General features: G+C 67.4%; 54 protein-coding genes and 1 tRNA gene (1 of these 55 cut by a window edge). 29 read left to right on the forward strand and 26 right to left on the reverse strand.

Translation table 11 applies throughout. From position 1 onward, the window contains the following. The first annotated feature begins 824 nt into the window (after positions 1 to 824). Positions 825 to 1934 carry a hypothetical protein gene (locus tag CA234_RS09865; protein ID WP_126001587.1) on the forward strand — a complete coding sequence of 370 codons (1110 nt, stop codon included), beginning with the start codon at positions 825 to 827 and terminating at the stop codon, positions 1932 to 1934. Here CA234_RS09865 and CA234_RS09870 read toward each other — a convergent pair. Next, positions 1902 to 2900 carry a hypothetical protein gene (locus CA234_RS09870; RefSeq protein WP_126001588.1) on the reverse strand — a complete coding sequence of 333 codons (999 nt, stop codon included), beginning with the start codon at positions 2898 to 2900 and terminating at the stop codon, positions 1902 to 1904. The genes CA234_RS09865 and CA234_RS09870 overlap by 33 nt on opposite strands. Positions 2901 to 3082: 182 nt before the next feature. Then, entirely contained in the window at positions 3083 to 3373 is a 291-nt protein-coding gene (locus tag CA234_RS09875) for a metalloregulator ArsR/SmtB family transcription factor (RefSeq protein WP_126001589.1), read from the reverse strand. A gap of 313 nt (positions 3374 to 3686) precedes the next feature. Here CA234_RS09875 and CA234_RS09880 point away from each other — a divergent pair, with 313 nt between their 5' ends. The 6 genes from CA234_RS09880 to CA234_RS09905 all read left to right on the forward strand — a co-directional run bounded on the left by CA234_RS09880 (position 3687) and on the right by CA234_RS09905 (position 8329). After that, positions 3687 to 3971 carry a hypothetical protein gene (locus tag CA234_RS09880; RefSeq protein ID WP_126001590.1) on the forward strand — a complete coding sequence of 95 codons (285 nt, stop codon included), beginning with the start codon at positions 3687 to 3689 and terminating at the stop codon, positions 3969 to 3971. After that, positions 3971 to 4825, forward strand: a complete 855-nt coding sequence (locus CA234_RS09885; protein WP_241213439.1) for a 3'-5' exonuclease — start codon at positions 3971 to 3973, stop codon at positions 4823 to 4825. The genes CA234_RS09880 and CA234_RS09885 overlap by 1 nt, the downstream gene beginning before the upstream one ends. A gap of 100 nt (positions 4826 to 4925) precedes the next feature. Continuing rightward, positions 4926 to 5561, forward strand: a complete 636-nt coding sequence (locus CA234_RS09890; protein WP_126001592.1) for a hypothetical protein — start codon at positions 4926 to 4928, stop codon at positions 5559 to 5561. Between the two features lie 158 nt (positions 5562 to 5719). Beyond that, positions 5720 to 6508: a hypothetical protein gene (locus CA234_RS09895; RefSeq protein WP_126001593.1), complete on the forward strand. Its 789-nt coding sequence runs from the start codon at positions 5720 to 5722 to the stop codon at positions 6506 to 6508. Further along, a complete protein-coding gene (locus CA234_RS09900; protein ID WP_126001594.1) occupies positions 6484 to 7155 on the forward strand; it encodes a multiubiquitin domain-containing protein in 672 nt (223 codons plus the stop codon). The genes CA234_RS09895 and CA234_RS09900 overlap by 25 nt, the downstream gene beginning before the upstream one ends. Next, on the forward strand, positions 7130 to 8329 hold the full coding sequence (locus tag CA234_RS09905; RefSeq protein ID WP_126001595.1) for a ThiF family adenylyltransferase: 1200 nt from the start codon (positions 7130 to 7132) through the stop codon (positions 8327 to 8329). Before CA234_RS09900 ends, CA234_RS09905 begins: the two co-directional genes overlap by 26 nt. Before the next feature lie 799 nt (positions 8330 to 9128). On the opposite strand, the gene CA234_RS09910 is transcribed toward CA234_RS09905, so the two are convergent. From CA234_RS09910 to CA234_RS09965, 12 genes are all read right to left on the reverse strand, one after another. Beyond that, a tRNA-Phe gene (locus tag CA234_RS09910) sits at positions 9129 to 9204 on the reverse strand. Between the two features lie 31 nt (positions 9205 to 9235). After that, a complete protein-coding gene (yacG, locus tag CA234_RS09915; protein ID WP_126001596.1) occupies positions 9236 to 9418 on the reverse strand; it encodes a DNA gyrase inhibitor YacG in 183 nt (60 codons plus the stop codon). 5 nt (positions 9419 to 9423) lie between these two features. Continuing rightward, a complete protein-coding gene (locus tag CA234_RS09920; protein ID WP_126001597.1) occupies positions 9424 to 10374 on the reverse strand; it encodes a ribonuclease in 951 nt (316 codons plus the stop codon). Next, entirely contained in the window at positions 10367 to 10936 is a 570-nt protein-coding gene (locus tag CA234_RS09925; RefSeq protein WP_125977341.1) for a nucleoside triphosphate pyrophosphatase, read from the reverse strand. Before CA234_RS09925 ends, CA234_RS09920 begins: the two co-directional genes overlap by 8 nt. Positions 10937 to 10949: 13 nt before the next feature. Further along, on the reverse strand, positions 10950 to 11168 hold the full coding sequence (gene infA / locus CA234_RS09930) for a translation initiation factor IF-1 (RefSeq protein ID WP_003049127.1): 219 nt from the start codon (positions 11166 to 11168) through the stop codon (positions 10950 to 10952). A 319-nt stretch (positions 11169 to 11487) separates the two neighbouring features. After that, on the reverse strand, positions 11488 to 13677 hold the full coding sequence (locus CA234_RS09935) for a sodium-translocating pyrophosphatase (RefSeq protein ID WP_126001598.1): 2190 nt from the start codon (positions 13675 to 13677) through the stop codon (positions 11488 to 11490). Between the two features lie 261 nt (positions 13678 to 13938). Beyond that, positions 13939 to 14424 (reverse strand): DUF1440 domain-containing protein, encoded by a 486-nt coding sequence (locus CA234_RS09940; protein WP_125977338.1) that lies wholly within the window; start codon positions 14422 to 14424, stop codon positions 13939 to 13941. Positions 14425 to 14492: 68 nt separating this feature from the next. Next, positions 14493 to 15413: a TraB/GumN family protein gene (locus CA234_RS09945; RefSeq protein WP_125977337.1), complete on the reverse strand. Its 921-nt coding sequence runs from the start codon at positions 15411 to 15413 to the stop codon at positions 14493 to 14495. Positions 15414 to 15476: 63 nt separating this feature from the next. Then, positions 15477 to 16319: an S-formylglutathione hydrolase gene (fghA, locus tag CA234_RS09950; protein ID WP_125977336.1), complete on the reverse strand. Its 843-nt coding sequence runs from the start codon at positions 16317 to 16319 to the stop codon at positions 15477 to 15479. Beyond that, entirely contained in the window at positions 16316 to 17170 is an 855-nt protein-coding gene (gene purU, locus CA234_RS09955; RefSeq protein ID WP_125977335.1) for a formyltetrahydrofolate deformylase, read from the reverse strand. The genes fghA and purU overlap by 4 nt, the downstream gene beginning before the upstream one ends. A 10-nt stretch (positions 17171 to 17180) precedes the next feature. Next, a complete protein-coding gene (locus CA234_RS09960) occupies positions 17181 to 17564 on the reverse strand; it encodes a VOC family protein (protein ID WP_125977334.1) in 384 nt (127 codons plus the stop codon). Between the two features lie 17 nt (positions 17565 to 17581). Next, on the reverse strand, positions 17582 to 18694 hold the full coding sequence (locus tag CA234_RS09965; RefSeq protein WP_125977333.1) for an S-(hydroxymethyl)glutathione dehydrogenase/class III alcohol dehydrogenase: 1113 nt from the start codon (positions 18692 to 18694) through the stop codon (positions 17582 to 17584). Between the two features lie 164 nt (positions 18695 to 18858). Between CA234_RS09965 and CA234_RS09970 the strand changes: the two genes are divergently transcribed. The 7 genes from CA234_RS09970 (at position 18859) to CA234_RS10000 (ending at position 24561) form a co-directional block, all read left to right on the forward strand. After that, positions 18859 to 19320 carry a DUF4126 domain-containing protein gene (locus CA234_RS09970; protein WP_126001599.1) on the forward strand — a complete coding sequence of 154 codons (462 nt, stop codon included), beginning with the start codon at positions 18859 to 18861 and terminating at the stop codon, positions 19318 to 19320. Then, the gene (locus CA234_RS09975; RefSeq protein ID WP_126001600.1) at positions 19317 to 20693 is read left to right on the forward strand and encodes an FAD-containing oxidoreductase; all 1377 of its coding nucleotides are present in this window, start codon (positions 19317 to 19319) and stop codon (positions 20691 to 20693) included. The genes CA234_RS09970 and CA234_RS09975 overlap by 4 nt, the downstream gene beginning before the upstream one ends. 13 nt (positions 20694 to 20706) lie before the next feature. Then, on the forward strand, positions 20707 to 21447 hold the full coding sequence (locus CA234_RS09980; RefSeq protein ID WP_241213430.1) for a sulfite oxidase-like oxidoreductase: 741 nt from the start codon (positions 20707 to 20709) through the stop codon (positions 21445 to 21447). A 60-nt stretch (positions 21448 to 21507) separates the two neighbouring features. Then, positions 21508 to 21870 carry a response regulator gene (locus CA234_RS09985; RefSeq protein WP_126001601.1) on the forward strand — a complete coding sequence of 121 codons (363 nt, stop codon included), beginning with the start codon at positions 21508 to 21510 and terminating at the stop codon, positions 21868 to 21870. After that, entirely contained in the window at positions 21867 to 23636 is a 1770-nt protein-coding gene (locus CA234_RS09990; RefSeq protein ID WP_126001602.1) for a PAS domain S-box protein, read from the forward strand. Before CA234_RS09985 ends, CA234_RS09990 begins: the two co-directional genes overlap by 4 nt. Continuing rightward, the gene (locus tag CA234_RS09995; RefSeq protein ID WP_125977329.1) at positions 23633 to 24250 is read left to right on the forward strand and encodes a response regulator transcription factor; all 618 of its coding nucleotides are present in this window, start codon (positions 23633 to 23635) and stop codon (positions 24248 to 24250) included. Before CA234_RS09990 ends, CA234_RS09995 begins: the two co-directional genes overlap by 4 nt. Positions 24251 to 24339: 89 nt before the next feature. Beyond that, positions 24340 to 24561: a hypothetical protein gene (locus CA234_RS10000; RefSeq protein WP_164521765.1), complete on the forward strand. Its 222-nt coding sequence runs from the start codon at positions 24340 to 24342 to the stop codon at positions 24559 to 24561. A gap of 37 nt (positions 24562 to 24598) precedes the next feature. Here the strand turns inward: CA234_RS10000 and CA234_RS10005 are convergent, their stop codons facing one another. From CA234_RS10005 to CA234_RS10020, 4 genes are all read right to left on the reverse strand, one after another. Next, positions 24599 to 25126, reverse strand: a complete 528-nt coding sequence (locus CA234_RS10005; protein WP_125977327.1) for an AAA family ATPase — start codon at positions 25124 to 25126, stop codon at positions 24599 to 24601. 192 nt (positions 25127 to 25318) lie between these two features. Next, the gene (rlmJ, locus tag CA234_RS10010) at positions 25319 to 26155 is read right to left on the reverse strand and encodes a 23S rRNA (adenine(2030)-N(6))-methyltransferase RlmJ (RefSeq protein WP_125977326.1); all 837 of its coding nucleotides are present in this window, start codon (positions 26153 to 26155) and stop codon (positions 25319 to 25321) included. A gap of 226 nt (positions 26156 to 26381) precedes the next feature. Beyond that, positions 26382 to 26969, reverse strand: coding sequence for a pseudouridine synthase (locus CA234_RS10015; protein ID WP_125977325.1), 588 nt, complete (start codon positions 26967 to 26969; stop codon positions 26382 to 26384). 203 nt (positions 26970 to 27172) lie between these two features. Then, positions 27173 to 29443 (reverse strand): S9 family peptidase, encoded by a 2271-nt coding sequence (locus CA234_RS10020; protein ID WP_126001603.1) that lies wholly within the window; start codon positions 29441 to 29443, stop codon positions 27173 to 27175. Between the two features lie 138 nt (positions 29444 to 29581). Between CA234_RS10020 and asd the strand changes: the two genes are divergently transcribed. After that, positions 29582 to 30433, forward strand: a complete 852-nt coding sequence (asd, locus tag CA234_RS10025; protein ID WP_126001604.1) for an archaetidylserine decarboxylase — start codon at positions 29582 to 29584, stop codon at positions 30431 to 30433. A gap of 6 nt (positions 30434 to 30439) precedes the next feature. Here the strand turns inward: asd and CA234_RS10030 are convergent, their stop codons facing one another. Continuing rightward, positions 30440 to 31000, reverse strand: coding sequence for a TetR family transcriptional regulator (locus tag CA234_RS10030; protein ID WP_126001605.1), 561 nt, complete (start codon positions 30998 to 31000; stop codon positions 30440 to 30442). Between the two features lie 99 nt (positions 31001 to 31099). Here CA234_RS10030 and CA234_RS10035 point away from each other — a divergent pair, with 99 nt between their 5' ends. The 6 genes from CA234_RS10035 (at position 31100) to treF (ending at position 38590) form a co-directional block, all read left to right on the forward strand. Beyond that, the gene (locus tag CA234_RS10035; RefSeq protein WP_126001606.1) at positions 31100 to 31780 is read left to right on the forward strand and encodes a DUF1349 domain-containing protein; all 681 of its coding nucleotides are present in this window, start codon (positions 31100 to 31102) and stop codon (positions 31778 to 31780) included. 2 nt (positions 31781 to 31782) lie between these two features. After that, positions 31783 to 32334, forward strand: a complete 552-nt coding sequence (locus CA234_RS10040; protein ID WP_125977320.1) for a sugar O-acetyltransferase — start codon at positions 31783 to 31785, stop codon at positions 32332 to 32334. 294 nt (positions 32335 to 32628) lie between these two features. Next, positions 32629 to 33171 (forward strand): RNA polymerase sigma factor, encoded by a 543-nt coding sequence (locus tag CA234_RS10045; RefSeq protein WP_164521766.1) that lies wholly within the window; start codon positions 32629 to 32631, stop codon positions 33169 to 33171. Beyond that, positions 33161 to 34150, forward strand: coding sequence for a FecR domain-containing protein (locus CA234_RS10050; RefSeq protein ID WP_125977319.1), 990 nt, complete (start codon positions 33161 to 33163; stop codon positions 34148 to 34150). The genes CA234_RS10045 and CA234_RS10050 overlap by 11 nt, the downstream gene beginning before the upstream one ends. A gap of 107 nt (positions 34151 to 34257) precedes the next feature. After that, positions 34258 to 36945 (forward strand): TonB-dependent receptor, encoded by a 2688-nt coding sequence (locus CA234_RS10055; protein WP_126001607.1) that lies wholly within the window; start codon positions 34258 to 34260, stop codon positions 36943 to 36945. Positions 36946 to 37018: 73 nt separating this feature from the next. Next, positions 37019 to 38590, forward strand: a complete 1572-nt coding sequence (gene treF, locus CA234_RS10060; protein WP_125977317.1) for an alpha,alpha-trehalase TreF — start codon at positions 37019 to 37021, stop codon at positions 38588 to 38590. Positions 38591 to 38603: 13 nt separating this feature from the next. Here the strand turns inward: treF and CA234_RS10065 are convergent, their stop codons facing one another. The 3 genes from CA234_RS10065 to CA234_RS24325 are packed head-to-tail and all read right to left on the reverse strand — an operon-like array spanning position 38604 to position 39500. Next, complete coding sequence (locus CA234_RS10065; protein WP_164521767.1) at positions 38604 to 38975, reverse strand: ATP-binding protein; 372 nt, start codon at positions 38973 to 38975, stop codon at positions 38604 to 38606. Positions 38976 to 38984: 9 nt separating this feature from the next. Then, a complete protein-coding gene (locus CA234_RS10070; protein ID WP_126001608.1) occupies positions 38985 to 39338 on the reverse strand; it encodes a histidine kinase dimerization/phospho-acceptor domain-containing protein in 354 nt (117 codons plus the stop codon). After that, entirely contained in the window at positions 39339 to 39500 is a 162-nt protein-coding gene (locus tag CA234_RS24325) for a hypothetical protein (RefSeq protein WP_164521768.1), read from the reverse strand. It lies immediately after the preceding gene. Positions 39501 to 39514: 14 nt separating this feature from the next. On the opposite strand from CA234_RS24325, the gene CA234_RS10075 reads away from it, so the two are divergent. Next, positions 39515 to 39703 (forward strand): hypothetical protein, encoded by a 189-nt coding sequence (locus CA234_RS10075; protein WP_125977314.1) that lies wholly within the window; start codon positions 39515 to 39517, stop codon positions 39701 to 39703. Here the strand turns inward: CA234_RS10075 and CA234_RS10080 are convergent. Then, positions 39693 to 40073: an alpha/beta hydrolase gene (locus CA234_RS10080; RefSeq protein ID WP_125977313.1), complete on the reverse strand. Its 381-nt coding sequence runs from the start codon at positions 40071 to 40073 to the stop codon at positions 39693 to 39695. The two genes, CA234_RS10075 and CA234_RS10080, sit on opposite strands and share 11 nt — an antisense overlap. A 566-nt stretch (positions 40074 to 40639) precedes the next feature. On the opposite strand from CA234_RS10080, the gene CA234_RS10085 reads away from it, so the two are divergent. Together CA234_RS10085 and CA234_RS10090 are read left to right on the forward strand one after the other, a co-directional pair. Continuing rightward, complete coding sequence (locus CA234_RS10085; protein WP_164521769.1) at positions 40640 to 46606, forward strand: MBG domain-containing protein; 5967 nt, start codon at positions 40640 to 40642, stop codon at positions 46604 to 46606. A gap of 3 nt (positions 46607 to 46609) precedes the next feature. Beyond that, positions 46610 to 48361, forward strand: coding sequence for a ShlB/FhaC/HecB family hemolysin secretion/activation protein (locus tag CA234_RS10090; RefSeq protein ID WP_125977311.1), 1752 nt, complete (start codon positions 46610 to 46612; stop codon positions 48359 to 48361). 16 nt (positions 48362 to 48377) lie between these two features. On the opposite strand, the gene CA234_RS10095 is transcribed toward CA234_RS10090, so the two are convergent. The 3 genes from CA234_RS10095 to CA234_RS10105 form a co-directional block, all read right to left on the reverse strand. Beyond that, complete coding sequence (locus CA234_RS10095; RefSeq protein WP_241213431.1) at positions 48378 to 49313, reverse strand: hypothetical protein; 936 nt, start codon at positions 49311 to 49313, stop codon at positions 48378 to 48380. Positions 49314 to 49385: 72 nt separating this feature from the next. Next, positions 49386 to 50021, reverse strand: a complete 636-nt coding sequence (locus tag CA234_RS10100) for a DUF3142 domain-containing protein (RefSeq protein WP_206431162.1) — start codon at positions 50019 to 50021, stop codon at positions 49386 to 49388. A gap of 73 nt (positions 50022 to 50094) precedes the next feature. Beyond that, positions 50095 to 52170: an outer membrane assembly lipoprotein YfiO gene (locus CA234_RS10105; RefSeq protein ID WP_126001611.1), complete on the reverse strand. Its 2076-nt coding sequence runs from the start codon at positions 52168 to 52170 to the stop codon at positions 50095 to 50097. A 250-nt stretch (positions 52171 to 52420) separates the two neighbouring features. Between CA234_RS10105 and CA234_RS10110 the strand changes: the two genes are divergently transcribed. The 5 genes from CA234_RS10110 to CA234_RS10130 form a co-directional block, all read left to right on the forward strand. Beyond that, on the forward strand, positions 52421 to 53683 hold the full coding sequence (locus tag CA234_RS10110; RefSeq protein WP_241213432.1) for a YceI family protein: 1263 nt from the start codon (positions 52421 to 52423) through the stop codon (positions 53681 to 53683). 77 nt (positions 53684 to 53760) lie between these two features. Next, positions 53761 to 55212, forward strand: coding sequence for an aldehyde dehydrogenase (locus tag CA234_RS10115; RefSeq protein WP_126001612.1), 1452 nt, complete (start codon positions 53761 to 53763; stop codon positions 55210 to 55212). Between the two features lie 9 nt (positions 55213 to 55221). Beyond that, the gene (locus CA234_RS10120) at positions 55222 to 55695 is read left to right on the forward strand and encodes a DUF3237 domain-containing protein (protein ID WP_126001613.1); all 474 of its coding nucleotides are present in this window, start codon (positions 55222 to 55224) and stop codon (positions 55693 to 55695) included. Positions 55696 to 55723: 28 nt separating this feature from the next. Continuing rightward, positions 55724 to 56560, forward strand: coding sequence for a p-hydroxycinnamoyl CoA hydratase/lyase (locus CA234_RS10125; protein WP_126001614.1), 837 nt, complete (start codon positions 55724 to 55726; stop codon positions 56558 to 56560). Between the two features lie 17 nt (positions 56561 to 56577). After that, positions 56578 to 57118, forward strand: the 5' end (the start) of a protein-coding gene (locus CA234_RS10130) for an acetate--CoA ligase family protein (RefSeq protein WP_125976499.1). Its footprint extends 1595 nt past the window's final position; only the first 541 of its 2136 coding nucleotides appear in the window; the start codon lies at positions 56578 to 56580; its stop codon lies beyond the right edge, outside the window.

Below are 57118 nucleotides of genomic sequence, written 5' to 3' on the forward strand. Positions count from 1 at the left end.
TGCTCGTGATCGAATACCATCCGCACCGCACGCTCGCGGACCTCAGGAGAAAACTTGTTCGTCGTCTTGCTCATACAGGCTCCACCTTCTCAGGAGTTGGAGCCTCCGGCAAACCCGGCGCGGTTCATTGTGAATGTCGGGCGTCTCTAAAAATCTGACATCGCGCCGAGATCTTCTCTGCCCGGCTGGTGACCTAAAATGATCTACGTGAATCTGCATGTCTGAACTCCACTAGGGAAGGTATTACAAGCTTGGTTGTCAGCAACCAGAAAGTGCGGTGCCGCTGACGTAAGGGTCTTGAAAGGAAAGGACACCTGCTTCGAATAAGGCGCTCAGGAGCGGCCACTTCAGAAGTCTGACCTTCTTTGTGGTCAGGTCGAGTGCGAACAGAGCGTCTTCTCTTATTTGGGCACGCGTCGCGCGAAGCTGATCATGTCCAATCAGGAAAGTGTCTCCGCTACAGATGCGGGCGAGAGCGTGTTTGACGTCATCATCACAAATCGTGGAGCCACTGAGCATTCTGATCTCGTTCGTAGGGCGCACATCGTCCTTCCCCGTTCGCAACGAAGCGAGCAGAGTGCAGAAGAACGGCGCGTATTGACGCTCGACTTGCCGCGAAGCCGCACGATCTCGCGGGCTGGACAATCTATCGCTTTAGCAGCTGTCTGGGGCTGCCATTACGGTCAACGCCTGTTTCAGGTGGGTTGAGGATGTATCTCTTGCATCGCCGCCTCCTTCTGGGGCATCTGGACTACTCTGCACTATAGGCCCAGAAGTCGCGCAATGCAAGACACCTCATCTACTCTGCACTCCGAGAAGGCTCAATGAACGCGCTGTCAGGTGATTTCGATGCGGTTTTAAGGCAGGTTTGGCCTGGCGGGGTTCCGAAGGAAGAGGAGGCGCTACTCGCGCTGCAGTCGCCTGAGCGAGCGCAGGACACAGTCAAGCGGCTTAAGGCGATCCTGCGCTTGCTGGCGCGGGATGGCACGGCTGCGTCTCTGGCCGCGGAGGCAGGTATCAGCAGAAGGAGTTTGTTCGATCTTCGGGATAAATGGCTAGCCAGTCGGAGCTTGAGCGTCCTTGTGCCTCACGCAAAGCCGAATGTTCGCAAGCCTGCCGAACGGAAGGACGTGCTCGAAAAAATTGGTTCAGACCTCAAGAAACTCCCCACCGCCCGAGAAATTGCAATGAAGATGCAGGGCGAGCACGAAGCTTCGATGGGCACGCTCCGCCGGCTTGTGCGTGATAGAGCGCGGGAACAGCGACTAACAAGCGACGCGCTTTTGAACAATTTCGGCTCAGAGTTTGCCATTGACGTAGTCGCTGTGGACATGCCGATTATCACCAGGATGAACGGCAGGGCATGGCCGTTGGCCGTTATATATCTCGAAAAATCAACTGGCCTCGTGCTCAGTGCAGCGCTTATTGAAGTAGGCGGGAGCGGAATCGAAGGGGTAATTCAGCAAGGTGCAGTGCAGGCTCACGAATGGCGATTAAGTATAGCTGAGAGTATAGGGCAGCCTGTCTTGGACGTGGTATTGCCAAAACTAAGCTATAATGCGATAGATGTTTTGCGCTTTCTAAGAGCGGTGGAAACATCTGCGTTTCCGGTGCGGGTAGATTTTGAAAAACCTTACCGTTTTGGGCGGAGTGTTATAAACGCTATTGGCGGGAAGCTTGGCAGGTTCCATTTTAGGCCTAGGGCAACCGACAAGTGGCCAACTAGCGCGCAAGTGGGAGATACCGAAACTGAGCAGGTGCTGACGCTTGAGCAGGCGTCAGCCCTGTTTGGGAGTGCTGTGACAAAGTGGAACGCCGGTGTCCTCTTGAGGCTGAAAGAGGTAGGACTCGTAGAGCGAGGAGATGGGGCGGGCCCTTGGGACGAATGGGCTGCCATGCTCTCAAAGCGCGAACCCCGCCAGCTTTCTGAGTAGCTCCATGCGCTGGAGCTCGGGCATGGAGGAGAAAGCGCTTTCATGTGGAGCGTCTGCATGGATCCGTGCCCGAAGCAGCTCTTCTGCTTCGGCTAGCGACATTTCGATTTTTGTTGGGAGGCGCAGGTTTTCCGTGAAGCGCGTCATTTTTGGTCGAAGATGGAAGTCAGCCAAACGTTGCCCGATGAGTTTGCTGGTCCAGTCTCCTCCAATGATCTGCTTTTTTATGCGCTTTTCTAGTGCTGTGCCAGAACTTACGCAGATTTCGCTGAGCTTGCGCCAAGCGATATTTGCGGTCACGTTGAGCTTAATAGTGGGCTCTTGACCGGCCGTATGCGGGCCGGTCTGCAATAGCGCGTCGACCAGGGCGCGCGCCACGTATTTCGGCGAAATGTTCAGTGATAACGCCAAGCCCAGCACGCGGTGAGCTACCGGATCTATGACCAGCGTTGCGATTGGCATCGTGCGCCCGCCATCTGTGGCTGGGGTCGAGATATCGATGGCGCATTGGTCGATGACGATGCTGGAACTGACTGGGTCGTTGGTATCAATCTGTCTGCGAAGCATGCGGACAAAACGCCGAGCGGTTGATTCCGTAACCATCTTCAGGCCCGCTTCTTTTGCGATCTCAGATGCCCTGAGCCAAACCTGCCGAGGAGAGGCCGTTGGCAATTCCGCGGCCGCTCGACGAATGATGTCTTGGATTTCGATAGGGGACTTCAAATAAGGGTCTTTGGCACGTCGGGCGGTAAAAATCTTCTCAGGTTTACGGCTTTCTCTCCAAACCTTCACGAGATAGTAGAATTGCCTACGATGCAGTCCAAGTTCCCTGGCACCTTCCAAAGCGACCTCGCCGCGCGGGTCGTTGATGTATCTCTCCAGTGCTCGAATACGCCTCAGAACTTCCTCCCGTCGCTGCGGTGCGACGAAGGTAAGGTCGTATTCAGGCGTGTTGTTCTTTGCCACCGGCTTTCCTCCTAAATGATCCGATTACCGGATCACCCAAAACTTCACTTCAGAGAGCCGGAGCGTCTGCACATATATGTTCTTGATATGTTCCTTTCAACTGGGCGGCGGTCCAATTGTCTCAGGCCTGATCTACGCGCTGGCACAAAGACTGTCCGCTGCGTCGCAGCCTCGCTGCGGCATCAGCTGCGCTTTCTTTCGCGGATAGCGTCTAGCACCTTCTCAACTGTTTTCTGTGCGCCCGCTGGTGTGACACGGTAGGTGATCTCGCGCCCGTGTTTCTCGGCGCTAACGAGCCCAGCTTCCTTCAGGACGCGCAGGTGCACCGAGAGCAGGTTTTTCTCCACCTCGAGTGCCTTCGCAATCTCGCCTTGTAACATGCCGCGGTCACCGTGCGCGAGCAGCAGCTCGAACGTCCGCCAGCGCGTTCTCTGTCCAAGTGCAGCGAGGATGGGCAGGTTTGGTAGATCCATGCTTCAAAGATAATTGATCTTTGATCTGTTCGCCAGAGCGTGAACGCGCTGCTTACCATTAAAAGTTCAAGGTTCGTTGAACATTGAACGGTTGGATCCTACGTAGATTCAAGCGCGGCTCTCCCGCCAGCCCGCGCGAAACCAAATCGATCGCGGGTAAGGAGTGCTTATGCGGATAAGCAGAACGGCTAGCGATGTGTCCCCCAACTGGGTGGTAGACGATCCGCTCGGCTTGGATCAGCCGGAGGATGTGGAGGTCCGAACATCCCGTCGGGGATTGTGTCGCGTAGCATTCGTAGCAGCGGAGACGGCTTTGCGTTTTGAGCGCGAGGACATCGATTTGGACCCGATGGAGTGGATGACGAAGCCGCTGGGCCTATTTGGCGGCAAGGCGCCTATTGAGGCCTGTTTGGAGAGAGACGCGTTCTTGCAGGCTCTAATGCTGCATGGTCTGTCGCTGGGTCTTGATGCTTGTCCTGAAGGTATGAGCGGTTTGCGGCTAAAGCGCGCCAGCGACCCGAACGCCTCGCCTGCTTCTAAAGCTGGTTCGCTGAGGAAGAGGTCTGCGGATCGGCCGAAGACGCAGGTTCCCGCATGATGGAGGCATGGAATGGGCCGGCACCGGAAGATTGTCGCATTCTTACGCGTCTCCGCCTTGAGGAGGGGCCGACTGGCAGGGGGTCACCGATCGCGCCAGGCGTGGGCGTGGTGGTGGACGTTGAGACCACCGGGCTGAACCTTGTGGAAGACGTCATCATCGAGCTTGCCATGCGCCGCTTTCGATATGACGAGAGGGGGCAGATCACAGCCATTGGTCGCCGATGGTGCTGGCTAGAGGATCCGGGACGGCCGATCTCACGGGAAATTGCCAAGCTGACGGGTCTCAATGACGCTATGTTGGCTGGCGAGCGGATCGACGAGAGGGCGGCCGTGGGCATTCTCGGCAGCGCCTCCTTGGTCGTTGCGCATAATGCCAGCTTCGACAGGCCGCGTGTCGAGGCACGCCTTCCTGCTGCGAGGGGCTTCGCCTGGGCCTGTAGCTGCAACGAGGTCGATTGGCGGGAGCTAGGCTTCGATGGTCGAAGCCTGGGCTACCTGCTCATGCAAATCGGCCACTTCAACGGAGCGCATCGGGCCTCAGACGATGTCGACAGCACGATTGCGCTGCTCGCGCATGAGCTTCCCTCGGGGGGCACCGTTCTTGAGCAACTGGTGAGCCGATCATTTGAGGAGAGCTGGATGGTCCGCGCGTTTGGGGCACCCTTCGACGCGAAGGATGTGCTTCGCGCGCGTGGCTACCGCTGGGATGCGGAGCGTAAGGTTTGGTGGCGTGAGGTCGCTGACCGAGACGCAGAGGAAGCATGGCTGACCGCGCACGTCTATGCAAACGCCTCGACGATAGCCTCTGATCCCCTTTTTGAACGCGTCACGAATCGCGAACGATGGGCGTAAGGCCTTAAAAAAGTGCAGAGTAGAAATGACCACTTGCAATGTGGTCACGTTACGCCGATAAAGTGCAGAGTGATACCGTCAACCTATAACGGAGCCTCAAATGATGTTAGATTTTGTGCTGCCCACTGGTGAGGTGGCCGGCTTCGCTGTGACGTGCGACCCGGACGCTCCGAGCATCTCAATCTGTCGGCGAAGGTCAGATGGCAGCGAAGAGGTGTGCTGGACCGACCGGTGCGGCTCGGGCGACGATGCGGAAGCGCTGTGCGCGTGGCTCCAAACCGATGAGGCGCAGTTGCGCTTGTTTGGCCGCATGGCGTTGCGGCTTGGAAAAGAAATTGCTGGACGAGTCATCAGGGCTGCTGCCGCGGACGCTGCGGCAGAGAGGCGGGAGATGGAGGAGGCGGAAGCTGACCTCGAACGGCGTGAGAGCGAGATCAAGCTGTGGAAGTCTGGTCCTCGTGCAACCCGACCGTCGCTTGGGCTTCAACGAGGATGCGACCAGACGCCCTTTTGGCAGATGCGCTTTGACGCCCGATGGGAGCGGGACCGGGTCGCAGACTGGCTGATGCACCAGGCCGACCGATACGCCGAGTTTGTCAGCCTCCAGATGACGAATGGCAGCCTGCAGCTCGAGCGGGAGATCCTGGCGGGTATGCGCAATGACGAGGCGGCAGCAAAGCGCCGCGGCATAGCGACAGGCGGTCGCCGACCTCTGCGTTTCTGGAGGGGCGAATGACCGGGACATCTTCCCTCATAGATTCGAGCACTTCGTCGCTTTGTTCCGCAATTGGGGAGAGCCTGAACGAAAGTCGCTATTCGCCCGCGAGGGGGCGCCTCACGACAATCGGGCAACCCTTATCCCTCAGGCCGGTTGGGCTCGGTCTTGACCAGCCTATGGAGCTTCGCGGCGGAAGCCGACTGAACGCCGGCTCGATCACGGATGATTTGGCTTGGGATTGGCAGCCCGGTCTAAATCGTCATGTCGAGCTTGGGTGTGCGGATCAGCGGCTGCGCGATCGTGATTGGTTTTGGTTGCCACCGGCACTGCTAACGGCAAGGCCAGGTGCCGGGCGAACGCATCTTGGACGACGCTTGGCTCTGGCGGCGGGTGTTCCGCACGTTGAGTTGGACGCGAGGGACTTGGTTCGGGCGCCTTCCGTCCGACCGGATGTTTTTCAGCCAATCTCACCCCTTCTAGCGATTGCGATCTCCCGATGCGCCAATCCTGTTGTCTCGGTTACGCACGTCGAAGAGGCGGGCCACGTGGCGCAGGAACGGCTCGCAAGCTTGCTCAGTGAGGGTGAGGACGGAAGCTGGGTTGAGCCAAGCTTGGGTGCGATCCTCCATCTCGACACCGTCACCTGGCTCGTCCAGGCCGACCAGCCGACTGCCTTAGCCCCGAGCCTTGCGAAGCGAATGACGGAGATCGTCATCGAGCGACCGACGGGGGCCGACGAGAGCCTCTTCCTAATCGATCTGCTTGCTGAAGTGGCGGTCGATCACGGCATCGAAGATTTGACCGCTGCCACGGCCACAGAGGCGCTTAGGCGGGCGAATATCATCTTTCCCATAACCACTGTCGCAGAGATTTATCGCGGGATGGCGCGCGTGCTCGGTGTCTCCCCCAGCTCATCTGAAAATTCCCGAGGAGAAAATGCATGCCTACTTTCGTCGTTGAAGTAGATACGCGCCGAGTCGACGTGTCGCAGGAACAGGTCACGGTTCGTGAAATTCTTGCGCTTTGCGGTGCTGAGCCGGAGCGCCGCGACGCGTTGTTTCGCACAGACAGCGGTGAAGCTCGTTTTGTAGCACCCACGGGAATTATTGTTTGCGGGCCCGCTGTTCCGACGTTTCGCCTACACCGAGCTAGCCAGATCCGGCGCCTCACCGTCGATCGACGCGCGTGGGAATGGGGTGCAGCGAGCATTAGTACTGCCGACATTTGCGAAATCGCCGGGCTCCCAGAAGGAACGGAATTGCTGCAGCGGATGTTCGACACATTCGTCATCATCGATTCCGACGAGATCGATCTGACCCAAGAGGAAACGCCGCAAATCTTCTCCAGGCGGCCGCAGCCTGGTGTTGAGACGCGAAGCAGCGTCCCGGCCGTGGTCAACGGGCGGCCGCGTAATCTGCCCAGCCGACATGTGTCGTTTGAGGATTTGGTCTCAGCGGCATTTCCGCGCGTGCCGCAGGCGCCGTCGCGATTGTTTACCGTGACCTATCGGCGGGGGCCTCCCGATCACCCTGAAGGCTCTCTTGTGCCCTCACAGCGCGTTGCAATCACTTCAGGGACCATATTCCATGTCACAGCAACTGATAAGTCGTAACCCCGATCTGAAGCGGCTCTCGGACGAGGGCTACGCGGTGGAGATCGTCGGTGGGCATCTGATCATTCGCGACGTGCCGTATGTCACTGAGACACGGCGCGTGCGGCGAGGCACGCTGATATCGCGCCTGGATCTGGCGGGGGACCGCACAATCGCGCCCACAGACCACTTCGTTTGGTTCAGCGGCGGCGCACCGTGCGACTCGGGAGGCCGCGAGCTGATCGCAATGAGTCATCCGCGCGACGAGGTCGATCTTGGTGCTGGCTTGCGGGCCGACCGCTACCTTTGCAGCCTTCCCGTGTCGGGAGAGTTCCGCGACTTCTATGAGAAGATGACGACCTTCATCGCGCAGCTTACGGCACACGCACAGGCTTTCGATCCGTCAATAACCGCTCGGGTGCATCACGTGGTTAGGGCTCCCCCGAAACATAGCTGTTTCGCTTACGTGGACACGGCCAGCGCCAGGAACAGCATCGGCGCGTTCAACGATCGGATCGCTGGCCTGAACGTGGGCATCATTGGGCTAGGAGGAACCGGGGCATACGTGCTCGATCAATTGGCAAAGACCCCGGTCGCCAGAATCCACCTGGTCGACGATGATCGATTCGAGCAGCACAACGCCTTCAGAGCACCCGGTGCGGCCTCCGTTGAGGAGCTGCAGGCGCGACCGACCAAGGTGGCGTATCTCAAGGCGGCGTATAGCCGGATGCACAACGGCATTATCGCGCATCCGCTGCGGCTAGGAGCTGGGAATGTCGACCTCCTCGATCATCTCGACTTTGCTTTCGTGTGCGTCGATTCGCCTGTGTCTCGTAAGTTGATCGTCGAAGAGCTCGAGCGACGCGACATGAGCTTCATCGATGTCGGCATGGGCCTTCATCTGACAGATCGGGGTCTTGTCGGCACGCTGCGTGTCACAACCAGCACGCCGGCGGTGCGCAGCAAGTTGCCGATGCGGTCTCGCATTCCGCTGGCGGGCATGGTTGAGGATGATCCATATTCTACGAGCACCCAAGTCGCCGATCTGAACATGCTCAATGCGGCGCTCGCCGTGATCCGGTGGAAGCGTCTCTACGGCTTCTACCTGGACCTAGAGCACGAGCACCACTCAGTCTTCAGCGTGGACGGGAATCACTTACTGAATGAAGATCTGCTTGGAGGCGTCGCCGCATGAGCGCTGAACATGCGCCCCGTCGCAAGCGTCGGCACAGTGTAGACGCTGAGCTGCGAGCAGACCTGCATCGTATCAAGCTCGATTTGGAAGATCGCCGAGCCCGCTTGTTTCGAGCACATATGGGCAGAAGCGTCTGCTTGGCATCGCCGCTCCTTTTAGAAGGGTGCACAGCCGACGAGATCGAGGAGGCTGCTTGGGCAATGAAGCCTCCAGCTGCTTGGCCGCGGGTTGCAGAAGTCGAGCAAGCGATCCGCCTTTCAAACGCGAGGCGGAGCAAGCGGGAGGCTGGTGGTTGGCGAACGCTGCGGCTAACGAAGCGATCGGCGCACTTGCGGTTTAAGATCGGGTCGCTGTTGATCGAAACGTCGGACGAGGGCGGCCAGCTGATTCACTCCAAGGCCTCGTCTCCTGACGCAGCGACCAACTGGTTGGGCAAGCCTCTCCACACAATTTTTGGGATCGGCTTATTCAAACGGGCGCGCTGCCGAGTTGAGGCCGTCAGTGTCGACACCTACGAAAATCGCACGACTGTCCAGTTTAGCGCCCCGCTGGAAGAATGGCGGCTGCCATGGGCGAGACCCTGGCGACTCTACGGCCGAGAAATGTAAGCCAATCTCAAGTGGCGAAAGACACTATGCACTAGGCTGAGCAGAAAGACAGAGCTATGCCCGAGGCGCGTCGAATGACGCGCCTTTTTTTGTGCCTGCGGGTCATGCCTTGAGAAAATGCCCGCCTTAATAGCGTCTGTGACCGCCTTAACGGGGAATCGGTGACCCTTAACGGGTGCGATCAAGGTGAATGGTGCCCGGGGACGGAGTCGAACCGCCGACACTGCGATTTTCAGTCGCATGCTCTACCAACTGAGCTACCCGGGCACACCGGCGGAACCGCCGGGGAGCGCGCCTGTTAGTCGGGGAATTCGTGGCTGTCCAGCCCCGATTGCACATTTGTTTGCGCCGGCTCGCCGGGCACGCGGTAGCCCTCGCCCAGCCATTGCAGCAGGTCGCGATCCTTGCAGCCACGGCTGCAGAAGGGCTTGAAGTCCTGGGCGGTGGGCTTGCCGCAGATCGGGCAGGCGTCGCGGGGCATGCGGGTCACTCCTTGGGGGTCACGAACTGGACCGTGCCGCCCATGCGGCGGGCCAGCGTCTCGGTCCAGTCGGGCTCGCGCGCCAGGCGGCGGGCGATTCGGGCATCCACCATATGGGTGGCCGGCACCGGCGGGGGAAGGCGTTCCAGCCGGCGCAGCTCGGCGCGGGTGGCGGCGCCGACCGGATCGGCGTGGAGCAGCTCGGGCAGCGACGGGCGGGTGCGGCGGCGGACGATCTGGAGGAAGCCGAAGCCGTTCACCGCTGTGCGCTCGAAGGGCTGGGGCAGGGCGGCGTCGATCGCCTCGGCAACGGCGTTGCGCGCGGCCTTGCTGCTCAGCGTGGGGAAGTCGATGCCGATCGAGCCGCCGATGCCGAACCGCTCGATCGCGCGGGCGACGGCGTGGGCAGCGGCGATCGACAGCGGCTCGAGCGGGCCCGCGCCGTCTATGTCGAACAAGGTCATGGCGGGGGTCGGGGACATGCGCAGCGCGCCGCCGGGAAAGGCGATCTCGCCACTATAGGCTTCGTCGAGCAGTTCCGACCAGCCAGCCTCTTCCAGCGCATCCGCCTCGTGGGGGCGGAGCATACGCACCGGATGGTCGCTGGCGGTGATGCGGGCGAGCAGATCCGGGCCGTAGCCCAAGGGAGCTTCAGGGGGGACGGGAACGGCCTTGGGGAGCTTGGCGCGGCCGGGTTCGGGGATCGCCTCGCGGACGATCTTCACCTTGAGCGGCGCGCCTTGCGTGATGCCCTTGGGGAGCGGATCGCACAGCGCCTCGCCGCCCTGGTCGAGCGTCACCTTGCCGGTGGACTTGTCGGCGAGCCTTGCCGCGCAGATCGCGCCGACCTGGGGGCGGGTGCCCGCCAGTTCGATCCTTGCCTTCCAGATCACCCCGCGCGAAACGAGGGCGGCGCGGTTCTCGCCGATCCCCGCCTCGTACAGCCACTCAGCCAAGGGGGTAGCCGGCGCCGGCCAGCAGCGCGCGGGCCTCGAACACCGGCAGGCCGACCACGCCCGAATGGCTGCCGGAGAGGAAGCGCACGAACGCCTCGGCCTTGCCCTGGATGGCATAGCCGCCCGCCTTGCCCATGCCTTCGCCGCTGGCGACGTACCAGTCGATATCGGCATCGCTCAGGCGCTTGAACGCGACCACGGTGTCGGCAACGCGCGTGCGGGCCTTGCCGTCCGGGCCGATCACGCAGATCGCAGAGAGGCAATGGTGGCGGCGGCCGGAGAGCAGCGCGAGCATGCGGCGCAGATCGGCCTCGTCTTCGGGTTTGCCGAGGATGCGGCGGCCGACGGCGATGCTGGTGTCGCCGGCGAGGACGATCTCGTCGTCGGCACGCGTCACCGCATGCGCCTTGGCGGTGGCGACGCGCAGCACATAGGGTCGCGGCAGCTCGCCGGGGCGGACATCCTCGTCCACGTCCGGGGCGGCAACGCGATCGGGCACGGCGCCGATCCGGGTGAGCAGATCGAGCCGTCGCGGCGAAGTGGAAGCGAGCACGAGCCGCATGGGCCGCGCCTGCTTACTTGAAGCGATAGGTGATGCGGCCCTTGGTCAGGTCGTAGGGCGTCAGCTCGACGAGCACCTCGTCGCCCACCAGCACGCGGATGCGGTTCTTGCGCATCTTGCCGGCGGTGTGGCCGAGAATCTCATGGTCGTTCTCGAGCCGGACGCGGAACATGGCGTTGGGGAGAAGCTCCACAACCTGTCCACGCATTTCAAGCAGTTCTTCTTTGGCCAAAAAATGCCTCTCAGGGATTAGCGCGCGTAAAAGTGCGTCGCCCTTACAGCGCTGGAAGGAAAAAGGGAAGGCGGCGCGGGATGGGCGCGCGTCTTTGTGTGGGATGTGGGGAGGTGGGGGCGGGAAGGCGAGATGCGGGAAGATCCTCCCCTGCCCAGCAGGGGAGGGGGACCGCCGCCGAAGGCGGGGGTGGAGGGGCCGCCGCGATAGCGGCGGGTGCCTCACCGCTCGGTACCCCGCGCCTGGCGGCGCGGCCCCTCCACCATTGGCTGCGCCAATGGTCCCCCTCCCCCAGCAAGCTGGGGGAGGATTTGTGCTCTTAGTGCGTGCCGCCGCCGGCCAGCGCCGCCAGCAGCAGCAGCGCGACGATGTTGGTGATCTTGATCATCGGGTTCACCGCGGGGCCTGCCGTATCCTTGTACGGATCGCCCACCGTGTCGCCGGTCACCGCGGCCTTGTGGGCATCGCTGCCCTTGCCGCCGTAATTGCCGTCCTCGATGTACTTTTTCGCATTGTCCCAGGCGCCGCCGCCGCTGGTCATCGAGATGGCGACGAAGAGCCCTGAGACGATCACGCCGAGCAGCATCGCGCCCACCGTGGCGAAGCCCTGTTCCTTGCCCGCCACCGCGGCGATCAGGAAATAGACGATGATCGGGCTGAGCACCGGCAGCAGCGAGGGGATGATCATCTCGCGGATCGCCGCCTTGGTGACGATGTCCACCGTGCGCGCATAATTGGGCCGGCTGGTGCCCGCCATGATGCCCGGATTGTCGCGGAACTGTGCGCGGACATCCTCCACCACCGATCCCGCCGCGCGGCCGACCGCGGTCATGCCGAACGCGCCGAACAGATAGGGGAGCAGCGCGCCGAGCAGCAGGCCGACGATGATATACGGGTTGGACAGCGAGAAGTTGACCGGCCCGGTCAGCCCCAGCGCGTCGCGATAATGGTCGAGATCCGTCGTGTAGGCGCCGAACAGCACCAGTGCCGCGAGCGCCGCCGAGCCGATCGCATAGCCCTTGGTCACCGCCTTGGTGGTGTTGCCCACCGCATCGAGCGCGTCGGTCTTGTGGCGAACCTCTTCGTCGAGGCCTGCCATCTCGGCGATGCCGCCGGCATTGTCGGTCACCGGACCATAGGCGTCGAGCGCGACCACCATGCCCGCCAGCGCCAGCAGCGACGTCGCTGCGAAGGCCACGCCGAGGATGCCCGCGATCTGATAGGTCGCGATCACCGCGACGACGATCACCAGCGTCGGCAGCGCGGTCGATTCGAGGCTGATCGCGAGGCCCTGGATGACGTTGGTGCCATGGCCGGTCACCGAGGCCTTGGCGATCGATCTCACCGGGCGGAAGTTGGTGCCGGTGTAATATTCGGTGATCCATACGAGCAGGCCGGTGACGGCCAGGCCGATCATCATGCACCAGAACAGCCCCATGCCGGTGACGGTCGGCATCGCCGCGGCGGCGGCCACGGAATCGGCGGAGAGCGTGCTGCCGTCGAGCAGCGCCGAGGGATCGCCGAGCGAGGCGATCGAGTCCTGCATCCGGCCGCCCAGGACATAGTGGGTGACGCCGTAGATCGCCGGCACCGCGAGGATAACGGTGGTCCAGAAGCCCTTGTAGAGCGCGCCCATGATCGACTGGTTGGCGCCCAGGCGAACCATATAGGTGCCGAGGATCGAGGTGAGGATGCAAACGCCGCCGACCAGCAGCGGCAGCGCCATCAGCCGGGTGAGCAGCGCCGCATCGATGCCGCGCATCAGCAGCGCGATCGTCACCATGGTGAGGCCGAGCGTGACGACATAGGTCTCGAACAGATCGGCGGCCATGCCGGCGCAGTCGCCGACATTGTCGCCGACGTTATCCGCAATCACGGCCGGGTTGCGGGGGTCATCCTCGGGGATGCCCGCTTCGACCTTGCCGACGAGATCGGCGCCGACGTCCGCGGCCTTGGTGAAGATACCGCCGCCCAGCCGCGCGAAGATCGAGATCAGCGAGGCGCCGAAGGCGAGCGTGGAAAGGGTGAGCACGACGATGCGATCGCCCGGTGCATGATGCGCCACCTCGACCAGATACCAGAACAGCACCGCGATCGAGAGCAGGCCGAGGCCCGCCACCAGCATGCCGGTGATCGCGCCCGAGCGGAAGGCGAGGGTGAGCCCGCCCTGCAGGCTGCCGCGTGCCGCCTCGGCGGTGCGGACGTTGGCGCGCACCGAGATGTTCATGCCGACGAAGCCGGCCACGCCGGACAGGATCGCGCCGATCAGGAAACCGACGGTGGGGATGATCCCCAGCGTGAGGAGCAGCACGACACCTACCACGACGCCGACCACGGCGATGGCGGTATATTGCCGCGTCAGATAGGCCTTGGCGCCTTCCTGGATCGCGGCGGCGATATCCTGCATCTTGGCGTTGCCGGCGGGTGCGCGCAGCACCTGCTGGCTGGTGATGAAGCCATAGGCCACGGCGATCAGGCCGCAAACGATGGCGAAATAGACGATCGTCATAGAGTGACATCCTCCCCTGCAATTGCGGGTCGCGGCGCACGCCGGGTGTGTCCGGTCTCGTCCGCGACCCGGGAGGGTATAGCAATAAGGGGTTCGCGCAAGGCGGTTGGGGGCGAAGGCCAGGACTGCGGCCACTTCCTACTCCCCGTCATCCCCGCGGAGGGGGGATCCATTCGCCTGTGCGCTCGCGGCAAGAGCCGATCGGGCGACCCCAATGGATCCCCGCCTGCGCGGGGATGAGGGCTCGTGGGGAAGAGGCGCTTACCGCGCGCCGGCGATGATCCGCCGCACGCCTTCCAGCACCACGCCGTAGACCAGGTGCGACGCCGCGCCGAACGCATGGATCGAGGCCGGCGTCTCGCTCGGCCCGCTGCCGAGACCCAGCGCCGGCACCGCGCCCTCGTCGAGCAGCGCCGAGGTGACCACCCCGTATGCGCCGCCGAAGCCCGAGGCGGCTTCCGGGCGATACTCGGTGATCAGCCCGTAGATGCCGCCCAGCACGCCGCCGACGATATAGTGCACCGCCTGGCCCGAGGCCTCGCGATACTTCTCGGGCACCTTGTCGCCGGTGGTCGCCTCGACCACCACGTCGGCGGCCTTCACCGTCGCCGGATCGCCGTCGCTCTGGTCCTCCTTGGGGATCAGCTTGCTCGCCTGGTTCTGGAACGCGGCCATGGCGGCCGAGGCGACCAAGCCGGCGGCGACGCCCGCGAGCAGGCCGATCAGGGGACGGGGATTCGATGCCATGCGAATTGCTCCGAAAGGGATGCGACACGCGGCCGCACCGGAAGGGGAAACGCACCCCGCCGGAATCGTCAGTAGCGGATGCGCTCCGCCGTCACCCGATCCCTGGCGAGGAACGCCTGGACACTGTCGTTGCCGGCGAGATGGCCGGCACCTACCGCCAAGAACACCGTTCCGGGCGTTTTGAGCCGTGTCTCGATCCATTTCGCCCAGCGCGCATTGCGCTCGGTCAGCAGGATCCGCGCGAGCTCGGGGGTGTCGCGCATGCCTTCGTTCATCGTCGCCCCCAGCGCCTCGGGATCGCCGGCGGCCCATTGATCGATCATCTTGCCCAGCTCGGTGCCGAGCCGGGGATAGTCGTCCACCGCAGAGGTGAGGAAGGCGAGCTGCAACGCAGCGGGCATCGTCGCGAAATAGCCGAGCTGCTGTTCGGCGGTCTCGAGCCCGATCACCGGCTTGCCGCTTTCCTTCGCCGCTGCGGTCAGCACCTTCTCCGCGCCGCTCGCCGGATCATAGCCGAGCTTGGGCAGCCCGGCGACGCTGAGCGTGATGCCCGCCACCCAGGGCTGGAGCATGTCGAACGCCGCCGGCGGCACGCCGATATCGCCCATCGCCTTCAGATAGGCGTCGCGCTTGTCGGGGGGGAGCTGGTCGGCGATCGGCTTCGAACCCGGCGGGGCCAGCGCCATTCCGGCGAGCAGCCCCTGCATCGTCGCGGGATCGGGCTCGACCAGCTCGAGCACCAGCGTGTCGCTCTTGTCGAACGCCGTCTTCACCGCCGAATCGAACCAGCTGAGCCCGGGCTTGAGCACATGAACGGTGCCGAACAGATAGATGGTGGTGTCGGCATCCTTGACTACCCAGAGCGCCGGATCGGCCGGGCGGGTCTGCGCGGCTGGGGCGGCGGCCGGCGCCGCCTGGCCGAAGGCCAGCGGGCTGAACAGCAGCGCGAGCGGCGCGGCGGCGACGGCGAACAGCGACTTCAACTTCACGCCGGAAAACTCCCCCGAATGAACCGGCGCAGCATCGTGCCGCGGCGGTGTGCTGGTCTTATATCACGCTTTCAGTCGCGCGGCATGCCAGGCGACATGCTCGGCGAGGAAGGTGGAGACGAAATAATAGCTGTGGTCATAGCCGGGCTGGAGCCGCAGCGTGAGCGGAATGCCGGCGGCGGCGCAGGCATCGGCCAAAAGCTGCGGGCGGAGCTGTTCGGCGAGGAAGTTGTCGGCATCGCCCTGGTCGACCAGCAGCTCGGGCAGGCGCGCGCCGTCCTCGATCAGCGCGACGGCGTCATGGGTGCGCCATGCCGCGGGATCGTCGCCAAGATAGCCGCCCAGCGCCTTTTGTCCCCACGGCACCTGCGCGGGTGCCACGATCGGCGCGAAGGCCGAGACGCTGCGGAAGCGCTCGGGATTGCGCAGTCCGATGGTGAGCGCGCCGTGCCCGCCCATCGAATGGCCGGTGATGCCCTGGCGGCCCATGTCGGCCATCGGGAACTCGGCCGCGAGCAGCGCGGGCAACTCGTCCTCGAGATAGCTACGCATGTGGAAATGTTCGGACCACGGCGCCTGGGTCGCATCGACATAGAAGCCGGCGCCCTGGCCGAAATCATAGTCGGGTACGTCGATCACGCCCTCGCCGCGCGGGCTTGTGTCGGGTGCCACGAAGATTACCCCAGCTTCGGCGCAGGCGCGGCGATACTCGCCCTTCTCCGTCACGTTGGCGTGGGTACAGGTAAGGCCCGAGAGATACCAGAGCACCGGCAGCTTCGCGCCGTCTTCATGCGGCGGCACATAGACCGAGAAGGTCATCGGCGTGCCCGTAGCGGACGAGGCATGGCGGTACACGCCCTGCACGCCGCCGAACGCCTTGTTCGTGGAAACCGTCTCGAAGCTCATTGAAACACCACCGTCTTGCCCTGGTTGAGGAATACCCGGTGCTCGCCCACCGCATGCACGGCGCGGGCGAGGACCTGGGCTTCGATGTCGCGGCCGATGCGGATCAGGTCGTCCACCGTCGCGCGGTGATCGACGCGCTCGACCGCCTGTTCGAGGATCGGTCCTTCGTCGAGGTCCGAGGTGACGAAATGCGCGGTGGCGCCGATCAGTTTCACGCCGCGCGCATGGGCGCGGTGATAGGGCTGGGCGCCCTTGAAGCCGGGCAGGAAGCTGTGATGGATGTTGATGCAGCGGCCGGCCAGCGCCGCGGTGAGCGCGGGCGACAGCACCTGCATGTAGCGGGCGAGCACCAGATAGTCGGCGCGCGCCTCGGCCATCAGCGCGAGGATGGCGGCTTCCTGCTCGGGCCGGTTGGCCTCGCTGACGGGAAGATGGTGGAACGGCACGCCGTGCCATTCGGCGAGCCCGCGCAACGCATCATGGTTGGAGACGACCGCGACGATCTCGGCAGCCAGCGCGTTGCTCGCGCGGCGGTGGAGCAGGTCGGCGAGGCAGTGCGAGCCCTTCGATACCGCCACCACCATGCGCGGCCGGGCGTCGCCGGGCGTCAGCGACCAGTCGAGCGCCAGCTGTGCGGCGATCGGCGCGAACGCGGTCCGCAGGGTCTCGCCGTCGGGGAAGCGCGGGCCGCCAGCCTGGAAGACGAGGCGCAGGAAGAAGCGCCCCGTCTCGAGATCGGCATATTGCTGGCTGTCGAGGATGAACCCGTCGCGCTCGGCCAGGAAGCCGGTCACGCCGGCGACGATGCCGACGCGATCGGTGCAAGTGAGCGTGAGGATCCAGGTCGACATGCCCGCCGCTTCAGGCTGCCGGGCGATGCAGGGCGCAGATCTTGTTGCCGGCGGGATCGCGCAGATAGGCGAGATAGATCTTGCCGAAGCTGCCTTCGCGCCAGCCCGGCGCGCTTTCGATCGGGGTGCCGCCATGCGCCGCGCCGGCGGCATGCCAGGCGTCGGCCGCTTCGGTGGTCGCGGCCCGGAATCCCAGCGTGCCGCCATTGGCATGGCAGGCCGGCTCGCCGTCGATCGGCTTGGTCAGCATGAACAGGCCGCCATCGTGCAGGTAGATGACGCGGCCCTTGGGATCCATGCGGCCGGGGCCGATCCCCAGCGCACCCAGCGCCGCGTCATAGAAGGCCTTGGACGCCTCGATATCATTGGCGCCGAGCATCACGTGACTGAACATCGTTTCCTCTCCTTTTCTCAGTAGACGACGACGCTGCGGATGCTCTCGCCCGCATGCATCAGGTCGAAGCCCTTGTTGATCTCTTCCAGCGTCAGGACATGGGTGATCATCGGGTCGATGGCGATCTTGCCGTTCATGTACCAGTCGACGATCTTCGGCACGTCGGTCCGGCCCTTGGCGCCGCCGAACGCGGTGCCCTTCCAGACGCGGCCGGTGACCAGCTGGAACGGGCGGGTGCTGATCTCCTTGCCCGCCTCGGCGACGCCGATGATGATAGATTCGCCCCAGCCGCGATGGCAGCATTCGAGCGCGGTGCGCATCACCTCGGTGTTGCCGGTCGCGTCGAAGCTATAGTCGGCGCCGCCGTCGGTCAGCTCGACCACCTTGGCGACGATCTGCTCGCGCGACATGCCACGCGTGTTGAGGAAATGGGTCATGCCGAACTTGCGGCCCCATGCCTCGCGGTCCGGGTTGACGTCGATGCCGATGATCTGGCCCGCACCCGCCAGCCGGGCACCCTGGATCACGTTGAGGCCGATCCCGCCCAGGCCGAACACTACGACCGTCTCGCCCACCTGCACCTTGGCGGTGTTGACCACCGCGCCGACGCCGGTGGTGACGCCGCAGCCGATATAGCAGCTGGTCTGGAAGGGCGCGTCCTCGCGGATCTTCGCCACGGCGATCTCGGGCAGCACGGTGAAGTTCGAGAAGGTCGAGCAGCCCATGTAATGGAAGATCGGCTGGCCCTTGTAGCTGAAGCGGGTGGTGCCGTCGGGCATCAGCCCCTTGCCCTGGGTGGCGCGGATCGCGGTGCACAGGTTGGTCTTGCCCGAGAGGCACGACTTACACTGGCGGCATTCGGGCGTGTAGAGCGGGATCACGTGATCGCCGGGCTTCACGCTGGCGACGCCGGCGCCCACCTCGCGGACGATGCCGGCGCCTTCATGGCCGAGCACCGAGGGGAACAGGCCTTCCGAATCGAGGCCGTCCAGCGTGTAGGCATCGGTGTGGCACAGGCCGGTGGCCATGATCTCGACCAGCACTTCGCCCGCCTTGGGGCCTTCCAGATCGAGTTCGACGATCTCCAGCGGCTTCTTCGCTTCGAAGGCGACGGCGGCGCGGGTCTTCATGGCCGGGTTCTCCTGTAGGGCTTGGTTGGGGCGCCTGATCGGTCAATCGGTGGCGGCTTGCAACCCGTGGCGGTGCGTTTCGTTGGCGGCGGGGGCATACGGAAGTGCAGTTGCGCGGATGCGCGGAAAGGCGTTCCATCCGCCTGCTAATGGGAGACCTGCCGATGCCGCCCCTCGTTCTTGCGCTGCTGATTGGAGTCACTTCCGGCATGCGGTCGATGACCGCGCCGATGGCGATATCCTGGGCTGCCTATGCCGGCTGGCTGCCGCTCGGCGGGACCTGGCTCGGCTGGCTGGGCTGGTGGGGTACCCCGTGGATCTTCACGCTGCTCGCAATCGGTGAATACATCGCGGACAAGCTGCCGACCACGCCGAGCCGAAAGGCGCCGCCTGGCTTCATCGGTCGGCTGCTGTCGGGCGCGCTGTGCGGTGCGGCGATCGGGCTGGCGGCGAGTTCGCTCCCCCTGTGCCTCGCCGCCGGCGTGGCGGGCGCGGTGATCGGCACCTTCGGCGGCCATGCGGCGCGGATGGCGCTATCCCGGGCGTTCGGTACCGATCTGCCGGCCGCGCTGATCGAAGATCTGACGGCGATCGGTATCGGCGCGTTCGCCGTGGCATCGCTGTGAGCCGCAGGTTCGACGCGATCGTCATCGGCGCGGGACAGGCGGGGACGCCGCTCGCCGGCCGGCTGAGCGATGCGGGCATGTCCGTGGCCCTGGTCGAGCGGCACCTGCTTGGCGGCACCTGCGTCAACACCGGCTGCAAGCCCACCAAGACGCTGGTGGCCAGCGCCTACGCCGCACACATGGCGCGGCGGGCCGCAGACTTCGGCGTGACGATCGGCGGAGAGGTGGGCGTCGACTTCGCGAAGGTCCGCGCTCGGTCCGACAAGATCTCCGCCGACTCGCGCGCGTCGCTCCGGAGCTGGATCGACGGGATGGCGCATTGCACCCTGTTCTTCGGCCATGCGACGTTCGAAGCGCCGCATCGGGTGCGGGTGGGCGAAGAGGTTCTGGAGGCAGACCGAATCTTCCTCAACGTCGGTGGCCGGGCGCTGGTGCCCGACATGCCGGGGGTGGAGGAGGTGCCGTTCCTCACCAACAGCACCATACTCAAGCTCGATGCGGTGCCGCGCCACCTGGTGGTGGTCGGCGGCAGCTATATCGGGCTGGAGTTCGGCCAGATGTTCCGCCGCTTCGGTGCCGAGGTCACCATCGTTGAGAAGGGCCCCAAGCTGATCGGCCGCGAGGATCCCGAAATCTCCGACGCGGTGCGCGACATCCTGGAAGCCGAAGGCATCGCGATCCGCACCGGGGCGGAGTGCATCCGCTTCGCGGCGCAGGGCCAGGACGTGCTGGTCGGCGTCGATTGCGAGGAGGGCAGCCCCGAAGTGCTCGGCAGCCATGTGCTGTTGGCGGTCGGCCGGACCCCCAATACGGACGATCTCGGGCTGGACGCGGCCGGGGTGCAGACCGACGCACGCGGCTATGTCCAGGTCGACGACTATCTCCGCACCAATGTCGCGCACATCTGGGCGATGGGCGACTGCAACGGCCGCGGCGCCTTCACCCACACGGCCTATAACGATTTCGAGATCGTCGCCGACAATCTTCTCGACGGTGCCGACCGCAAGGTTACCGACCGCATTCCCGCCTATGCACTCTATATCGATCCGCCGCTCGGCCGCGTCGGCATGGGCGAGGCGGAAGCGAAGAAGTCCGGCCACCGCATCGAGGTCGGCAAGCGGCCGATGACCCGGGTGGGCCGCGCGGTGGAGAAGGACGAATCGCTCGGCTTCATGAAGCTCGTCACCGATGCGGACAGCGGCCGCATCCTCGGCGGCGCGATCCTCGGCACCAGCGGCGACGAGGCGATCCACGGCGTGCTCGACCTGATGGTGAAGCAGGGGACAGCCACGGACCTGGCGCACGCGATGCATATCCACCCGACCGTGTCCGAGCTATTGCCGACCATCGCCGGCGAGCGGAAGCCGGCCTGATGAGGGAGCCCCGATGGACGAGGACAGCAAGCTCACCCGCTCGAAGCGCGCCTGGGCCGAGGCGGGCAAGTTCCTCACCGGCCGCACGTCGCGGCCCGAAGCCGAGCGGCTGCCGCCCGGCCAGCATCTCGTCACCAACTGGCCGGTGCTCGATCTCGGCCGCCAGCCCGAGGTGCGGCCCGAGCGCTGGCGGCTCACCATCGACGGCATGGTCGCCCGGCCGCTGACGCTCGACTGGCCCGCCTTCGAGGCGCTGGCCACCGACGAGCGGGTGAGTGACATCCACTGCGTCACCAGCTGGTCGCGCTACGACAATCGCTGGGCGGGCGTCGCCACCCAGCGGCTGCTCGCCATGGTCGAGCCGCGCGACGAGGCCGAGGCGGTGATGCTCCACGGCTATGACGGCTATACCACAAACCTGCTGCTTGCCGATTTCGCCGCGCCCGACGCGTTGATCGCACATCGCTGGGAGGGCAAGCCGCTTCACCGCGACCATGGCGGCCCGGCGCGGCTGGTGGTGCCGCATCTCTATTTCTGGAAGAGCGCCAAGTGGATCGCGCGCATCGAGGTGATCGGGCGCGACCGGCCGGGCTTCTGGGAAGTGAACGGCTATCACCTGCGCGGCGATCCCTGGGCCGAGGAACGCTATTCGCACCGAGCCGGAAGGCGACCAACAAACACCCGAGCGCCAATACGTAGCTATCCGCATGACGCTGCAGATGCGGGCCACATATTTTGGCGGCATGCGTTCTAGCGTCTGCCCTTCTTCCCTCCTTGTACCGCGCGAGGTGCGCGCATGAAGGAAGGCGTCCCCATGCCGAGCCGCGCCCCGCGCGAGCGCGTGCTGCTGGTCGATTCGCAGGACGAGTCGCGCCGCGCGCTGCAATTGCTGCTCCAAGGCTGCGGGATGGAGGTGCGCGCCTTCGCTTCCGCCGCCGCGGCGATGGCGGAAGCGACGCTCGACCAGATCCGCACGCTGCTGATCGCGCGCGAGCTGTCCGACGGCGATGCCATCCACCTGCTTCGGCAGCTGGCCCTGCGCGGCTGGAAGGGGCGGGCGATCCTGATCGGGCAGAGCCACGCCGATCTCGATGACGAAGCCCGTGCCGCCGGGTTCGCGCATGTGGTGAAGAAGCCGGTCGGCCGACTGGAGCTGCTCGGCGCGCTCGCCCGATGAACTTCCCGCTGCCGCAGTTCGACATGCCGGCGCCTGTGACGCTGGGCGACCGGCTGCGGCGGCGCATCCCCGAGGCGATGGCGACGCTGCTCCTGCTCGTCTCCGGGCTGGCGCTGGCGCCGCTCGTCTCGCGCGGCGAGCGCTATGTGCTGGTCGGCGTGCTGTTCGCCTGGGCCGCGGCGATCCTGCTGCTCGCATCCTACAGCCGCGCGCTGCGCCGCCGCCTCCGCGCCGAAGAGGCCGATGCGCGGAGGCGGGCCGATCGTGCCGACGAACTGGCCGCGGAGCTCAACCTGCTGATCGACGGCGCGGTCGGCTATGCGATCTACACCGTCGATCCCAGGGGGCGCGTCTCCTTCTGGAACGAGGGCGCGGAGCGGCTGAAGGGCTGGCGCGAGGACGAGGTGCTCGGCCGCGACATGGGTCTGTTCTACCCGGCCTCGGCGGTGGCGGCGGGCAAGCCGCGCGCCGATCTCGACGCGGCGCTGCGCGACGGCAAGCTGGAGGAAGAGGACTGGCGCCTGCGCAAGGACGGCAGCGAGTTCCTCGCCCAGGTGCTGATCACCCCGTTGCGCGGCCCCGACGGGCGGTTGCGCGGCTTCGGCAAGGTGATCCGCGACATCACCGAGCAGCGCGCCAGCGAGCGCCAGGCCACCGCCGCCGCCAACCATCTCCGCTCGATCCTGGCGACGGTGCTCGACGCGATGGTGATCATCGACGAGCGCGGCAACATCGTCTCGTTCAGCGCCGCCGCCGAGCGGATGTTCGGCTATGCCGAGGACGAGGTGGTCGGCGCCAACGTCAGCCTGCTGATGCCGGTAGGGGACGGGGCGCGGCACGACGGCTATATCCGCCGCTATCTGGAAACCGGCGAGCGCCGGATCATCGGCACCGGCCGCACCGTCACCGGTCGGCGGCGCGACGGATCGACCTTCCCGATCGAGCTGTCGGTCGGCGAGGCGATGACCGAGGGCGAGCGGGTCTTCACCGGCTTCATCCGCGATTTGAGCGACAAGCAGCGCGCCGAGCAGCGGATCGAGGAACTGCGTTCCGGCCTGATCCACGCCGCGCGGGTGAGCGCGATGGGCACCATGGCGTCGACGCTGGCGCACGAGCTCAACCAGCCGATCACCGCGGTGGTGAACTATGTGCGCGGCGTATTGAACCTGCTCGACGCGGGCGACGCGCAAGACCTGCCGATGATCCGCGAGGCGCTCGACGATACCGCGCAGGAGGCGCTGCGGGCCGGTACGATCGTCCGGCGACTGCGCGAATTCGTTGCGCGCGGCGAGGTGGAGAAGAGCGTCGAGCACATCCCCGATCTGGTCGACGAGGCCTGCAAGCTGGCGCTGATCGGCGCGCGCGAGAAGGGCGTCGTCGCGGAGTTCCTGTTCGATCCCGCCGCCGGGCCGGTGCTGGTCGACCGCATCCAGATCCAGCAGGTGCTGATCAACCTGATGCGCAACGCGATCGAGGCGATGGCGGAAGTATCCGAGCGGCGGCTGACCATCTCCAGCCGGTTGGAGATGCCAGGATTCGTGCGGGTGACGGTGGCGGATACCGGGCCCGGGGTCGCCGCCGAAGTCGCCGAGGACCTGTTCCGCGCCTTTCACAGCACCAAGGTGGACGGCATGGGCCTCGGCCTCTCGATCTGCCGCACCATCGTCGAGGCCAATGGCGGCCGCATCTGGCTGGAGCCGCGCGAGGGCGGCGGCAGCTGCTTCCACTTCACCCTCGTCCATGTAGAAGAAGGGAATCTTCCGTGACCGACAAGCGCCTCGTCCATATCGTCGACGACGAGGATGGCGTCCGCCGCTCCGCCAGCTTCATGCTCAAGACCTCGGGCTTCGCGGTGCAGACCTGGCCCTCGGGCGTCGCGTTCCTCAAGGAGGCGCGCCATGTCGAGCCCGGCTGCGTGCTGCTCGACGTGCGCATGCCCGAGATGGACGGGCTGGAGGTGCAGCAGGAACTCCACGCGCGCGGCATCGCGCTGCCGGTGATCGTGCTCACGGGCCATGGCGACGTCTCGCTGGCGGTGAAGGCGATGAAGGCGGGGGCGGTCGATTTCCTCGAAAAGCCGATGGAGAGCCGCGCGCTGATCGATGCGATCAACCGCGGCTTCGAGCGGCTGGAAGCCGCCGAGGACGTCAAGGCGCGCGCGGCGGATGCCGAAACGCTGCTTGGTGCGCTGACCGTGCGCGAGCGCGAGGTGCTGGAGGGGCTGGCGCAGGGCTATCCGAACAAGACCATCGCCTATGATCTCGGCATCTCGGCGCGCACCGTGGAAGTGCACCGCGCAAACGTGATGGCGAAGCTGGGCGCGAAGAGCCTGTCCGAAGCGCTCAGAATCGCCTTCGCGGCGGGCATGGGCGCAGGTTAAACGATTGCACAGTCGTGCATCTTTGGCGCGGTCGTGTTAGGGTCGACGGACTCGGGAAGAACACGGAATCACGCACGCTGAGGAGCGGAATGATGACGATGCACTGCGAACCGAACGCCATGGCAGCGGTGCTGCCGGAAGTGGAAGAGAGCCTGCGGTCCTGGTCGTCGGGTCTGTTCACCGCCTGGTGCGACGCGGTGGTGACGCCGTGGAACCTGGTGCCGCAGCCCACCACCCACGATGTCAGCCACGGCGATCGGCTGACCATCCCCGAAGCGCTGGAGAGCGGGACGCTGTCGCTGTTCGCGTGAAGAGGATTGGCGAAGGGCCATCGTTCAGGGCGCGCGCTTACCGGCGCAGATCGTTTCGTCGGTAGAAGTCGGTGATCGCCCGGGGCGAGGCCAGCATGGCCTTGGGCAAGGCGATGTCTTCGAACATCCGTCGATAGCGCGCCCGATTGGCGCGGGTGGCGACGAGGATGTGGTGGAGCATCGCCCATTTCACGCTGTCCCGCCCGCCGGCGAGCGCGCCGTGCCGCTCGCGCTCGAACCAGCAGCGCCGGACATACCGATAGAGGCTGACCGAGGTCGGCACGTCGAGCAGCAGCACGCCGGTCGCCCGCGCCAGGCGTTGCGGCAGCAGCCTGGTATAATTGCCCTCGATCACCCAGCTGTCGCCCCGAATCGCCGCGTCGTGCAGGGCGGCGAAGTCGTCGGCGGGGCGGGGAACCCAATCCGTGTGGGGACGATGGTGGAGCTGATCGAGATGGATCGGCGCCAGCCCGCGCGCGCTAGCGATGGCGACGGCCAGCGTGGACTTCCCGCTGTTCGACGGCCCCAAGATGCAGAGGCGCGGGCCGAGTTGATCGAGCGTCATCGCGGAGGGTCCTGTGCTGTCGATGGCATGTTCGGCGCTCCGTCTGTCGATCCCGCAGCGCGACGCCCGTTTACGGCATTTTCCGCCTGAGCACCTCTCCACGTCGCGGGTGCGGAGAGTCAGTTCCCGGTCGCCGGGGCGGCCGATGCAGGGGGCATCAACGGGCCTGCTCGACGGGATCCGGACCGGCGCTCATGCTGCATTCCCCAGCCAGTCCGCAGTGATCTCGCCCCGATGCCCGTCCGGCGCCAGTGCGGCGCGAAGGGCCTCCAGCAGCGGCGACAGCGTCTGGGTGAAGGCGTAGGGCGGATTGACGATGAAAAGGCCCGCGCCGTTGTAGATGCCGGGCTGGTCGGCATCATACAGCCAATGCTCCACCGACAGGAACTTCGGGATGCCGAGCGCACGCAACTTGGTCTTCCAGCGCTGGTGCGTCGCGCGGTCTTTCAGCGGATACCAGATCACCGTCACGCCGTGCGCCCATTTGCGATGCGCCGCGGCGAGGGTGGCGGTGATGCGCTCGCGCTCGTCCGTCTGCTCGTACGGCGGATCGACCACCACCACGCCGCGCGCCGTTCGGGTCGGAAGCAATGCGAGCCACAGCTCGTAGGCGTCGCGTTCATGCACGGCGGCAGGCGACCCGCGCATCGCGCCGCGCAGGGCGATGGCGTCCTCGGGATGCTTTTCATTCAGGATCAGCAGGTCCTGCGCGCGCAGCAACTGGGCGAGGAACTGCGGCGAACCGGGATAGAGGCGCGGCTCTGCCCCGACATTCACCGCCCGTACGGCGGCGCGATAGTCGTCGAGCAAGGGGTTCGCGTCGGCAAAGGCGCGGTGCACGCCCTGGGCGGCCTCGCCGGTGCGTTGGGCCTGTTCGCCGCCGAGGTCGTAGAGCCCGCAGCCGGCATGGGTGTCGATCAGGGTCAACGCACCCTGCTTTTGCTGCAGCGCCCGGACAAGGGCGATCAGCAGGCTGTGCTTCACGACATCGGCACTGTTGCCGGCATGGAAGGAGTGGCGATAATTCATTGAGACCCAGAACCCTGCCGATTTGCCCTTGTACGCGCTAGTGGGCGAGCAGCCCGTCGAGGGGCGATGGAAGCACCGATGCGCAGCGCGGGTACGCCGGGCCGGCGACCTCGCGTCCCTCTGCGCGATACCTCAAACCAGCTTTCGCGGTTCACGGCAACCGGCAGCGGGGATGGCGATGGTTTGCGACCCCGCCTGCCGGCTCACCCGCGTCGGCCAGGCTGCGTCACAACTCCCGCGTGCCGCGGCTGCCCGCGCCCGCGACTGCGGTGGAGACCTCCTCGAACTGCCCCGGCGCAATCCCGGCGACAGACCAGTCGCCGATCGACCAGCGGACCAGCCGCAGGGTGGGCAGGCCCACCGCCGCGGTCATTCGACGCACCTGGCGGTTGCGCCCTTCGCGGATGGTGATTTTCAGCCAGCTGTCGGGGACCGACTTGCGCTGGCGGATCGGCGGGTCGCGCAGCCACAGGTCCGGCGGGTCGATCCGGGCGATCTCGGCCGGCAGGGTCATGCCGTCCTTGAGCCGGACGCCCTGCTGCAAGCATTCCAGCGCCGGTGCCTGCGGATCCCCTTCGACCTGCACGAGGTAGGTCTTGGGCATCTTGAAGCGGGGATCGGCGATGCGTGCCTGCAGTTGCCCATCGTCGCACAACAGCAGCAGGCCCTCGGAGTCCCGGTCGAGCCGACCCGCGGGATAGACGCCCTTTACCGCGATGAAATCGGACAATGTCGACCGAAGCGTTGGCGATCCGCGGTCGGTGAATTGCGACAGGACGCCGAACGGTTTGTTGAACAATAGCAGCCGGGGCATTCTGCGCTCATAGCGCCCGGTAGCGGCCGTGTCGCCTGGCGCATGGCAGCCGCAACCTGCCCGCGGATCGCTTTCGGCGGGAGGGGGCGGCGGTGCCGCGCGGGGCGTGGCGCGGATGGGGTTCGCCCCACCCGGTGGCGTGGCTGCCAAGCCCCTGATTTGCCCGCCTTCGTGCAGAGCGGCGGTTGGTGCCCGCAGCCGGATCAGCGTCCGCCGGGCGGCAGGTTGGTCTCGAGGTAGCGCGTCATCAGCGTGTAGAGGTGGATGGTGGTATTCTCGCCCTCGTAGATGCCGTGAGTGCGATCCGGATAGGCCATCATCGTGAACTGGCGGTTGGCCCGGATCAGGCGATCCGCCAGCTGCTCCTGGTTCTGATAATGGACATTGTCGTCGCCGGTGCCGTGGATCAGCAGCAGATTGCCCTGCAGCCGGTCGGCGAAGGTGATCGGCGAGCCGTTTCTGTAGCCGTCCGCGTTATCCTCGGGCAGGCCCATGTAGCGTTCCTGGTACACGGTATCGTACAGCCGCATGTCGGTGGGCCCGGCGATCGCGATTCCGGTCTTGTACAGCTCGGGATAGCGGAACAATGCGTTCTGCGTCATCGCGCCGCCGCCGCTCCAGCCCCAGATGCCGATCCGCGCCGGATCGATATAGGGACGGTCCGCCAGCAGCTTGCGCACCGCGGCGGCATAGTCGGCGGAGGCCTGGATGCCGACCTGGCGGTAGATGCTCTTGCGCCAGTCGCGGCCCCGCGGGCTGGCGGTGCCGCGCGGGTCGATGCTGGCGACCAGATAGCCCGATTGCGCGAGCATCCGGTGCCACAGCCCCTGCGATCCCTGCCAATGGTCTGCAACCGTCTGGCCCCAGGGCTCGCCATAGACGTAGAACAGGATGGGATAGCGCTTCGCGGGATCGAAACCGGCGGGCTTGATCAGCCAGCCGTCGAGCTGCGTGCCGCCGCCGATGTCGACGCGAAAGAACTTGGTGGGGGCGAGGCCGGTATCGGCAATGCGCCTGGCGAGCGGCTTGTTGGTCACCAGCGTGCGCAGCGGCGTCTGCCGGGTCAGGTCCAGCATGTCGGTGACCGGCGGGGCATCGAAGCGCGACACCGTGTGCAGCGCCCAGTGCGCGCCCGGTGCGATGTCGTAGCTGTGCGTGCCCGGCTGGCCGGCCGGGGTCAGCCGCTCCACCTTGGGTGCGCCCGACAGGGTGGTGCGGTAGAGATAGCGCTGGGTCGGATTGTCCGGCGAGGCGATGAACCAGGCATAGCCCGCCTTCTCGTCGACCCTGAGCAGGTCGATCACGTCGAACCTGCCCGGCGTGCGCAGGGTGGCGCGGCCGGTGGCGCGGTCGATCGTGTAGAGGTGCCGCCAGCCGTCGCGCTCGGACAGCCAGGTGAAGCTGCGGCCGCCCTTCAGCCATTCGGGGGCGGCATTGGCCTCCACCCAGGCGGCATCGTGCTCGACCATGATTGGCTTCACCGCGCCGGTCGCGGGATCGCCGAGCAGCACCTTGTAGGTGTTCTGCAGCCGGTTTGACTGCTGGAGGAACACTGCGTCGGCGCCGCCCGCCCAGCTCAGCTGCGGCACGTAATTCTGGCGCGGATCGCCCTCCAGCTCGAACCAGCGGGTGCGGCCGTCGGCGACATCGACCGTGCCGACGGTCACCGCCGAGTTGGTCGTGCCCGCCTTGGGATATTGCAGCGGGATCGGCTGCGAATATTGGCCGGCGGTGTTCTTGATCATGAAGAAGGTGCCGACGCCGCGCGTGTCGAAGCGCCAGAAGGCGATGCGCTTCGAATCCGGGCTCCACGCAAAGGCGCGGTGGAGCGAGAATTCCTCCTCATACACCCAGTCGGCGAGGCCGTTGACGACATAGTCGTCGCCGTCGCGGGTCAGCTGGACGGGCGCGCCGCCCTCGGCCGGCTCGACATAGAGGTTGTTGCGATGGACATAGGCGATCCGGTGGCTGTCGGGCGAGAAGCTGGCATAGAGCACGCTGGAGGCCGCCGCATCGCCGCCGATCTTGCGCAGCGCCCCGGTAGTGGTGTCGTAGAGCCAATGGTCGGCAAGCGCGTTGGTGCGCCGGAAGGGGCGGCTGTTGGTCTGGATCAGCAGCAGCCGGTGATCGGGCGACCAGTTATAGCCGTCGATCGCCAGCGGCTTGTCCGCGCCCTGGGGGACCAGCGCGCTCGCGGGAACCACGACGGTGCGCGCGCCGTCCTGGATGCGGTAGCGGACGATGTCCTGGCCGCCCTTGGGCGCGTCCTCCAGCGCGAGATAGCTCTCGCCATCCTCGCCCCACCGGCTGTCGCGCAGCCCTTCGCTGCGCACCGCACCGCGGCCGAAGATCGAGTCCACGGTGAGCTTGACGGGGGCGGGCGCGGCTTCGCCCGCCTGCTGGGCAATGGCCGGGGCCTGGGCGATCAGCGGCGTGGTCGCAAGCAGGGCGGCAAGCAGCAGGGAGGCGCGCATCGATCGGTCCGTTCGAATCCAAGAAGCCACTACGGTAACGGTGGCGGAAGGAATCGTATACGGTTTTCTATGGGCCTGCCGCTCGCCATGCGAGGCGATCGGCTGCTACAGCGACGCTCCGAAGCTCGAAAGTCCCCGATGTCCGAACGCCTTGCCGTCCTGTTGCAACATGCGCTGCCGAAGCAGCGGCTGACTCTTCTGGCCGGGCGCGTCGCCCGGGCGCGGGGCGGGGCCGCGACCCGCTGGCTGATCCGCCGGTTCGTCGCGCATTATGGCGTGGACATGGCCGAGGCTGCCGAACCGGAGGTCGCCGGCTATGCGAGCTTCAACGACTTCTTCACGCGGCCGCTGCGCGACGGCGCCCGTCCGATCGCAAGCGCCGATTTCGTCAGCCCGGTGGACGGCGCGATCAGCCAGCTGGGGGCGATCGACGATCATCACATCGTCCAGGCCAAGGGGCACCGCTTCACCACCACCGCGCTGCTCGGCGGCGATGCCGGGCTGGCGGCCGGGTTCCGGCACGGCAGCTTCGCCAACCTGTATCTCTCGCCGCGCGACTATCACCGGATCCACATGCCGTGCGCCGGCAGACTGACGCGGATGATCCACGTGCCGGGCAGCCTGTTCTCGGTCAACCCGGTGACCGCGCGCGGGGTGCCGGACCTGTTCGCGCGCAACGAGCGGGTGGTGTGCGTGTTCGAAAGCCCGGAGCACGGGACCTTCGCGATGGTGCTGGTGGGCGCGACGATCGTCGGCAGCATGGCGACGGTGTGGCACGGCGTCGTCAACGCCAGGCGAACCGGCAAGCCCAGCGAATGGCGCTATGACGGCCAGGACATCGTGCTGGCGCAAGGCGCGGAGATGGGCCGTTTCCTGCTCGGCTCGACCGTGGTGATGCTGTTCCGCCCGGGCACGATCGCCTTCGAGGAAAGCTGGAGCCCGGAACGCCCGGTACGGCTCGGCGAGCGCATGGGCGATCGCCCGGCCTGAGGCGCCTCAGCCCCGACCGGGGGCCGTCAGCCGCTGGACGATGTCGCGGATCGCGTCGCGATCGAGCGGGTCGGAATCGATCGAGTTGTGGATGCCGATGCCCTCGACCAGCGCATCCAGCGCGCGCGCGGTCAGCGGATCGAAGAAACGCTCCAGCGCGGCGCGGCTGTTGTCCATCCAGCGCCGCATCACCGCCGACACCGCCGGGTGGCGCGCTGCGAAGGCGTAGAGCTCGTAGCTGAGCAGCAGCGTGCGCGGTTCGGCCCATAGGGACCCGGCGATGATGTCGACGATCGCCTCGCAGGCCGCGTCGCGGTCGCGCGCTGCGGCCATGCGGGCGCGGAAGGCGTCGGAAGACTCCTCGGCGAGCTGGAGGAAGGCCTCGGTCAGCAGCGTCTCCAGCGAGGCGAAATAATAGGTGACCGATCCCAGCGGCACCCCGGCGGCCGCGGCGATGCGGCGGTGGGTGGTATTGGGCACGCCGTGCTCGGCGATCACCTCCAGCGTCGCGGTGATGATGCGGTGCCGCCGTTCGGGATCGTTCCGCCTGGTCTGTGCCTCGGACACGCCAAAAACTCCGTTGCATTTCAATTATGTACAAATGTACACATCGCGCCATGGCTGGCACTTGCGTTCTGCCGTAGCGAAGATCGGAGGAGAAGGAAGATGGACGAAGCGCACTGGTCGCGCCGCACGGTGCTCGGAGGCGCGGTGGCGCTGGGCGTGCCGTCGATCGCACGCGCGACGGCAGCTGAGACGGCGGCGCTGGGCCGGAAGGACGGGCGCTGGCTGAACGCGCCGCGCACGTGGAACGCGGATGCCGGCGGCGACCTGACGCTGGTCACCGATCGCAGCACCGACTTCTGGCGCGAGACGCACTACGGCTTCACCCGCGACAGCGGCCATTTCCTGGGGTTCCCGACCGGCGACGCCTTCACCGCCCAGCTGCGCATCCGCGGCCGCTACGAGAAATTGTATGACCAGGCCGGCATCATGGTGCGGGTCGACGCGCGGCGCTGGGTGAAGGCCGGGATCGAGCTCTCCGACGGCCGCGCGATGCTGAGCAGCGTGCTGACCGATGGTCGCTCGGACTGGTCGACCGGCCCCTATGCGGGCGACGCCGCCGATTTCTGGATGCGCGCGACGGTGGCCAAAGGGGTGCTGCGGCTCCAGGTCTCGGCCGACGGCAAGACCTGGCCGCTGGTGCGGCTGGCGCCGTTCCCGGTCGCGGCGTCCTATCAGGTCGGTCCGATGGCCTGCACGCCCGAGCGCGCGGGGCTGGAGGTGCGCTTCTCCGATCTCAGCATCACCGCGCCCCTCGGCAAAGATCTGCACGATCTGAGTTGAGCATGGCCTCGCAGAAAGAGCGGATGCTCGCCGGCGCGCTCTACACCGCCGACGATCCCGAGATCGCCGCCGATGCTGCGCGCGCAGCCGCGTGGATGGCGCGCTACAACGCCTCGCTCGCCTGGAGCGCGGCCGATCGCCATGCGCTGCTCGTCGAGGGGCTGGGGCAGGTGGGGGAGGGCGTGGTCGTGCGCCCGCCCTTCCACTGCGACTATGGCAGCAACATCCATCTGGGGACCCGCGTGTTCCTCAACTTCGGCTGCGTGATCCTCGACGTGGTGCGCGTGGAGATCGGCGCAGGCACGCAGATCGGGCCGGGGGTGCAGATCCTCACCGCCGATCACCCGCGCGACCCGGCGCTGCGCGCGCAGGGGCTGGAATCCGGACGGCCGATCCGCGTCGGCGCCAATGTCTGGATCGGCGGCGGCGCGCTGATCCTTCCGGGCGTGACGGTGGGCGATGACGCGATCGTCGGCGCCGGTGCCGTGGTCACGCGCGACGTCGCGCCGGGCGCCACCGTCGTCGGCAATCCCGCGCGACCGATCGAGGCTTGAGCAGCGCGGTCGGGCCGGACGTCACCAGCGGCGGGAAGGCCCTTTTCGAACTGTTCGACGGGCTGCGCGGGTCCGCCGCGCTGCTCGTCGTGGCGTTCACATCCAGGCATCACGGCGCTGGTCCAGGCGGACCGGCTGCTCCGCTGGCGCTCGGCTCCTGTCATCCCGTGTGGGGATTGCACCATTCCGGGATGCGCCGATCCGGCGCAGGCGGGGCCGCCCGCGCACCTCGATCGCGACGCTTGCCTCGCCGGTCGCGGGCGCGCACAAGCGCGTGCCAGGGAGCACGAAACGATGCGGCCGGACAGGAAGCGGGGAGGACAGGGCGAACGCGGCGCGTTGCTGGACCAGCTCGCACGCCGTTATGCGCGGCCGCTGGCGCGCTTCTTCGAGCGTCGCGTCGCCATCCGCGACGACGTGCCCGATCTGGTGCAGGACGTGTTCCTCAAGCTCAGCCGGATGCCCGATCCGGGCATTATCGACCAGCCCGATCGCTTCCTGTTCGTCACCGCCGCCAATGCCCTGAAGGATCGCGCGCGTCGCGAGGCGGCGCGGGGCGACGCCGTTCACGAAAGCTGGGACGACGAGACGCATCCCGGTTCGGATTTTACCGCTCAGCGCGTCTTGGAGGGTAGGGAAGCGGTGATCCGGCTCCGCGATGCCCTGCTGGAGCTGCCCGAGCGCACGCGCGACATCTTCGTGCTGCGCGTGCTCGAAGGGCTGAAGATCGCCGATATCGCCCCGCTGGTCGGCATCTCGACCCGGGCGACGGAGAAACATGTGGCGCGTGCGATGGCGCACGTGACCACGGCACTGGAGGCGTGGCGTGAAGACTGACGGGACCGCCACGACGACGATCGCGACCGAGGCGGCGCGCTGGCACGAGCGGCTGGCGCGCGACCCCGACGCCGCGCCACCCGAGGCGTTCGAGCGCTGGCGTATGGCAGACCCTGCCCATGCCGAGGCTTTCGCCCGGATCGAGGCGACGCACGACTGCGCCCGTTCCCTCGCCGCACATCCCGAGCTGCTGGCACTCCGGCAGGCGACCGCGACCCGCGTCGCGGTGCATCGTGCGCGATCGGCGGCCCGCAAGCAAAAGGCGGGCGCGGCGCTCGCCGCACTGGCGCTGGTCGCGCTGCCGTTGGCCGGCTGGTATGCCGCCGAGCATCGCGGCCCCGCCGGCACCGAAGTCGCACAGACCAGACTGTTCAGCACCGGGGTGGGCCAGCGGCTGTCGATGATGCTCGACGACGGCTCGCGGCTGACGCTCAACACCGCGACGTCGGTGCGCGTCGCCTACACCCCGACCGAGCGCCACCTTATCCTGGAGCGCGGCCAGGCCTGGTTCGAGGTCGCCAAGGGCCAGCCGCGGCCGTTCCGCGTCACCGCCGGTGCGCATGATGTGATCGCGCACGGCACCGCCTTCGATGTCCGGCTCGATGCCGATCGGACCACCGTGCTGCTCGTCGAAGGCAAGGTCACCGTCGGTACCGTCGCGATGGTGCCCAACGACCTGCTGGTCGCGCGCGGCGACCGCATGACGCTCCGCCACGGCGGCGATGCCCGCCAGCTCGAAGCGTGGCGCGAAGGGCTGGTGGTGTTCGCCGACACGCCCCTCGCCGAGGCCGTGGCCGAACTCAACCGCTATGCCCCGCATCCGCTGGTGGTGAAGGATGGTCGTGCGGCCGCGCTGCGGATCAGCGGCGCCTTCCGCACCGGCGAAAGCGCGACCTTCGCCGAGGCGCTGGAAACCAGCTTCCCCGTGCAGGCAGTGACGCGCAGCGACGGCACGATCGAGCTTTCCAGCCGCCGCTGAAGATTTTTTTCGCGGGGGCAGGTTCGGGTTTTCGGATCGGCTGCGTCATGGCGGGTAGAAGCGCTGCACCAGACGGCGCCTCGTGAACCGATTTTGGGAGGATCCTGATGCCCTGCACCCTTTCCACGCTCGTCCGCAGCCTGGCGCTCGCCGGCGTCGCCGCCTGCGCCCTCACACCCGCGCTCGCCGCGCCGGTGGCCGAAGCCACCGTCAGCCTGGCGATCGGCAGCCGCGACCTCGGCGCCGCGCTCACCGAATTCGCCCGCCAGAGCGGCCGCCAGATCCTGTTCGCCCCCGACCTCGTCCGCGGCAAGCGCGCACCCGAACTGCGCGGCCGCTACGGTGTCGACCGCGCGCTGGCGATGCTGCTCGCCGGCAGCGGCCTGCGCTATCGCACCACCGCCAGCGGTACCTTCGTTGTCGAGGGCGGCGGCACCGAGGGAGCGGCGGCTGCACCCGCCGCGCGGGCCAGGCAAACGCAGGTCGCCGCGGCGGACCCGCAGCAGGAGGCCGCTGCCAACGACCCCGAAATCGTCGTGACCGGCACCGCCGGCGCGGGCACCCGCCGCCAGGATGCGTCCTTCGCCGTCACCACGATCAACGATGCCGCGATCGAACGGCTGGCACCGGCCAGCACCGCCGAAGTGCTCCGCGTCGTCCCCGGAATCAGCGTGGAGAGTTCGGGCGGCAAGAACGGCGCCAATATCTTCGTGCGCGGCTATCCTTCGGGCGGCGACGCCGAATTTGTGACGATCCAGTCCGAAGGCGTGCCGATCTTCTCGCCGCCGACGCTTTCCTTCCTCGAAAACTCGCAGCTGATCCGCATCGACTCGACCCTCAAGCGGGTTGAAGCGGTGCGCGGCGGCACCGGGGCGCTGTTTTCCTCCGGCCAGCCGGGCCTGACGATCAACTTCGTCCAGCGCGAGGGCGGCGCGACGCCGGACAATCTGCTCAAGCTCGGCGTCGCCAGCTATGGCGACGTGCGCGCCGACGGCTATCTCTCCGGGCCGCTCGGAGCGAGCACGACCTATATGGTCGGCGGCTATTATTCGGCGGGCAACGGCGTGCGCAATCCGCGCTTCACCGCCGAGAAGGGCGGGCAGATCACCGCCAATGTCCGGCATGATTTCGACAATGGCTCGGTGCTGGTGTTCGGCCGCTATCTCAACGATCGCGGCCAGTGGCTGCTGCCGATCCCGGTGGTGCAGAACGGCAAGAAGATCAGCCAGTACGGCAATTTCGATGCCGGCAGCGGCACGCTGGCGGGCGGCGAGACCCGGCTGGGCGTGCTCAACGACGGCACCCGGGTCGATCTGGCCGACGGGCGCGGAGCCGATGTCGTCAACCTGGGCGGCAATTTCGAATATCGGCTGGGCGACGGCTTCAAGCTGCGCGACCGCCTGAGCTGGCTCAAGGGTGATGCCGACACCACCGGCCTCGTCCCCGGCGGCACCCCGCCGCAGAGCGCCTCGGCCTATGCGGCGAGCAGGGGCGGCACGATCGGCAGCCTGAGCTTCGTCAATGGCGGCCAGGCGGTCCCCGGCACCACCCAGGTCGTCGAGGCCGGGCTGTGGCGCGTGCAGAAGCGCATCGAGAACTTCTCCAACGATCTCGCGCTCGAATGGAAGAAGGGCGGCAACAGCTTCACGGCGGGCGTCTATTACGCGGCCTATTCCTCGCGCGACCTGTGGAACCTCGGCAATAGCCAGCTGCTCACCGCCGAGCCCAATGCGCGCCGCCTGAACCTCACGTTGGCCGATGGTCGCATCGTGACGCGGAACGGGTTCAGCAGCGGCTCCACCTTCAACGTCAACGCCGATTATGACGGCAAGGACGCGGCGGTCTATGCGGTGGACGAGCTGCAGGTGAACGACCAGCTCCGCCTCGATGCCGGCCTGCGCTACCAGCACCACTCGGTCGACGGCACGCTGGAGAATAACGGCACCGCGCCGGCGGGCGGCCTCGATGGCAATCCGAACACGCTGTACGACAACAGCGATGCGGTGCTGAACGGCACCTTCTCGACGATCCGCTATCGCGGCGAGAAATGGTCATGGACGGCGGGCGCCAACTACGACTTCACCCGCGCGATCGGGCTGTTCCTGCGCTACAGCCGCGGCAACAGCTTCCCCTTCTTCGACAACCTCCGCGACGGCATCACCGTGGCGCCGCGGGTCGATACCTATGAGGGCGGGCTGAAGGTCTCGACCGATCTGGCGAGCGCCTATCTCACCGTGTTCCACAACGACTTCAACGGCCTCGCCACCACGGTGATCACCAGCGGCGCGCCGATCGCCTCGATCGGCGGCGCCCGCGCGACCGGCGTCGAGCTGGAGGGCGAGCTGCGGCCGGTGCGCAACTTCACCATCGGCTTTTCGGGTACCTATCTCGACAGCAAGTATCGCAACTTTTTCACCGATAACGGCGCGACCAACCTGACCGGTAATCGCGTGCAGCGCCAGCCCAAGTGGCAGTGGCGCGTCTCGCCGGCCTATTCGGTGGAGTTCGGCTCCGAGAGCAAGGCGACTTTGTTCACCTCGGTCACCTATATCGGCGACCGCTTCTCCGACGTGCAGAACGCGCAGCTGCTGCCCAACTATTACAAATGGGACGCGGGGCTGACCGTGGACATCACCAAGCGGATCACGCTCCAGGCCTCGGTCGACAACATCACCAACACGATCGGGCTGACCGAGGGCAATCCGCGCACGATCGGATCGCAGGGCAGCGGGGTGATCCTCGCGCGGCCGATTCTCGGCCGGTCGGCGCTGTTCAGCGCTTCCTACCACTTCTGAACACCCTCGAGGGGCCGGCCGGGCGCAGCGCTCGACCGGCCTCGTGCGTTGTGCGCCCGATGAGGATGACCCGATGATCCGCCGCCTGCTCTCGCTCGCCGCCCTGCTGTGCGTCGCCGCGACCGACCCCGAGCCGCAGAGCCCCGCCCAGCTGTTCGGCCCGCTGTTCGATGCGGTGCAGATGGCGCAGGTATTCCCGGACGGGAAGACCTTCGTCGATGCGGTGCCCAAGGAGGATCCGGCGGCGATCCTGGCGGCCTATCGCAAGGCGAAGCCGAAGACGCGCGAGGCGCTGAAAGCGTTCGTCGAGGCGCATTTCACGCTGCCGGCGCCGGGCAACGGCGCGCCGGTGCCGCAGGAGAAGCTCGGCCTGCGCGCGCACGTCCAGGCGCTGTGGCCGGTGCTGTCGCGCCCGGCGCTGACGCCCGAGCCGGGCAACTCGGCGCTGTCGCTGCCGGCGCCCTATGTCGTCCCCGGCGGGCGTTTCCGCGAAATCTATTACTGGGACAGCTATTTCACCATGCTGGGCCTCAAGGTCGATGGCCAGCAGGCGATGGTCGAGCACATGCTCGACGACTTCGTCAGCCTTATCCAGCGCTACGGCCATATCCCCAACGGCACCCGCAGCTATTATCTCAGCCGCTCGCAGCCGCCCTTCTTCGCCCTGATGCTCGACCTGTCGGACGCGCGCGATCCGGCGGTGCTGCGCACCCGCCTCGCGGCATTACGCAGCGAATATGGCTATTGGATGCGCGGGGCGGGCTGCATCACGGCGGCGCAGGCGGCGTGCGAGCATGTCGTGCGGATGGCCGATGGCAGCCTGCTCAACCGCTATTGGGACGCGCGCGAGGCGCCGCGCGACGAAAGCTATCGCGAGGACGTGAACACCGGCAAGGTCGCGGCGGGCCGCCCGCTCACCGCCGTCTATCGCGATCTGCGGGCGGGTGCGGAAAGCGGCTGGGACTATAGCTCGCGCTGGCTGGCCGACGGGAAGACGCTGGCGACCGTGCACACGACCGACATCGTGCCGGTCGACCTCAACAGCCTGCTCTGGGCGATGGAGCGCGGGATCGCGCAGCGCTGCGCGACGCTCGCCGATGCCGACTGCGCGGCCGATTTCACCCGCCGCGCCGCCCAGCGGCGCAAGGCGATCGACACCTATCTCTGGCTTGGCGCCGAGCAGCGCTACGCCGATTACGACTGGCGTCAGCAGCGCACGACGCCGGTGCTGTCGGCCGCGACATTGTTCCCGCTGTTCGTCGGCGCGGCGAGCGCCGAGCAGGCGAGCGCCGTCGCCACGGCCGTGCGCGCCAAGCTGGTCGCCCCCGGCGGCCTGCGCACCACCGGCAACCGCACCGGGCAGCAATGGGATACTCCCAATGGCTGGGCGCCGCTGCAATGGGTCGCGATCGACGGGCTCGCCGGCTATGGCCAGCGCGATCTGGCGAAGGACATTGCCGCGCGCTGGCTGGCGACGGTCGACCGCGCCTATCGCGCCACGGGAAAGATGCTCGAGAAATATGACGTCGAGGAGCAGGTGCCCGGCGGCGGCGGCGAATATCCGCTGCAGGACGGCTTCGGCTGGACCAACGGCGTGACCAGCGCGCTGCTCGAACGCTATCCGGATCTGGCAGCGGGACGCTGAGGCGCCCTCCGCGTCAGGCGTCGATCGGCAGGCGGATGCGGAAGATCGAGCCGCCGCTTGGGCGCGGGACATGGTCGATCGTGCCGCCATGGTCCTCGACGATCTGGCGGCAGATCTTGAGCCCGAGGCCGAGCCCGCTCGCCCTGGTGGTGTAGAACCCTTCGAACAGCCGGTCGCGATCGGTCGCGGCAATGCCCGGCCCGCTGTCCTCGACGTCGATCTGGACGAACCCGCCATCGGCCCGCGCCCGCAGCTTCAGCGCGCGGTTCCAGCATTGCGCGTCGGCCATGGCTTGGGCGGCGTTGATCAGCAGGTTGATCAGCACCTGGCGCAACTGCACCCCGTCGGCAGGCACCGGCGGCAGGCCGCCAGCGATGTCGAGCACCAGCGTCGCCTAGCGGCTGGCGAGTTCGGGGCGCAGGAGGTCGGCGGTTTCCTCGATCAGCGGGCGGAGCGCGCAGCGACCGCGGGTTTCGGATCGGCTGGCCGCCAGGCCGCGCAGCCGGGCGACGGTTTCCTCGGCCTTGGCACCGCCGAGGACGATCCTGTCGAGGCACTGCTCGATCTGCGCGAGGTTGGGTTCGGGGCGCCGCAACCAGCGCTGCGCCGCCTGGGCCGAGGCGAGGATGACGCTGAGCGGCTGGCGCACCTCATGCGCGATCGTCGCGGTCATCACGCCGAGGGTGGCGAGGCGGTCGGCATGCGCCCTCTGCGCGCGCTGGCGGGTCAGCGCTTCCTCCGCCGCCACCTAGTCGCTGCGGTCGAGCAGGCCGAAGGTGATCTGCCCGGCCGGATCGGCGTCCTCGCACCAGCTGGTATAGTGGACGGGCAAGGTACCGCCGGGTACCTGCAACGCCAGCTGGGTGCGGAAATACGCATCGGGCTCGCCGCGCCCCCGAAGCGATTCCACCAGCTGGTCGGCCTGTGCGAAGCGCCATAGCGCCGACGCAGCAGATCCTCGCGCCGCGCCTGCGGCAGATCGCGTGCGGCGAGGCCGTCGAGGAGCGCCGCGGCACCCGCGTCGACGTCGAAGCGGCCGAGCGCGAGGCCCATCGCATCCACGGCCCGCGTCGCAGTCTCGAAACCCTGCACCACCGAGGGCTCAGCGCGTGAGGAACTGCAGCAGACCCTGGTTCAGCTGGTCCTTGTGGGTGAGCAGGATGCCGTGCGGCGCGCCGGGATAGACCTTAAGCGTCGCATCCGGGAACAGCGCCGCCGCCTGGCGCGCGGTGGCGTCGAAGGGCACGAAGGCGTCGCGCTCGCCATGGATCACCAGCACCGGCACGTCGAACCGGCCGATATCGTCGCGATAGTCGGTCTCGGCACAGGCGATGACGCGGTAGCCTTGGGATCCCAGGAACATCATCTGGTTTTCCCACATGTCGCCGTTGAGCGACCAGCCCTGCGCGAACACCACCGGCGCGCCCTGGCCCCAGTCCTTGTAATAGAGGCGCGTCCCGTCCTGCAGGTCCAGCATTGGCATCGTCGGTCCCTCCCGGCAGGTCAGTAGCCTAGCCACGATGGTTGAAAGGTCCCCGTCCCGATCGAGGGGCGCGCACGGCCACGAAAGAGGGCGCGAAGCCGCAGTCTGGCGGAGCGGGGCCGTCCGGGATTGATGCGATGCCCGCTTTTTTGGCGATTCCGCACGCCACGTGCGGGGGCCTATCGAATCGGGTTTTGCCGGCGGTCTTGCCGCCCCTGCCTGCCGCTGCCGTCGTGGACGGCCCGATGCTGCAAAACATCTCAATCTCCTTCCACCGCGTCTCAAAAGCCGTTCGCGATCTTGACGCGCTGGGCGCGACGAGGCCTGCCGCGCGAGCATTCGGAGGGGATCATGGGGGCATGATGCCGAGCGGGGGACACGGCGTGGCCTTTCGGGGGAAAGGCCACGCTGCGCCGGTGAACAGGGGGGTCGACGATGGCGCTGCGCGTACCGGGGGCGCGCGCGCCATCGTCGGCCATGTCGCCGCCAGCCCTCTTCCTGAGCCTTCCGATGCCGCTGCGGCTGCGCGTCGCATGCCATTTTCCCTTCGTGAGCGAGTAGAGATCATGCTGACGCGCCGCCGCGCCGCCCTTGCCGACCATCGCAACGCGGGCTGCCGCCTGCGCCGCCTGCTGCTCGGTGCCACCATCCTGGGCGGGGCCGTACCGCTCGCCGCACAGGCGCAGACGATGCTGCCGGGCGGGGGCACCGTCGTCGCGGGCCAGGCGTCGATCGGCGCGGCGGGAAGCACGATGACGATCCGCCAGGGTAGCGACCGGGCGATCATCGACTGGGCCCATTTCTCGATCGGCGAAAAGGCCGGGGTGCTGATCGAGAACGGCTCGGGTGCGACGCTCAACCGGGTGACGGGGAGCGCGGTCTCGTCGATCGACGGGCTGCTGCGCGCGACCGGATCGGTGTATCTGGTCAATCCCAATGGCGTCGTTATCGGCGCGCGCGGGATCGTCGAGACCGGCGGGAGCTTCATCGCCTCGACGCTCGACGTGCCCGATGCCGCCTTCCTGGCCGGCGGCAGCCTCACCTTTGCGGGCACCTCGCGGGCCAAGGTGGTGAATCTCGGCAAGGTCAGCGCGCTCGGCGGCAATGTCGCACTGATCGGTGCGGTGGTGGAGAACCAGGGCAGTCTCTCCGCCGCCAACGGTACCGTGGGCATGATCGCCGGCAGCAAGGTACTGCTCCGCGACGCCGCGCATGACGGCGGCGGGCTGTTCTCCGTCCTGTATGGCGACGCCCAGACCGGCGCGGCCAATGGCGGGACGATCGCCGCCGCCAATGTCGAGCTCCGCGCGCAGCAGGGCAATGTCTATGCGCTGGCGGGCAACAGCGCCGGCACGATCAACGCCACCGGCGTGCGGCGGGGCGACGGCAGGGTCTGGCTGGTCAGCACGGCGGGTGCCACCGAGGTGGCGGGGACGATCCGCGCGCTGGGCGAGGGCGGATCCGCCGGCGCGATCGAGACCTCGGGCGCCCGGCTGCGCATCGGCGCTTCGGCCATCGATGCGGCGGGCGGCACCTGGCTGCTTGACCCCGAGGACCTGGTCATCGACAGCGCCGCTGCAGCCGCGATCAACGACACGCTTGCCGCCAATACCGGCGTGACGTTGGTCAGCGGCGTGGACGACTATGGCTATACGAAGGACGGTCCGGGCGACATCCTGATCAATGCCGGCCTGTCGTGGAACACCGGGGCGACACTCACGCTCAACGCCTATCACGGCATCGCGATCAACGCGGATATCGCCGTACGTGGCGGCGGATCGCTGGCCTTGCGGACCAACCAGGGCGGGACCGGCGGCAACGTGGTGTTCGCTCCGGGGCGCTCGATCACCTTCGCCGATGGGCAGTCGGGCCAGTCGCTCAGCATCAACGATGCCGCATACACGCTGGTCCACTCCTGGTCGGACCTGCAGGCGATCAGCGGGCAGAGCGGCAATTTCGCGCTCGCGCACGATCTGCCTTCGCAGTCCGCTTCCGCGGCGGTCGTCGCCGAACTGAGCGGGGCGCTGGACGGGCTGGGCCATAGCATCTCGAACCTGGCGATACGCGCCACCAATGCCACAAATGTCGGTCTGATCGGCACCGTCAACAGCGGCGCCGCGGTGCGCAACCTCGTGCTCGATACGGCCTTGGCGATCGACTGGTCCGCCAAGGGCAGCAGCAACATGGGGGCGCTTGCGGGCGTCAACTATGGAAAGATCGAGAACATTTCCGGCGACGTGCAGGCGCTAACCGGCGACGGCAGCAATGTCGGCGGCCTGGTGGGGGTGAATCGGGGCGATATCCGCAACGTTACCATCCGCGGGGATGCCGGCGGCAATAACAATGTCGGTGGGCTGGTCGGACAGAATTTCGGTCGGATCAGCGGCGCGCAGCTAATTTCCCCCGCCGCCACCGAAGGCGCGCATTTCGTCGGAGGGCTGGTGGGCCGCAACGAGGATTCGGGCAGCATCTCCGACTCCTTTGCGAAGACGCCCGTGGGCGCAATCCTCGATTTGCTGACCGAGGTGAAGCAAACCGGGCTGTCCAACCACGCGGGCGGGCTCGTCGGATTCAATTCGGGCCGCATCACGCGCTCTTTCGCCACCGGTGCGGTCAGAGGCTCGGAAAGTGTCGGCGGACTGGTCGGCGAGAATGCCGGCAGCGGCACGATCGATCGCGCCTACGCAACCGGCGCGGTCACGGCAAAGAACAAGAATGCCGGCGGGCTGGTTGGTACCAACTCGGCGGTTCAGGGCAGGATCGACATCTCGTACGCGACCGGTGCGGTCGCGGCGGACACCAATGCGGGCGGACTGGTCGGCTATCATGTCTATGGCGGCCACATGGCCAACGTCTATGCCACCGGCAGCGCCACCGCCCGGGAGATGGTCGGCGGGATCGTTGGCGAAAACCGCGGCCAGATCGATTTCGGCTATGCGTCCGGGAAGGTAACCATCACTTCGAACGCCCTTACCGCGGGCGGCATTGCCGGGCTCGGCAATTTCTACACGAATGTCCGGTGGAACAAGGAAACGACTGGCCAATCGAAACCGACGGGAGGGAGCTACGAACAGCCTTTGGTCAGAGGGCTGCTGACGACCCAGATGGCGTCGGCCGGCAGTTTCGAGGGGTGGGACCTCGATAGTGCCGGCGGCCAGGACAAGATCTGGCGCATCTATGAAGGCGCCACTGCACCGCTGCTCAAGGCATTCCTGACGACGGCGACCGTCTCGTTCAGTGGCAGCACCGCGGCAAGCGGGCTCTACGACGGCACCAACCAGGCGACGCGATTCAGTACTTCGGTTCGTACGGCGAACGGTCAGGCGGTGGACCCGGCACGGATCACGGGCACCATCCGCTACAGTTGCACGGGCGGGACGGGCAACTGCGTCGACGCCGGCAGCTACACGGTGCGCGCCGCCAGCGGCCTCGCCTCGACGCAGTCGGGCTACGACCTCGTCTATGCCGACATGACCGCGAGCCTGTCCATCACCCCGCGCACGCTCGACGTGACGGCGAACGCCGCGACCCAGGTCTATGGCGACGTCCCGACGCTCAGCTATCTCGTGGGCGGCGACGGGCTGGTCCAGGGCGACACGCTGAGCGGTGCGCTTTCGACCAACGCCAGCGCCACGAGCGGCATAGGTACCTATGCCATCGCGCAAGGCACGCTGAGCGCCACCAGCAACTACGCACTGCGCTTTACGGGCGCGGACCTCGTGATAACGCCGCGCGCACTGACCGTGACGGCGGAAGATGCGGCGATGGTCTATGGCGAGACCATGCCGACGCTCACCTACCGGCTGGGCGGCGCGGGCCTCGTCAACGGCGATTCGCTGAGCGGCGCGCTTGCCACGGGCGCGAATGGGCTGAGCAACGTCGGCAGCTACGCGATCGGGCAGGGCAGCCTCAGCGCGAGCCCGAACTATGCGCTCAGCTTCGTCGGCGGGGCCCTGTCGATTACCCCGCGCGCGCTGACCGTGACCGCCGCCGATCGGACGATGGTCTATGGCGAGACCGCGCCGACCCTCGGCTACACGCTGGGCGGTGCGGGGCTGGCCAACGGCGACACGCTGACCGGATCGCTGGCGCCGAACGTCAGCACCACCACGGGCGTGGGCACGTACGCGATCGGGCTCGGCACGCTGAGCGCGGGCGCGAACTACACACTGAGCCTGCTGGGCGGCAGCATCGCAGTCACCCCGCGTGCACTGACGATACGCGCGGACGACCGATCGATGGTCTATGGCAACGCCCTACCGGCGCTGACCTACGCGCTGGGTGGCGCGGGGCTGGTCAACGGGGACACGCTGAGCGGCGCACTGGGGACGAGCGCGGGGGTGACCAGCCCGGTCGGCAGCTATGCGATCGGCCAGGGCACGCTGAGCGGCGGGGCCAATTATGCGCTGAGCTTTACCGGCGGCACGCTGTCGGTCACGCCGCGCGCGCTGACCGTGACGGTGCAGGACCGCAGCATGGTCTATGGCGACGCTACGCCCGCGCTGACCTACAGTCTGGGCGGTGCGGGGCTGGTCAATGGCGACACGCTGAGCGGCGCGCTGGCGACGAGTGCGGGTGCGACGAGCCCGGTCGGCGGCTATGCGATCGGGCAGGGGACGCTGGCGGCCAGCGCAAACTATGCGCTGAGCTTCACCGGCGCGACCCTGTCGGTAACGCCGCGCGCGCTGACGGTGACCGCCGACGATCGCAGCATGGTCTATGGCAACGGCACGCCTGCGCTGACCTACAGCCTAGGCGGTGCAGGCCTGGTCAATGGCGACACGCTGAGCGGCGCGCTGGCGACAAGCGCGGGCGTGACGAGCGCGGTCGGCAGCTATGCGATCGGGCAGGGGACGCTGACCGCCGGGGCCAATTATGCGCTGGGCTTCACCGGCGGGACCCTGTCGGTCACCCCGCGATCGCTGACGATTGCCGCGAACGACCGGACCATGGTCTATGGCGATGCGCTGCCGGCGTTGACCTACGCGCTGGGCGGCGCGGGGCTGGTCAATGGCGACACGCTTTTCGGCGCGCTGGCGACGAGCGCGAACTCGGCGAGCGCGGTCGGTACGTACGCGATCGGGCTGGGCGGCCTCAGCGCCGGTTCCAACTACGCGCTGAGCTTCACCGGTGCGACCCTGGCGGTGACGCCGCGGTCGCTGACGGTGACGGCGAACGACCGCAGCATGGTCTATGGCGACGCGCTGCCGGCGCTCACCTACACGGTGGGTGGTGCCGGGCTGGCCAATGGTGACACGCTCAGCGGCGCGCTTTCGACCGGCGCGGCCTTGACCAGCGCGGTGGGCCGCTATGCGATCGGACAGGGCACGCTCGCGGCGAGCAGCAACTATGCGCTCAGCTTCGTCGGCGGGCAGATGGCGGTGACGCCGCGTCCGCTGACGGTGACGGCGGATGCACGGTCGATGACCTATGGCGATGCGCTGCCGACGCTCGGCTATGCGGTGGACAGCGGGGCGCTGGTCAATGGCGACACGCTGAGCGGGGGGCTGACGACGCGCGCAACCGCGACCAGCGGTGCGGGCAGCTATGCGATCGAGCAGGGCACGCTCGCGGCGAGCGGCAACTACGCACTGAACTTCGTCGGCGCGAACCTGTCGATCACCCCGCGCGCGCTGACCGTCACGGCAGGCGACCGCACCATGGTGTACGGCGATGCCGTGCCGGGCCTCGCCTATGCGGTCGATGCTGCCGGCCTTGTCCATGGCGACACGCTGGAAGCCACGTTGCGCGGCGCGCTGGCTACCACTGCCAGCGCGACCAGTCCGGTCGGCACCTATGCCATCGGGCTCGGCACGCTGAGCGCCGGCCCCAACTATGCGCTTAGCTTCGGCGGCGCGAGCCTGACGGTAACGCCGCGACCGCTTTCCGTGACCGCGCTCGATCGCACCATGGTCTATGGCGACGCCGTACCGGCGCTGGCCTACAGCGTGGGCGGTGCCGGCCTGGTGCATGGCGACACGCTGCGCGGTGCCCTGACGACCAGCGCGAATGCTGCGAGCCCGGTCGGCAGCTATGCGATCGGCCAGGGGACGCTGACCGCGGGCGCCAACTATGCGCTCAGCTTCGTCGGGGCGACCCTCGGCGTGACGCCGCGCCCGCTGATCATCCGGGCGCAGGACAGCAGCAAGGTACTGGGTACCACACTCGATCCCAGCGTCGTGGGCTTCCAGGCGACCGGCCTGGTCAATGGTGATCGGGTGGACGGGGTCGCGCTGTGGAGCGAGGGCTTCGGCGCGGCAGCCCCCTATGGCCCGGATCCCTATGCGATCGCCGTATCGAATGCGTCGGGAGCCGGTCTTTCCAACTATGCGATCGTCTACCAGAATGCCCCGACCGGTCTCGTCGTCCGCGATCCCAATGTGCGGCCGACGCCCTTGTCGATCCGTCTGACCGGCGACGCGGCACCTGCGAGCGTCTGGCGCGGTGCCGACGGCGCTCTTCGCGGCGAGCGCCCGGATGCACCCATGCCGATGCGGCCTTTCCCCGGTATCTTCTTCAAGCGGCAGAACTGATCCGTGCAGACCATCGATCGTGCGCGCCGTGGGGCGCCCAACACCCGCCTGCTCGCTCGGCTCGCGCCGCTTTCCTGCATGGCGCTGCCACACCCGGCGCTGGCGCAGGCGCTCGAGCGCAACCCGGCGCCCGTGCTCCAGCCCGAGCCGGCGCGGCCGGTGCCGCCGGTCGAGGTTGATCCCGCCGCCGACCCGACCCCGCTGGGCGTGACGCTGCGCGGCGTCACCCTGATTGCCGGTGATGCGGTGGCCACGCCCGACGACAGCGGCATCCGCCTCGCGGGGATCGAGGACGCGCCGTGGCTCGCAGATCGGCTGCGTCGCTTCATCGGCCGCCCGCTCTCGCAGCGGGAGATCAGCGCGATCAAGGCGGCGATCGCCAAGGCCTATCGCGACCATGGCCGCCCCTTCGTCCATGTCTCCGCGCCCGAGCAGGAAATCTCCTCGGGCCAGCTGACGCTGCGGGTCGAGCAATTCCGGCTCGGCCAGGCGCGCATCTCCGGGGTGGGCCCGGGCGAGGCGGCACATCTCTCGGCGGCGATCCGCCAACGCCCGGACGCGACGATCGACGCGCAGGCACTCAGCGACGATCTCGACTGGCTCAACCGCTATCCCTTCCGCCGCGTGGAGGCGGTGTTCGAGCCTGGGCAGCGCCTCGGCACCACCGACGTGACCTATGTCGGCACCCGCGAGCGCCCCTGGGCGGTGGGCGGCGGCTATGCCAATAGCGGCAGCCCCAACACGGGCATCGGCCGCTATTTCCTCTATGCGCTCGCCCATGTCCCGGGGCTGCGCGACGGCTATGCCAGCTATCAGCTGACCACCTCGGGCCAGCGGCTGACCGGGCTCGGCGCCCACCCTGGCGGCAGCAGCCGCTATGTCAGCCAGGCGGGGCGGCTCTGGATGGCGATCGCGCCGCGGACGAGCCTGGAGGCGAGTTTCGGCGACATTCGCTCCAACCAGCCCTTCGAGGCGTTCGATTCCCGCCAGCACACCCGAGAATATGGCCTGACGATCCGCACTGCCCTGGCCAATGTCGCGTCATGCCTGCGCGGGGAGGTCTATGCCGGTCTCGACTGGAAGACCCAGGCGGGCGACCTGCTGTTCGGCACGCTGCTGGTGCGGCCGACGTCGCGCTTCCATGTCGGCCAGGTCACCGCCGGCTATGCGCTGCAGGCCCATGATGCGCTGGGATCGACCACGATCGACATCGCGGTGCATGTCAGCCCCGGCGGAATCGATTCCCACAACACGGCCGCGGCCTTCGAGGCGGCCTCGCAGCGTCAGTTCGGCGCGGCGCGCTACGCCTATGCCAATGGCGTGCTCTCGCGGCGCACCCGGCTGCCCGGCTTCAGCCTGGTCCACCAGCTGAACTGGCAGTTCAGCGGCGTCGCGCTGCCGCAGACCGAGATGCTGGGCATCGGCGGACGCGGCCAGGTGCGCGCCTATACGCTGGACGACGGTGCGTTCGATCGCGGCGCGGTGCTCCGCAACGAGCTGCGGCTCGATCCGCTGCGGATCGGGCGCGGTCGATGGGCCTCGGCGCTCGAGCCCTGGCTGTATCTCGACGCTGGCTATGCCGGCCGGCTGCGCGGTGGCGACGCCGGCCCGGTCGGTGCGACAGGCATAGGCGCCGACTGGGCGGTGGGGCGGCACCTCGCGGTTTCGGGAGATGTCGGGGTCGCGATGAAGACGCTCGGCGCGACCCGGGCAGGCGATGTGCGCGCGAACGTGCGGGCGACCCTGGCGCTTTGAGGCGCCCGCACCGCGTTCAGTCGATGCGCTTCTTGCGCACCGTCCAGGCGGGATCGGTACAGAGCCGGCAGTCCGGGCCCTGAAACCAGCGCGCGGCGGCGGGGTCGCCGCGCAGCTGCCATTCCAGCCAGGCGACGTCGACCGGCGTCACCCGGCCGCCATTGGCATCCTGGAAGGTGCCGCCATGGCCGACATCGAGGCTGGCGAGCATCGCCGGCACGGTGTCGATCCGGTCGAAATCATCGTTGCCGTTGGGCCAGGCGATGTCCGAGGGTCCGCCCATGACGTAGAGCACCGGGGTGTGCAGCCGCCGCAGGGCCGCCTTGTCGATGGTGATGCCGCGGATCGGATTGGTGCCGTCCTTGAACACCCCGCTGTTATGGACGATCACGGCATGCACGCGCGGATCGGCGGCGATCTCCAGCGCCTGGAGCCCGCCGCAGCTATGGCCCGAGACCGCGACCAGTCGCGGATCGATGCGGCCGAACAAGGGGCTGCCGCGCCGCGCGTTCTCCGCCAGCGCCCAGTCGATCCCGGCGGCGACCTGCGCGGTCGTCGTCCTGATGCCGAGCGGGCCGGGCGGGGGCGGCGTTTGCGGGGGCGGCGGTGCGCCGGGGCCGGTCAAAATCCGGCCGGGCGCGATTACCAGATAGCCATGCGATGCGATCTCGGCGAGGTGCAGCCGTACGCTCGCGCCGTCGTCGCTGCACGCACCGTTGCCCCACACCAGCACGCCCAATTTCTTGGCGCCGAGCGCCGAGAGGTCGGCGGGTTGGTAGAGCACATGGTCGGGGAGCGCGGAGTCGGTGCGCTTGACGGCGGGGTAGGGGCCGGTGCCGGGGGTGTCGGACATCGCCGCATAGGCCTGCTGCGACGTCTGCACCGCGGATGCACCCGCCATACCGATCGTGCCCGTGGCGACGATCGCCGCTACCGTTACCGCCAGCTTCATCGCGTTCCTCCCCCATTTCTTGCGCTGGGGCTATACACCGGTTCGCGGCGTCACGAAAAGCGCAGTTCGGGTTCACGGGTTCAGCAGGAACACCACATAGCCCCGGAAGCGGGGATTGGCGGTGAGCCCGGGCGGCGGCGTCCATTCGCCGCCCTGGAGCAGGCCGATCCGGAACGGAATGGGCAATCGGCCCAGCTTGGCGACATAGCCCTGATAGCCCGGGATCACGTGCCGCCCCTGGTAGATCTGTACGACCACCTCGTCGACGACGCCTGACAGCTGTGCCAGGCCTTCGGGATCGCCATTGGCGCTCCAGTCGAGCAGGCCGGTGATGCTCAGCCTGTACCGTGGGGGAAGCTTTGCCCGCAGGCTCTTGAGGAAGGCGGCATAGCGCGACAGATGACGCGTCCGCGCGTCGAAATCGATCTGGAGGCCGGCGATCCGGTTCCCTGCCCGCTGCCAGCGATCGAGCGCGGCGAGCAGTTGCGCGTCGATCTGCGGGGTCCAGGCGAGCGTCTCCACCCGCAGCACCATCCACAGCTCGGCATGGCGGACCCGCGGCACCGCCGGCCGCTGCGCGATCATCCGCGGCACGTCGCCGCCGACCACCGCGCCCTGCAGCAGGTAGATCCGGCGGGCGCGGGCAAGCGCCGGCTGCGGCTTCACCCCCGCCCAGAGCCAGAAGGCGTCGTAGCGAGTGGCATCCACCGCAGCGCTGGAGGCCGCCTGGGGCGGCGTCGCCGAGAGCAGCAGCGGCAGTGCCAGCAGCAGCCCGAGCCTCCTACCAATAATAGCGCAGCTCCTGCGCCCAGCGCGACTTGGGATAATCGCGCTTCAGCCGCTGGAACCAGCCCTTGCGAACCGCAGGCTCCACGCCCTTGCCGCCGCAGGCATTGGATGCGCTGGGCGCATAGCAATTGATCGCGCGGAACAGCGCATAGGCCTTGTCGTCGGGCGAGGCGGCGGCAGAGGCCATCACCGCCTGATAGGCGTCCAGCCGCGAATAGGGAACGCCGGCGAACCGTGTCGGCGTGCCGCCCAGCTCGTCCCTCGCCGGCTGGCTGTCGAGCAGGAACCCGTCCAAGCCGTTCACGCGGGTGAACTCGCCCAGGCAGAGCATCGCCTTCGCATTGCGAGGCGCAGCGGCGAGGCGGCGCTGCGTTTCGGACAAGGCCGGGCAGCCATAATCGCCCAGCTTCTTGCCCTTGACGAACAGCCCGGTAGGCAGCGGCTTGGCGCCGCTGAAGTCGAAATAATAATCGGCTTCGATCGGGGCGCTGGCCGGTACCAGCCGGACATCCTCGACGAAGTCGCGGTGCGAACCGCGCGTCGCTTCCTTGTAGAGCAGCGTGAACAGCGCGACGTCGCGCTCGTGCGCCGAGGCGCTCACCGCCTGCGCCTGCTGCCGCAGCAGCTTCGCGTCGGCGACGTTCATCAGCAGCCGGTCGCGGATCTCCTGCGAGCGGATCGGCGAGTCGGATGCGAACAGGCGCGCGAGGCCGTCGTGCCGCTCGTCGTGCAGCGCCAGCGCCAGCTCGACGACGGGGCGCTGGCCGGGGGCCTTGGCGCCGGACAGGAGGTCGATCCAGAAGCCGCGCACATTGCGGTCGGCCCGTGCCTCCAGCGCCATGCCGCGCAGCATCTGCCGGCTGAACTCGAGATAGCTGAAATTCGCTTGGTGCGACGCATCGGGGAGGAGCTCCAACGCCTGCTGCGGCTGCCCGCCGAGATGATAGGCATGGGTCGCCTGGAGGAAGGCGAACAGCGCGGGCTTGCTGGCGAACTTGGCGCGCTGGGCGTCGAGCGCGGCGCGGGACAGGGCGTCGCAGCAGGATTCGCCGCGTTCCCCGGTGCGCATGTGCATCAGGTCGAACGCGGCGAGCAGGATGGGGTCGTGCAGCGAGTCCGCAGTGGCACCCGCCAGCAGCTTGGCGTCGATCTCCTGCGCCAGCGACACTGCGTCGATGCCGCGCTGCGCATCCGGCAGCGCGATCAGCGCGGCATACTCGGCCTCGAGCTTCGCGCGGTCCTGCGCCAGCCAGTAGACGCGGCGCAACAGACCGCGCGCGGAGAAGAAATATTCGCCTTGGGGGTAGGCCTTCATATAGCCGCGCAGCGCGTTTTCCGCCTCGGCGACCAGCGTCGGCGCGACCTTCGCGCTTTGCTTGGGCGAGCCATAGTCGTCGTAATAATCGACCTGCGCCTGGTTCACCGCGACCCGGCCGAGCATGTAGCGCCCGGTCTCGCGCAGCCACGCATCGCGGGCATTGCCGAGCGAGGCGAAGCGCGCCGCTGCGCCGTCATAGTCGCCGGCATAGAAGGCGGCGGCGCCGTCGAGATAGGCGGCGAACGCCTTGCCCGCCTCCGACTTCGCCCCGTTTACCGCGGCGACGAGCGCGGCGCTTCCCGCGGTTCCCTGGGTACAGTCGGGCGCCAGTCCCTTCCGAGCGGCGATCAAGGCGGCGCGTTCGGGCTCGGGCACCTTCGCATTGGCGCGGATCGCGGCTTCGAAGCGTTCTGTGCCGGCCACGTTGCTGCGGCAGCGCGATCCCTCGCCGTCGGAGAAGTACGGGCTGCCGCCATCGGCCGAGCGCGGCATCAGCAGGGCGATATCGAGGAACACCGATGGCTTGGCCGGTGCCACCAGCCGCGCGGCGCCGGGCAGATCGGCGAGGAGCAGCGCGAGATTTGTCCGGCTGTCGTTGCGCGGGCCGAGCATTGCCAGGTCGTCGCAACCGCTATAGGCGGCGTAGCGCAGCTTCCAAGCGGGGCCGCAGCTGTAATCGCCGCTCGCATGCGCGGGCACGCTCCACAGCGCGCCCATCCCGAGGAGGAGGAAGAATAGCGTCCGGATCATGCTGCACGCCCCCGTGAAAGTTGCGGGCGTGCGCCTACCGCAGCGGCAGGAAGCATGCCATAGTCCGTACGATGTCGCGATGGTAGCCGCCAGCCCGCGACCCGGAACCCAGCGTTTCCGGGGGTGCCCTTGCCGATCACGCCACGATGCGCGCAACATCGGGTCGTTGCGCCACCGACTCGGACATCGGGTTCGTGCGCTTCCGTGCGCCGCACCGGGCTGCGCGCGTTCCCGTAGAACGAGGCTGAGCGTGGCAGGGCTGAAACAACGATATAGCGGGATCGCGATCCTGCTCCACTGGGCGCTGGCGCTGCTGCTGCTGTTCCAGCTGGGGCTCGGCTGGGCGCTGGAGGATCTGCCGAAATCCTCGCTGTTCGTCGCCTTCCAGTTCCACAAGTCGGTCGGCATCCTGATCCTGGTGCTGTCGCTCGCCCGGCTGCTGACCCGGCTGTTCGTCGCGCGTCCGCCTGCCGAGGGTGCGCCCGCGCTGAAGCTGCTCGCGAGCGCGGTGCATTGGGGCCTGTATGGCGTGATGATCCTGGGGCCGATCACCGGCTGGATCATCGTCTCTACCGCACGGGTAAAGCTGCCGACGCTGCTGTTCGGCACGATCCCGTTGCCGCACCTGCCGCTGGGCTCGGCTTGGAACGAGCCGGCCGAGACGATCCACGGCCTGATCGGCTGGCTGCTCGCCGGGCTGTTCGTGCTGCACGTCGCGGGCGCGCTGCGGCATCATCTGCTGCGCGACGACGTGATCGGGCGGATGATGCCGGCGGCGCTGTCGCGGCGTCCGGCGCTGTCGATCGCTGTTGTCGTGGCGCTGGCGGCGTGCGTCGCGGCGTTCTTCGCCGGTTCGTGGCGCTACAAGGGCAATGCCGAGGTGCCGACGCCCTCGCAGCCGCTGCCGACCCCGGGCTCGACGCCCGAGCTGCGGGCCGCCCCGGCGCCGACCCCGGAAGCCTCGGCCAGCCCCGCGCCGACGCCGACGCCTTCCGCTTCGCCGACCGACGCCGCCACGCCGGTGCGCAGCTGGAAGGTCGCGCCGGGCGGCACGCTCGCCTTCCGCACCGTCTATAGCGGCGAGACGATCAACGGCCGCTTCGCCCGCTGGACCGCCGACATCCAGTTCAGCCCCGACGACCTCGCCCATTCGAAGATCGCGGTCGACATCGATCTCGCCTCGGTGAGCAGCGGCGACTCGGAGCGCGACGACACGCTGAAGGGCGACGATTTCTTCGGCGTCGCTGCGCACCCAAAGGCGCGCTTCACCGCCACGCGAATCCGCAAGCAGGGCAATGGCTATGTCGCCGACGGCACGCTGGCGCTGGCGGGCGCGAGCCGGCCGATGCCGGTGCGCTTCACACTCAAGATCGACGGGGACCATGCCCAGGCGAGCGGCACCGCCACGGTCAAGCGCCTCGCCTTCGGGGTCGGCAAGGGCCAGTGGAGCGATCCCGGCACCATCCCCGACGCCATCGCCGTGACGTTCCGCTTCGCCGCCGACGCGAAATAAATCGGCCGCGATGCCTCTTGCCTGTCCTGCGATAAAAGCTATGCTACATAACAATAGCACGCAGGACAGGAGAGGTCATGTCTGCAAGCCGAGTTGCGCTCAGCGTGGGCGGTGCCCCGCGCGAGGCCGCACGTACTTTCGATCGCCATAACCCCGTCACCGGTGCGGTGGCGACCACCGCCGCTGCTGCCAGTCCGCAAGACGCGCTCGCCGCCGTCGCTGCCGCGCAGGCGGCATTTCCCGCCTGGTCCGCGCAGGGCCCCAATGCCCGCCGCGCGCTGCTGACCAAGGCGGCGGGCGCGATGGAGGCGCGCGCCGACGCATTCGTCGATGCGATAATGGCCGAGATCGGCGCGACCGAAGGCTGGGCGCGCTTCAATCTGATGCTCGCCGCCTCGATGATCCGCGAGGCCGCGGGGCTCACTACCCAGATCAGCGGCGAGGTGATCCCCTCCGACAAGCCGGGCTGCATCGCTATGGCGGTGCGCGAGCCGGCGGGCGTGGTGCTGTCGATGGCGCCGTGGAACGCGCCGATCATCCTCGCCACCCGCGCGATCGCGGCGCCGCTCGCCTGCGGCAACACCGTGGTTCTCAAGGCCAGCGAGCAATGCCCGCGCACCCATGCGCTGATTATCGAGGCGTTCGTCGAGGCCGGGTTCGGCGGCGGCATCGTCAATCTGGTCACCAATGCGCCGGAAGATGCGGGCGAGGTGGTCGGCGCGATGATCGACGCGCCCGCCGTCCGCCGGGTGAACTTCACCGGATCGACCGGCGTGGGCCGGATCATCGCGGTGCGGTGCGCGCAGAATCTGAAGCCCGTGGTGCTCGAACTCGGCGGCAAGGCGCCGCTGATCGTGCTCGACGATGCGGATCTGGACGAAGCGGTGAAGGCGGCGGCGTTCGGCGCCTTCATGAACCAGGGCCAGATCTGCATGTCGACCGAACGGATTATCGTCGTCGATGCGGTGGCCGACGCATTCGTCGAGAAGTTCAAGGCCAAGGTCGCGACGCTGGCGGTCGGTGATCCGCGCGAGGGCAAGACGCCGCTCGGCGCGGTGGTCGACACCAAGACCGTCGCGCATGTGCAGAGCCTGATCGATGATGCCGTCGCCCAGGGCGCCGCGCTGGTGAATGGCGGCGAGGCACACGGCGTGTTGATGCCGGCCCATGTCGTCGACAAGGTAACGCCTGCGATGAAGCTGTTCCGCGACGAGAGCTTCGGCCCCGTCGTCGGCGTGATCCGCGCCCGCGACGAGGCGCATGCGATCGAACTCGCCAACGATACCGAGTACGGCCTCTCCGCCTCGGTGTTCACCCGCGACGCGGCGCGCGGGCTCCGGGTGGCGCGGCAGGTCCAGTCGGGCATCTGCCACGTCAACGGGCCGACCGTGCATGACGAGGCGCAGATGCCGTTCGGCGGCGTGAAGGCCTCGGGCTATGGCAAGTTCGGCGGCAAGGCGGGGATCGAGAGCTTCACCGAACTGCGCTGGATCACGCTGGAGACTCAGCCCGGCCACTTCCCGATCTGAGCCGAACGCATGACCGACCCCTCCGCTCCGCCGCCCGGCCTCGTCTTCGCCTTCTCGGCTCGTGTCGAGATCGCGCCGCCGGTCGACCGGGGAGCGGTGGATGGCGGCCGGTCGCGCTTCATCGCGATCACCGGCGGCCGGGTCAGCGGTCCGCGTCTGAGCGCGACGGTGCTGCCGGGCGGCGGCGACTGGCAGACGATCCTGCCGGGCGGCGTCACCCGCGTGCTCGCCCGCTATTTCCTCCAGGCCGAGGACGGCACCGTGATCGGGATCGAGAACCCCGGCCTGCGTGTCGCCAGCGAGGCGGTCACCGCCCGGCTGGCGCGCGACGAGCCGGTCGAGCCCGACGCCTATTACTTCCGCACCACGCCGCGCTTTGAGGTGGCCGAGGGGCCGCACGCCTTGCTGGCGCGCACCGTTTTCGTCGCGCGCGGCATCCGCCGGCCGACCCATGTGATCATCGACTTCTACTGCGTCGAATGACGCCGCATTTTCAGAAAGGCAAAGCAGCATGACCGATCCGATCCAAGACGCCACCGTTGCCTATGACGTGATCGACGGCATCGCCTGGGTACGCTTCAACCGTCCGGACAAGCGCAACTGCATGTCGCCGCGGCTCAACCGGCGGATGATGGAAGTGCTCGACGAACTCGAATATCGCGACGATGTGGGTGTGCTGGTGCTGAGCGGTGAGGGGACCGCCTGGTCCGCCGGCATGGACCTCAAGGAATATTTCCGCGAGAACGAGGTCAAGGGCCTGGGCGCCACGCGCGGTGCCCAGCGCGAGGCCTATGGCTGGTGGCGCCGCCTGCGCTGGTATCACAAGCCGACCATCGCGATGGTCAATGGCTGGTGCTTCGGCGGCGGCTATGGCCCGCTGTTCGGCTGCGACCTCGCCTTTGCGGCGGAGGAGGCGCAGTTCGGGCTATCGGAGATCAACTGGGGCATCCTGCCCGGCGGCGGCGCGTCGAAGGTGATCGCCGAGCTGACCGGCTTCCGCAACGCCATGTACCACGCGATGATGGGTGAGAATATCAGCGGCAGGAAGGCCGCCGAATGGGGTCTGGTCAACGAGGCGGTGCCGCTGGAGGGCCTGAAGGCACGCGTCGAGGAAGTGGCCAAGGTGCTGCAGGCGAAGAACCCGGTGGCGCTCAAGGCGACCAAGGACGCGATCCGCCGGGTCCGCGAGATGACCTATGACAATGCCGAGGATTATCTGATCCGCGCGCAGGAAGCCGCCAACAGCTACGACAATGAAGGCCGCAAGGAAGGCATCAAGCAGTTCATCGACGACAAGACGTACAAGCCGGGCCTCGGTGCGTACGACAAGTCCAAGCACAACGCCTGAGCCGGGGGAGGGCACCGATGACCGTCGATACGCTTTCCCCGCCATCCGCCACCGCCAACGGACTCGCGCTCGATCGGCTGTTGCGGCCGAAATCGGTCGCGATCGTCGGGGCCTCGGACAAGCCCGGGGCGCTCGGCGCCTCGGTGCTCGCCAATCTGGAGCGCAACGGCTTTGCCGGTGCCATCCACCTGATCAATCCCAAGCGGGACATGATCGGCGGGCGTCCCTGCCTGCCTAGCGTCGACGCGCTCCCGGAGGGTGTGGACGCCGCGGTGCTCGCGATTCCGCGTGCCGGGGTGGTGGAGACGATCCGCGCGCTTGCCGCCCGCAAGGTGGGCGCCGCGATCGTCTTTTCGGCCGGCTTCGCCGAAGGCGGCGAGCAGGGCCTGGCCGACCAGCGCGAGATCGCCCGCATCGCGGCCGAGGCGGGCATGGTGATCGAAGGGCCGAACTGCCTCGGCCTCGTCAATTATGTCGAGCGGGTGCCGCTGACCTTCGTCGAGACCATAGTGCCCGAGCGCGGCCCCGGCGCGGGCATCGGCATCGTCTCGCAGAGCG

Source organism: Sphingomonas sp. ABOLE (genome assembly GCF_003950455.1).
Taxonomy (GTDB): Bacteria; Pseudomonadota; Alphaproteobacteria; order Sphingomonadales; family Sphingomonadaceae; genus Sphingomonas; species Sphingomonas trueperi.

Excerpts from the sequence above, each read along its gene's own strand:
- CA234_RS09865 (WP_126001587.1), top strand. The coding sequence starts at position 825 with ATGAACGCGCTGTCAGGTGATTTCGATGCGGTTTTAAGGCAGGTTTGG.
- CA234_RS09875 (WP_126001589.1), bottom strand. The coding sequence starts at position 3,373 with ATGGATCTACCAAACCTGCCCATCCTCGCTGCACTTGGACAGAGAACG.
- CA234_RS09885 (WP_241213439.1), top strand. The coding sequence starts at position 3,971 with ATGGAGGCATGGAATGGGCCGGCACCGGAAGATTGTCGCATTCTTACG.
- CA234_RS09890 (WP_126001592.1), top strand. The coding sequence starts at position 4,926 with ATGATGTTAGATTTTGTGCTGCCCACTGGTGAGGTGGCCGGCTTCGCT.
- CA234_RS09895 (WP_126001593.1), top strand. The coding sequence starts at position 5,720 with ATGGAGCTTCGCGGCGGAAGCCGACTGAACGCCGGCTCGATCACGGAT.
- CA234_RS09900 (WP_126001594.1), top strand. The coding sequence starts at position 6,484 with ATGCCTACTTTCGTCGTTGAAGTAGATACGCGCCGAGTCGACGTGTCG.
- CA234_RS09905 (WP_126001595.1), top strand. The coding sequence starts at position 7,130 with ATGTCACAGCAACTGATAAGTCGTAACCCCGATCTGAAGCGGCTCTCG.
- yacG (WP_126001596.1), bottom strand. The coding sequence starts at position 9,418 with ATGCCCCGCGACGCCTGCCCGATCTGCGGCAAGCCCACCGCCCAGGAC.
- CA234_RS09925 (WP_125977341.1), bottom strand. The coding sequence starts at position 10,936 with ATGCGGCTCGTGCTCGCTTCCACTTCGCCGCGACGGCTCGATCTGCTC.
- CA234_RS09935 (WP_126001598.1), bottom strand. The coding sequence starts at position 13,677 with ATGACGATCGTCTATTTCGCCATCGTTTGCGGCCTGATCGCCGTGGCC.
- CA234_RS09940 (WP_125977338.1), bottom strand. The coding sequence starts at position 14,424 with ATGGCATCGAATCCCCGTCCCCTGATCGGCCTGCTCGCGGGCGTCGCC.
- fghA (WP_125977336.1), bottom strand. The coding sequence starts at position 16,319 with ATGAGCTTCGAGACGGTTTCCACGAACAAGGCGTTCGGCGGCGTGCAG.
- purU (WP_125977335.1), bottom strand. The coding sequence starts at position 17,170 with ATGTCGACCTGGATCCTCACGCTCACTTGCACCGATCGCGTCGGCATC.
- CA234_RS09960 (WP_125977334.1), bottom strand. The coding sequence starts at position 17,564 with ATGTTCAGTCACGTGATGCTCGGCGCCAATGATATCGAGGCGTCCAAG.
- CA234_RS09965 (WP_125977333.1), bottom strand. The coding sequence starts at position 18,694 with ATGAAGACCCGCGCCGCCGTCGCCTTCGAAGCGAAGAAGCCGCTGGAG.
- CA234_RS09970 (WP_126001599.1), top strand. The coding sequence starts at position 18,859 with ATGCCGCCCCTCGTTCTTGCGCTGCTGATTGGAGTCACTTCCGGCATG.
- CA234_RS09980 (WP_241213430.1), top strand. The coding sequence starts at position 20,707 with ATGGACGAGGACAGCAAGCTCACCCGCTCGAAGCGCGCCTGGGCCGAG.
- CA234_RS09985 (WP_126001601.1), top strand. The coding sequence starts at position 21,508 with ATGCCGAGCCGCGCCCCGCGCGAGCGCGTGCTGCTGGTCGATTCGCAG.
- CA234_RS09990 (WP_126001602.1), top strand. The coding sequence starts at position 21,867 with ATGAACTTCCCGCTGCCGCAGTTCGACATGCCGGCGCCTGTGACGCTG.
- CA234_RS10000 (WP_164521765.1), top strand. The coding sequence starts at position 24,340 with ATGATGACGATGCACTGCGAACCGAACGCCATGGCAGCGGTGCTGCCG.
- CA234_RS10005 (WP_125977327.1), bottom strand. The coding sequence starts at position 25,126 with ATGACGCTCGATCAACTCGGCCCGCGCCTCTGCATCTTGGGGCCGTCG.
- rlmJ (WP_125977326.1), bottom strand. The coding sequence starts at position 26,155 with ATGAATTATCGCCACTCCTTCCATGCCGGCAACAGTGCCGATGTCGTG.
- CA234_RS10015 (WP_125977325.1), bottom strand. The coding sequence starts at position 26,969 with ATGCCCCGGCTGCTATTGTTCAACAAACCGTTCGGCGTCCTGTCGCAA.
- CA234_RS10020 (WP_126001603.1), bottom strand. The coding sequence starts at position 29,443 with ATGCGCGCCTCCCTGCTGCTTGCCGCCCTGCTTGCGACCACGCCGCTG.
- asd (WP_126001604.1), top strand. The coding sequence starts at position 29,582 with ATGTCCGAACGCCTTGCCGTCCTGTTGCAACATGCGCTGCCGAAGCAG.
- CA234_RS10035 (WP_126001606.1), top strand. The coding sequence starts at position 31,100 with ATGGACGAAGCGCACTGGTCGCGCCGCACGGTGCTCGGAGGCGCGGTG.
- CA234_RS10040 (WP_125977320.1), top strand. The coding sequence starts at position 31,783 with ATGGCCTCGCAGAAAGAGCGGATGCTCGCCGGCGCGCTCTACACCGCC.
- CA234_RS10045 (WP_164521766.1), top strand. The coding sequence starts at position 32,629 with ATGCGGCCGGACAGGAAGCGGGGAGGACAGGGCGAACGCGGCGCGTTG.
- CA234_RS10055 (WP_126001607.1), top strand. The coding sequence starts at position 34,258 with ATGCCCTGCACCCTTTCCACGCTCGTCCGCAGCCTGGCGCTCGCCGGC.
- treF (WP_125977317.1), top strand. The coding sequence starts at position 37,019 with ATGATCCGCCGCCTGCTCTCGCTCGCCGCCCTGCTGTGCGTCGCCGCG.
- CA234_RS10080 (WP_125977313.1), bottom strand. The coding sequence starts at position 40,073 with ATGCCAATGCTGGACCTGCAGGACGGGACGCGCCTCTATTACAAGGAC.
- CA234_RS10085 (WP_164521769.1), top strand. The coding sequence starts at position 40,640 with ATGCTGACGCGCCGCCGCGCCGCCCTTGCCGACCATCGCAACGCGGGC.
- CA234_RS10095 (WP_241213431.1), bottom strand. The coding sequence starts at position 49,313 with ATGAAGCTGGCGGTAACGGTAGCGGCGATCGTCGCCACGGGCACGATC.
- CA234_RS10105 (WP_126001611.1), bottom strand. The coding sequence starts at position 52,170 with ATGATCCGGACGCTATTCTTCCTCCTCCTCGGGATGGGCGCGCTGTGG.
- CA234_RS10115 (WP_126001612.1), top strand. The coding sequence starts at position 53,761 with ATGTCTGCAAGCCGAGTTGCGCTCAGCGTGGGCGGTGCCCCGCGCGAG.
- CA234_RS10120 (WP_126001613.1), top strand. The coding sequence starts at position 55,222 with ATGACCGACCCCTCCGCTCCGCCGCCCGGCCTCGTCTTCGCCTTCTCG.
- CA234_RS10125 (WP_126001614.1), top strand. The coding sequence starts at position 55,724 with ATGACCGATCCGATCCAAGACGCCACCGTTGCCTATGACGTGATCGAC.